This is a genomic window from Streptococcus nasisuis (assembly GCF_040836615.1).
GTDB classification, from domain to species: domain Bacteria; phylum Bacillota; class Bacilli; order Lactobacillales; family Streptococcaceae; genus Streptococcus; species Streptococcus suis_V.
This window is the reverse complement of record NZ_CP162268.1, coordinates 1,672,475-1,730,145: the sequence shown is the minus strand read 5'-3', so window position 1 is coordinate 1,730,145 and position 57,671 is coordinate 1,672,475. Positions and strand designations below refer to the sequence as shown.

Here is a 57,671-nt window from a genome sequence, read left to right as displayed (position 1 = left end):
GTGTTCCAACAGGCGGTTGAGGATTTGCACATCAACAGCACCCGTCACAAGCCCCCTCACGGCTCCCTCGGACAAGCCTAATTCAGAAATATCGTAGCTTTTACGAACGCTCACGGTAGACAAGCCCAGTATGTAGTCTGTCGATACCTTAAATTCCTTTGCCACACCTATGAGAATATCACTGCTGACCGTTCTTGTTTCGCCGCTGACAATGCGGCTCAACTGGGAAGCGGAAACGCCTATCTTCTCCGCAAGTTCCTTTTGTGTGATGTGGTTCCCGTTGCATAAATCGGAAATCCGCTGTCCGGGCGTTCCGGGTAAAGCCATAGATACGCACCTCCTCCGCATACTTCCATTATACAGAATGATTGCAAAAATGCAATTTCCAAAGTGTAAACTTCATCAAAATGCAATTCTCGCAATATTCCGGGAATTGCATTTTTTTCGTGTAGACTTAGGGTAGTTCATCGATGGACGGCACCTTGAAAACAGAATGACCGTCCGAAAAGGAATACCCCGGCTGGGGAAGCACCGCAAGGAGTCGGACTTCGGGACAAAATGTCCCGAAGTTGCGAGGAGCGTGCCAACGCCGGAACACGCCGCAGGAATGGGGCAGGAAACCTTTTCGGGGAGAACGGCAACGGAAAGCGGCACAAGGTATTTTATCAGCTTTAAGGACGGGCAGGGCAAATCCCACGAGTTGGAAGTGTCGGAACAGTTCTTTATGGAGTTTCGGCAGATGGAGCGCAGGAACAGGAATCTTTTCTAATGGGACGAGCGGCACAGGGAGTTTAACGAGGTATGGGACGAAACCCTTTACAGACGGGCGTTGCGTGTGCCTAAGAGCCTTGATGAACGCATGGTTGAGGAAGAACGGAATGAAACGCTCTATAAGGCGGTTGGGAGCCTTCCAGAGATACAAAGGCGGCGTTTCCTGCTCTACTACGAGCATGAGTTCAATTTTTACCAAATCGCCGCTATGGAGCATTGCACCGCTTCGGCAATACAGAAATCTGTTGCGATTGCAAAGGAGAAAGTAAAGGCGGAAATGAAAAAGTATCTCCAACCGTGACCGACACCGCCCGAAAAAGAAATCTGTTTTTTATTTGTGTGGGATTGGCGGCATTACATACTCTCACTTTTTTCCGTGGGAGTAAATCTATTTTTAAGGAGGTCAACGCCTATGTGCAACGAAAACAAAGACACCGCCCGAAAGGAGGAAAGCCATGCAGAAGTTACAGACAGTCAACGCCGAAACGCTCCTTTATGAACCGCTTGAGAAACCATCCTTTGTGGTGGACAGCCTTATCCCGACAGGCTTATCGCTGTTCTGCGGCTCACAGAAGATAGGCAAAAGCTGGCTCATGCTGAAGCTATGCTTATGCGTGTCGCAGGGAATCCCTTTATGGGATATGCCGACAATGGAGGGCGATGTGCTTTACCTCTGCCTTGAGGACACGTTCTGCCGCATACAGGACAGGTTATTTCGTTTGACGGACGAAGCAAGCGGGCGGCTCCACTTTGCCGTGGCAAGCTGCAAGCTGTCAGACGGTCTTATCGTGCAGCTTGAAGATTATCTGAAAGATTACCCAGACAGCAGGCTCATTGTCATTGATACCTTGCAGAAAGTCCGTACAGCTTCAAAAGACAATGCCTATGCAAGCGACTATGGGGACATCTCCCTCATCAAAGACTTTGCCGACAGGCACTCTCTGGCGGTCATTGTCGTACACCACATCCGAAAGCAGAATGACAGCGACGTGTTCAACAAGGTGTCTGGGACGACAGGATTAACGGGGAGTGCGGACGCTACCTTTGTTCTGGAAAAGGAGAAACGGGCATCCGACACCGCCAAGCTGTATGTGACGGGCAGGGACACGCCTTATCAGGAATACACGCTGCGTTTCCGTGATTGCAGTTGGGAACTTGTGGAGAGAAAAACACAGGAGCAGCTTGCGAAAGAAACGATACCAGACGTCCTTTTTCAGTTGGTGGATTTTATGAGGGATAAGGAAGAATGGGCAGGCACGGCAACGGAACTGTTAGCCGCTATGGGGGAAACGGAAACCATACCCACAGTGATTACGAAATGGCTGAATGAATACCGCACCACATTTTTAAGCGAGAACCGTATCTGCTACCAGTACAGCCGCAGGAAAGACGGCAGGCAGATTGCCCTTGCAAGGAGGGCGGGTGACAGCGATATTAGGATACCCCCCTGTTACTGTCATTGACGCTTAAAGCCATGTAAAGCTGGCGGCTCTGCCCTGCGGGTGACAGCAGTGACGGTGGTGACAGTGATTTTAGGATACCCTGCCGCTGTCATCCCTACGGGAGAACACCCCGTAAACGCAAAATGCAGGCGTGAGATTTACTCGCCCTTTTCGGTCGTGTAAAACCACCCCTGCGGTCAGAAAAATCATTCCGATTTTTCCGACTGCGTTTACAGGGTGTAACACACTACACTTTGCCCTGCAAAGTCGTGTGCCAGACGTTCCCTCTGGACTCCCTTAAGGCAGGGCTGTGCCCTGCTATCCTACGCCTTACGGCTTCGGATAAAAGAATGGCGGCATGACGGTGACGGCTCTTGCGAGGGGGGTATCCCAAAAACACCGTCATCATCGACATGACCGTCATGCAGGGGGTGAGGGTGACAGTTGCGGCAGTCGGCAGGGGGTATCCCAAAACTGCTGTCACCACCGTCACCGCTGTCACCCCAAAGGACGGTCACCCGCCGAAAGAAAGGAGGAATCCGCCTATGCCTTATGCAATCCTGCGTTTCCAGAAACGAAAAGCGGGCGGCGTTGCGGCTTGTGAACGCCACAACGAGCGGAAGAAAGAAGCCTACAAAAGCAACCCAGATATAGATATGGAACGCTCTAAAAACAATTACCATCTCATAGCACCACCAAAGTACACCTACAAGAAAGAGATTAACCGCATGGTAGCCGAAGCGGGGTGCAGGACAAGGAAAGACAGCGTGATGATGGTGGAAACGCTCATCACGGCTTCACCAGAATTTATGAACCAGTTACCGCCCGAAGAACAAAAAGCGTATTTCCAGACGGCTCTGGATTTCATTTCGGAGCGTGTCGGGGAGCAGAATATCCTCTCCGCTGTCGTCCATATGGACGAGAGAACGCCCCATATGCACCTCTGCTTTGTGCCGATTACGCCAGACAATAAGCTGTCAGCGAAAGCTATCTTAGGCAACCAGAAATCATTATCCGAGTGGCAGACCGCCTACCATGAGCGGATGTCCTCACGGTGGAATCAGCTTGAACGGGGGCAGTCCTCAATGGAAACCAAGCGGAAACACGTCCCCACATGGCTCTATAAATTAGGCGGCAGGCTTGATAAACAGTATGAAGAAATCGTGTCTGCCCTATCCGACATCAACGCCTTTAACGCAGGGAAGAAAAGGGATAAAGCGTTAGATTTACTCTCTGCATGGCTGCCAGACGTGGAGAAATTCTCTAAGGAAATCGGGAAACAGCAGGCGTATATCGACAGTTTGAAAGAGAGAATTGGGCAGGAATCAGACTATGCGGGGCGTATGCGTGATGAAAAGTACGAGCAGGAACTAAAGGTGCAGAAAGCGAATCAGAAGATATTTGAATTGCAGAGAACCAACGAGCAGATGGGGCGGCTGCTGTCAAAAATACCGCCCGAAGTGTTGGAAGAATTGCAGAAAAATCATAGAAGCAGAGCGAAAGAAAGGTAGATATGTGAATGAAGAAACAGGATTTTAAGGTGTTAAAGACCAAAGACTTGTACCCGTTCCCCGACAATCCGTTTCATGTGGCAGAAGATGAAACACTGTCAGAGTTAGCGGAAAGCATCAAGGAATTTGGCATTGTCACGCCGATAATCACACGCCCGAAAGAGGACGGGGACGGTTATGAAGTGATTGCAGGACAGCGGCGTGTCCGTGCTTCTGAACTTGCAGGGATAAATACCGTGCCTGCGTTTGTCCTGCCCTTAGACCGTGACCGAGCCATCATCACCCTTGTAGACAGCAATTTGCAGCGTGAGAATATCCTGCCATCGGAGCGGGCGTTTGCTTACAAGATGAAATCCGAAGCCATGAAGCGGCAGGGTTTCCGCACAGACTTAACCTCGTCACAAGTTGTGACGAAGTTGCGGACGGACGACAAGGTGGCACAGGGCTTCGGCGTGGGCAGGATGACCGTGCAGCGTTTTATCCGCCTGACGGAACTGATACCGCCGATTTTGCAGATGGTGGACGAGGGGAAAATCGCCCTCACGCCTGCGGTGGAACTGTCCTTCTTGAAGAAAGACGAGCAGGAAAACCTCTTTGCCACGATGGAGAGCGAAGAAGCAACGCCCTCACTCTCACAGGCACAGCGGATGAAACAGTTAAGCCAGAGCGGGCGGCTTGACATGGATACGATATTTGCGATTATGACGGAGGAAAAGGGCAACCAGAAAGAAACCTTGAAAATCAACACAAGCAAGCTGAAAAAATACTTTCCGAAGAACACAACGCCGAAGCAGATGGAGGAAACCATCATCAAACTTTTGGAGCGTGAGTTGCAGAGGAAACGCAACCGTGACAGCCGCTAATCTTCTTTTTTCGGGAAGTAAATACAGAGAGTTGAGGTATGGAGAATGAGAGAAATCCAGTATGAAATCGTAAAGGAAATCGCAGTATTGTCTACGGGCGACAGTGGCTACACAAAGGAAATCAATCTCATTTCATGGAATGGGAAAGAGCCGAAGTATGACATCCGCAGCTTTTCCCCGAACCGTGAAAAGTGCGGCAAGGGAATCACGCTGAACGCTGATGAAGCGGCGGCACTCCTTAAAGCATTACAGAAAGAATTAAACAGCGAGGATTAATGGTATCTGATTGGCAGGGCGGGGACATTTCCAAACTCTTCCCTGCCCTGTCTGGAAAGGAAGATTTAAGTATGGGCGAGGATAAGAAAGCAGATAAAAAGAGAAAGCGTATCGTGCCAAAAGCACCAGTGCAGATGATAATCAGCCGTGAATATGTCGGCACACAGACCGTTACAGAAGCGTTTGTCCCGATTATCTCCGAGGATATTCGGAAGAAGATTGCCGAGGGCGACACCTTCGACAATGAGGGGCTGTCCGCTTAGAATGTACGCAATGGGACATGAAAACAGATAGGACAGATACGGAGGTTTTACAGTATGGCAGGAATCAAAGAAGAAAAGAAAATCTATTTAGTCGGCATTTATTGCCGCTTATCTAAAGACGATGGTACGGATAACGAGAGTGCGAGCATTGCGACACAGAAATCCATCCTCACGGATTATGTGAAAAAGCAGGGATGGCACATAGCAAAAACGTATAAAAGCCCTCTTTAAAGGGCTTTTATGTTTATTTTGAGAAAGATATAAAATCAATATATCCCTTTTCTCCGATTTTTACAACGGCATTGTAGGACTTTCTATCTTTCGTTTTGATTCCTTTTACCAGGGTTTCTTTTCCCTCTAGTAATTCTTTTACATTTGTTTTGGTGAGTTTTTTCTTTCTAAAATGTTCAGCTAAAGTGAAGGTACATTCAGGATAATTTGAACAACCATAAAACGATTTTTTTAATACAATATTGTTGCCACACTTAGGACATTTTCCTACAAGGGGTCCCGAGCGCTTAGTGGGAATTTGTACCCCTTATCGATACAAATTCCCCGTAGGCGCTAGGGACCTCTTTAGCTCCTTGGAAGCTGTCAGTAGTATACCTAATAATTTATCTACATTCCCTTTAGTAACGTGTAACTTTCCAAATTTACAAAAGCGACTCATAGAATTATTTCCTCCCGTTAAATAATAGATAACTATTAAAAATAGACAATACTTGCTCATAAGTAACGGTACTTAAATTGTTTACTTTGGCGTGTTTCATTGCTTGATGAAACTGATTTTTAGTAAACAGTTGACGATATTCTCGATTGACCCATTTTGAAACAAAGTACGTATATAGCTTCCAATATTTATCTGGAACATCTGTGGTATGGCGGGTAAGTTTTATTAAGACACTGTTTACTTTTGGTTTAGGATGAAAGCATTCCGCTGGCAGCTTAAGCAATTGCTGAATCGAGACTTGAGTGTGCAAGAGCAACCCTAGTGTTCGGTGAATATCCAAGGTACGCTTGTAGAATCCTTCTTCAACAATCAGATAGATGTCAGACGCATGGCTTTCAAAAACCACTTTTTTAATAATTTGTGTGCTTAAATGGTAAGGAATATTCCCAACAATTTTATACCTCTGTTTGTTAGGGAATTGAAACTGTAGAATATCTTGGTGAATTAAAGTGACACGAGTATTCAGTTTTAATTTTTCTGACGATAAGTTGAATAGATGACTGTCTAATTCAATAGACGTTACCTGTTTACTTATTTTAGCCAGTTTCGTCGTTAAATGCCCTTTACCTGTTCCAATTTCGTAAACGGTATCGGTTTCTTTTAAATTCAATTGTTTTATTATTTGGTTGAGTACTTTTTCACTCGTTAAAAAGTTTTGAGAATATTTTATATTTTTGTTCATGTTATCACTCCTGAAGTGATTACATCTGTAAATAAATACAGAAGTTAAATGATTTGTTTGTAATTTTAGTTATCTGTTTAAAAAGTCATAAGATTAGTCACTGGTAGGAATTAATCTAACGTATTTATTTATCTGCGTAATCACTGTTTTTAGTCTGTTTCAAAACAGTAGATGTTTTATCTACATTACGCATTTTGAATACCAACATGACGAATCCCTCCTTCTTAATTACAAATTTTTAGCATCTAATTTAACTTCAATTCCTATTATACAAAATTTTAAAATGAAGTCAAGAAATCACATAAGGAGCACAGACCATGACCAAAACAGTAGAAGAAATACGTTATCAACTTGAACAATGGTTGGCACAAGGTTTTACAAGCCCAGAGGATAGAGCCAACTACCAAGCTTTAAAGGAACAGTATGAAGATGAAACTCTTGATTATAGCTTTTCAAAGCGTGAAATCACTGGACAGCTGGAACTCATCATCACAAGTCGTGAGAATGATTTTCCAAACTTAGATGAGGTGACGAAGGCAGAATACCTTGATTTGGTTGCCCAACTTGATGATTTAGACAAGAGACAGGCTGACTATTATCGCAAGCAATTAGCCTAGAAAGAGGTGTAAGATGTTGGAGCAAATTCTACAAAGCCTTTTGATTATCGCAGCAATAGGACTGATGTTGTTTGTCCTTTATCGGATTGTGAAAGTTTCAGGTGCTTTATTTCTTATCGGACTCATCAGTGGATTAGTCTTTATTGAAATATATGGAATTTACCTATTCTTCACAGAAAGACACCTTTATACAGAAGATTTAGCCACCAATGGTATTTGGAGTTTTACAGGATTTTTTATTGCTTTGAATCTATTTTTAGTTTTTAGTATTATTATGAAGTGGTGGAGAAATAGAATAGTTTAACACGGAGGATTACCAATAGGTAGTCCTTTTTCTTGTGATAAAATCTCCAAGTTAATCTTGTTATGATGTGGCTATCATTAATAAAGGAGTAAGCCATGTTAAATAAAGTGAAAGCTCGATTTCTGATTGGAGTAGGAGGTTTAATCGCAGTCAGTTTTATGGTCATGATAGGCTATACGATTGGCTCACAATCCGTTTCAAAACAAACAGAGAACCAAATACGAGCAGAAGCCAATAAACTTGTTTCAAAGAAAAATCAGGAGGAAAGAGCGACAGTCCTATCAGATGAGCTTGTCAAAGAATTTCTCACTCAATATTTCACCAAGGTCCAGCTTGGTGAAAATAACGCTCGTATCAAGCCCTACATGACGGATTCGGCATTTTCAGAAGAGGAAGCAAATCAGAATAAAGCAATTAATCAAGTTTATAAAGATTATATGCTTGACTACCGATTTGAATCAGCCAGTATCTATGTCAATACAGAAAGCAATGTTGCACTTGCGGAAGTTACCTATCAAGTGACCTATGTTTCTGATTTGAGTGAGCAACAACAGCGAACTACTCAGACAGAAACTAAGACGGTTATGTTGTCCTACTCCAAAGTTTCCGACAAGCTCCTAGTTAATCAGTTGACCATTTGGAATGGGAAACTGGAGGACATGAAAGAAGCAACAGATGGAGACAATTCCAACATACCAACGATCCAAGGAACTACAACAAGCGAGAACAACTAGCAGGAGACAGTCTTCTGCTTTTTTTGATAGGGAGACATGATGACACGAATTAAAATAGTAAAACAAAAGGCCATTTTAGATGTGGCTGAAAGTTTGGGTTATTCCTTCAGACGTTTATCAGGACACATTTATGAACACCCAGACCATGATTCCTTTCGGATTTTTGCCGATACCAATACTTTCAAATGGTTTTCAAGAGATATACAAGGGGATGTGATTGACTTTGTTCAATTAGTGGCAGGTGTTACTTTCAAAGAGGCTGTATCCTATCTTGAAACTGGAGATTTTGAACAGGCTACGGTAATAGAAGAAACTTATCAACCGTTTCAATATTATTTGCATGAAGAGCCGTTTCAGCAAGCACGTATTTACTTAAAAGACATCCGTGGCCTAAGTGATCAGACTATCAATACCTTTGGTAGACAAGGATTGCTTGCTCACGCTACTTATCAATCGGAGCCCGTATTAGTGTTAAAAAGCTATGACCACAACGGGACCTTACAGGCCGCAAGCCTTCAAGGTCTCGTCAAAAATGAAGAAAAACACGATCGAGGTTATCTCAAAAAAATCATGAAAGGATCTCATGGCTATGTCGGTATTAGTTTCGATATTGGGAATCCTAAGCGACTCATTTTTTGTGAATCAGTTATCGATATGATGAGTTATTATCAGCTTTACAAAAAGCAATTATTCGATGTTCGCCTGATTTCAATGGAAGGTTTAAAACTTTCTGTGATTGCTTATCAGACCTTGCGTCTAGCAGCAGAGGAACAGGGGAAATTGGCATTTCTAGATACAGTAAAACCAAGCAGGCTTAGCCATTATCTTCAGGCAATACAAGAGACGACAACCTTCTTCCAAACTCATTCAAATGCATTAACATTGGCTGTTGATAACGATGAGGCAGGAAGAGAATTTTGTCAGAAACTGTCAGATAAAGGACTTCCGCTTTCTCAAGATTTACCACCATTGCAAGGACTTGAAACAAAGTTAGATTGGAATGATATTGTGAAACGACAGAAGGAATTATCTTTAAGAGATCTTATCCAGTCTGCCCACACAAAAGTTATTAGAGACTATCCTCCACCTAAACGAGAGCACACTTTTGGATTGTGATAACAAAATCAAGTCCGCTATCATAATCTAGAAAGTGACAAGGAGGACACCCTATGAGTGTGATTGAACGTCTGGCTGAAAAAGTAGCTAGACAAGAAGAAAAGGTCTCACGTGAGACGGAGAAATTGGAACACTATCGAGACCAACTACAAACAGCTATGTACAGTACCTTTATCAAACGGCAACAATCTAGTCGGTTGTCATTTCATGAAGCACTTGAGCAAGCCTTTGGTAAAGAAACCACACTACACCCAGATTACAGAAATGAGGATACAGAATGAGTAAAACATGGAATTTTGATCAGCCACTAGATGATGTGAAACCAACATCGTCCCATGAAGAACGAGCTAAAATCGCAGCACTCTTCCATAAACAAGATGAAAAACCAATTGAAGAAGTAGATTATGTGACTGCTTTTGAACAGCAACAAAAGGAGTCAGAATCTAAAGATGTACAAACGCTCGCATCAGCCGTTAAACAAAGTCAGCCGAAGAAGGTAAATATTACAAGTGACTATAAACAACACTTGGCTGATACCATTGCACAAAACAACAAGGATATTTCCGCCTGTCAGAAGCAAATTGAAGAACTTCATCAATTGATTGATGAAAAGAAAATCCAAAATAAAAAGTTACAGGCTATTTCAGTAGCCATTGATGATTTATAAGTCAGGTAGTCCTATGCGGGCTACCTTTTTACAATTGAAGGAGAAGATAATGAAATTTTTTCAAAAGAAAAAACAGAACCAGGATCAATTTAAACGACTGATTCATCGACTATCAGAGATGTCAGATACTGAACTAACCAAAGTAGAACAACTCCTAGATGTGGTTTTTGATATAAATTATAAGCCTAGTATGAGTGAAGAATTACCTAAAACCGTTAAAAACATTGAAGAACCAAGTCTTGATGAGTCGATTCAGGAAGCGAAAAATAAACTTAACACGGAACAATTGGAGAAGCGAATAGAGCAGTTTAAGCAATCGAAGAAACCTAAAAACGGATAACGCACCAAATATGGTGCGTTATCCGTTTTTTATGGTATAATGAAAGCAAATATGAGGAGGTCTTTATCTATGATCGGAGACAATATCAAATCACTACGCCATACACACGATTTGACACAGCCAGAATTTGCGAAAATGTTGGGGATTTCACGCAATAGCCTGAGTCGCTATGAAAATGGCACCAGCACCGTATCAACAGAGCTCATCGACCGCATTTGTCAGAAATTTAACGTTTCTTATGTCGATATTGTAGGAGAGGATAAGATGCTAACACCTGTTGAAGATTACCAACTGACTTTAAAAATAGAAGTGATAAAAGAACGTGGAGCAGCCATTTTATCACAGCTTTTTAGATATCAGGATAGTCAAGAAATTGCTTTTGATGATGAAACAAATCCTTGGATTCTCATGAGTGATGATTTGGCTGAATTGATCCATACGAAAATTTACCTTGTCGATACTTTCGATGAAATAGAGCGTTACAATGGCTATTTAGATGGTATTGAGCGGATGTTAGACATGGTGCATCATCGGGTGGTGGCTTAATGAGATTGGAAGAATTTAGTGAGGCTGACTTTCAGAAGGCCTTGCAGCGAACCATTCGAGCCCTAACTCGTGGAAAGACAATCCCAGATCAACCAAAAGCTATCTTGCTTGGAGGACAAAGCGGGGCAGGTAAGACGACTATTCATCGTATCAAGCAAAAAGAATTTCAAGGTAATATCATTATCATCGATGGTGATAGCTACCGTTCTCAGCATCCCAATTACTTAGCCCTGCAAGAAAAGTATGGCAAGGATAGCGTGGACTATACCAAGGGATTTGCAGGAAAAATGGTAGAACAGTTGGTTGATGAACTCAGTACGCAAGGCTACCATTTGCTGATTGAGGGAACCTTGCGAACTACTCAAGTTCCTCGTCAGACTGCTCAATTATTATCTTCTAAAGGTTACCAAGTTTCCTTAGCAGTGATTGGTACCAAACCAGAGCTTTCTTATCTCAGCACCTTGATTCGTTACGAAGAGCTTTATGCCATCGATCCGACTCAGGCTAGAGCAACACCAAAAGAACACCATGATGGGATTGTAGAGAACTTGGTGGATAACCTAAGGGAGTTAGAAAGCGATAAGATCTTTGACCGCATTCAGATTTATCAAAGAGACAGGACTTGCATTTATGATTCTACAATTGATGAAGGCTCCGCAGCAGAAGTGCTACAAGAATGCCTATTTGGAAAATGGAGCAAGGTAGAGGAGGAGATGGTGAAGGAGAGTGAACTCCTACTTAAGGAATTACTTGAGAAAAATAAATAATTGATTTTAAAGATAATATTTTTTTGGGGGTTAGAATTGCGAGGATTTAATAATAAGATAAAATCTGTTTATCGAGAATTAACAAATACCAAAGAGAAATTCGGTAGTTTTCATAAGACCTTGATTCATTTACATACACCTGTTTCTTATGATTATAAGCTATTTTCGAGCTGGACTTCAACGAAATATAGAAAAAGTACAGAAGATGAATTATTTGATATATTTTTCAAAAATAAGAAAATCAAAGTTGATAAAACAAAATTTTTTGGTAGCTTTGATAAAGTTATCTTTTCTAGCCCAAAAGAGTACATTAGTTTTCTTTTGTTAGCAGAAGCTATCTTAAAAAATGAAATAGAAATAGTTGTAGTAACTGATCATAATACTACCAAAGGTATTAAAAAACTTCAAACAGCAGTTTCAATTATAACGAGAACCTATCCGACTTATAATATACATCCTCATATTTTACATGGAGTAGAAATTAGTGCAGCAGATAAGTTACATATTGTTTGTATATACGATCATGAAAAAGAATCTTGGGTTAATCAATGGTTATGTGAAAATATTATAAGTGAAAAAGATGGAAGTTATCAGCATTCGTTGACTATCATGAAAGATTTTAATAATCAAAACATAATTAACTACATTGCTCATTTCAATAGTTATAATATTTTGAAAAAAGGTTCTCACTTGTCGGGTGCATATAAGAGACAAGTTTTTACAAAAGAAAATACACGATTTATTGGTGTAAAAAATATAAATTCTGTTGAAGGATCGAAAAATCGTTTATTGACAGATTTTAATTGTGAACCAAATTTTTTATTAGATAATGATTCACATGATATTGATTCAGTCGGAAAGAATAATATGTGGATAAAAGGTGGAAAGATTTCTTTTAAAATGTTCCAAGAAGCTTTGCTTGATTACACTGTATCAGTAAGTTTATTTGAACCAAATTTTGAACAAAAGTCTTACATAAAAGGTTTATACATTCAAAGTCGTGGAGGCGATAGAAGTTTTCTTACAGGTGATAAGTTAGAAAAAGATAGAGACTTCTTTTTAACATTCTCACCATCTATGAACTGTTTAATTGGAGGGAGAGGTACAGGGAAAAGTACACTAATAGATATGTTACAATTTGTACTTTCTCAGGATTGCGACAAGCAGAGTAAATTAGAATTCCTATGTAACCATGCAAATGCTTTTGTACTCTATGTTTTAGAGGATGCTGAATATATCATTGAGGTTAGTTTGCCAGATGTCTTGCAGGAAAATAAGGACAATATCTTACAATATTATGGGCAAAATCGTGAGAATAGGTATGGATATCCTTATAAATACAATTCTGACTCTATCAAAGAGTGGACACGCTCTCAATATACTAAAGTATACAAAGTTGAGGGAAAATTTTTCAAATTAGTTGATAAAACTAGAATATTAGAAAAAATGTTTGATAGGAGATATTCTGTTAATGAGTTGGTTAGAACAGCGGATGGAGAAAAAATTACAGAATTTATTTCCGACTTAATGCTAAAAAATAAAAATTTACCGAGACCAAACTATGGTTTAAGAACTCAGACTCTAGAATCATTCGAAGCTAAACTACAGGAACTTGATAAATATAGGAGAGTTCGTAAGGATTCAATACTCAAAATAATTGATGATTTCAATCAAACTCAAGTTGGTAAGTTAAGAATCTGTTATGAGCAAATTGATAGATGGGAAGTGCCAGATTTTGAAAGCACTCTTTTTAAAAGTAATTCAACTCTCAATTTCTCATTTGAAAATTATAGAATTAGTAAGCGGGATGTTGCAGATATTCTATACCTTGTTTATCAGGAGTTAGGAATAAAAGGATTTGTTAACGTTATTTTAAAACAAAATATTCCTAATAGGTATTTTATATTATTAAAAAATATTTCTGAGGAGAATTTTGCAAAACATGAGAATAAGTGGAGAAATAATTCCGAGATTAATGATTCTAACATACCCTATTTAAAAACTAGTATTTATTCTTTAATCGCAAATAGTAGTTTACTAGATGAGTTAAAGAGAGTGCTAAAAGAACACGTAGCCAATGAAAGACTTTTTTGGAGTTTAACATTAACTCAAAAGAAACATCACAACATCTTGACATTCTTTATAAAGAGGTTAGTGTATTAAGTTTGGGTCAAAAAGTTGTAGCGATGTTAGATTTTTTACTAGCATATAGTGATTATTCAAAGGATTTCAGACCATTAATTATTGATCAACCTGAAGATAATTTGGATAACCGCTATATATACAGACATTTAGTTCAACAGTTTAGAGACGTGAAAGCTCAACGACAAATTATTTTAGCAACCCATAATGCGACAATTGTAACAAATTCCATGACCGATCAAGTGGTAATTATGGAATCAGATGGGGCTCATGCTTGGATTGAATCACAGGGATATGTTAGTGAAAAATTTATAAAAAACCATATTATCAATCAATTGGAAGGTGGAAGAGACTCATTTAAACATAAGATGTCCATATATGAGACAGCTCTTTCTGAATAATATAAGGAAATGAAAAGTAGGTTAGAAATATCCTACTTTTTGTTTTGTGATACCTTTTCCAAATCACCTCTATTATCCTAATATCATTCCTAAAAAAATCAATCCATGATTTTTCACTGGGGGTTTGGGGGCGAAGCCACCAAGTTATCTTATCATCGGCTATCAAAACTCAAAGGTTTTGGTCGGCTGGCGATAAGATTTTTGGGATATTGTGGACACAATATCTGAGCTCGCAAAAGCCGAAAAGTGAAACTTTGAGGCTTTTATAGGGCGTACTGACAGTGTGAGGCAGCCTGACATTGTCAGACAAGCAGAATGGAAAGGAAATGTTAAGATGAGCCAAGACTTAAAGCTAATTCGCAAGCAGTTTCGAGTGACTAAGCAGGAAGATAGATTGTTAAAAGAGATGATGAAGGAACAAGGTTCGGAGACTTTTTCAGATTTTCTCCGTCAAAACTTGTTACAGAAAGACCACCAAAATGAAATTTTGATAATCTGGTTTTCTCTATGGCAGTCCCAAAAATTGAAAGAGATTAGCCGAGATATTCATCGGCTGACCGTTCTTGCGGAAGAACATCAACAAGTAACCTCCGAACATCTACGTATTATTTTGACCTGTGTTCAGGAACTAATGGCGGAGTTAGACCGGCAAATACATCTCAGTTCAGACTTTCGTGATAAGTATATGGGAGATCACTAATGGATTATCGCTACCGCACCAATCTTAAAAAAGTTTTTCTGACAGATAGGGAACTTGCTCAACTTAATGACTGCATCTCGCAGATCCGATGTAAAACTTTTTCAGAGTATGCCAGAAAAGTCTTGCTTGATCCGAACAGAAACTTTATCACAATTGACACGACCACTTATCAGGATTTGGTTTTTGAGTTGCGACGTATAGGCAATAACATCAATCAGATTGCACGTGTCGTTAACCAGACTCACCTGATTTCTAAGGAACAGCTTCAGGGGTTACGTCAAGGCATGGCAGAGCTGGTATCAGAAGTGGAGAAAGATTTTCAAGTTAAGGCTGAACAGCTGAGGAATTTCTATGGTCATCACTAAGCACTATGCCATACATGGTCGAAAGTACCGAAAGAACCTGATTCGCTACATTCTCAATCCTGAGAAAACAAAGAATCTTAAATTGGTTTCAGATTTTGGCATGAGTAACTATCTGGATTTTCCAAACCATGAGGAAATGGTCGAGATGTATCAGGCCAATTTTTTGAATAATGATAGCTTGTACGATTCTAGAAATGATCGACAGGAAAAACGCCAACAGAAAATCCATGCCCATCATCTGATTCAATCCTTTTCGCCAGATGATAAGTTAACACCTGAAGAGATTAATCGGATTGGTTATGAAACTGTCAAAGAACTTACTGGCGGTAACTTTCGTTTCATCGTGGTAACTCATATTGACCAGTCGCACATTCATAATCACATCTTAATCAATTCTGTTGACCTTCAGTCAGATAAAAAACTTAAGTGGGACTATGCCTTGGAACGAAATCTTCGGATGATTTCAGACCGTATTTCCAAAGAGGCTGGGGCGAAAATTATCACGAACCGCTATTCACATCAGCAGTATGAGGTTTATCGCAAGACCAATCATAAGTTTGAACTCAAGCAGCGCCTGTATTTCTTGATGGAACAGTCTAAGGATTTTGAAGATTTTTTGAAAAAAGCAGAGCAGCTGCATTTGAGTATTGACTTCTCAGGCAAGCACACTACTTTTTTGATGACTGACAGAGACCAGTTCAAACCTATTCGTGGGCGACAGCTTAATCGCAGAGAACCTTGTGATGAGGCCAATTTTAGAAAAGTCTTTGCCAAGATCGCCATTGAGCAGCGATTACATTTTTTATTGCCTAGAGTTAAAACGCTACAAGACTTACTAGAACAAGCGAAAGAATTGGGACTCACCATTCAACTCAAACAGAAAAATGTGACCTTTACCCTTACGGAAAATAACCAGACGATTTCTCTAGAACATCAACAAGTGAGCAAGAAAACTCTTTATGATGTCTCTTTCTTCCAGGATTACTTTTCTGAATGGGTAGAAGCTGACATTGAGCTGAGTGATAATGTCAAGGAAGACTTTGAGGTATTTCTCACAGAGCAGGCGGAAAAGTTATCGACAGTAGAGAGTATTGCATCAGATTATCAAATATTTTCCGAAAATCGTAAGGCTGTTCATGAGTTTGAGGTGGAGCTTACCCCTCATCAGGTTGATAGAGCAGTTGAAGATGGCATTTTTATCAAGATATCGTTTGGTGTGAAAACAGAGGGTTTGATTTTTATTCCGAATTACCAGCTGGATGAGATTGAGCATGAGGAGGAAAAGAAGTTTAAGGTTTATATTCGAGAAACCTCGTCTTACTTTATCTACCATAAGGAGAGTTCTGATAAAAACCGCTACATGAAGGGGCGTTACTTGATTCGACAACTGACACAGGACAGCAAAAACTTGCCTTACCGTAGACGAGTAAATCTAAAAGAGTTACAGGAGAAGATTGCGGAAGTTAATCTCCTGCTTGAACTCAATGTTACAAATCGAACTTACACGGATATTAAAGATGAGCTCGTAGCGGATATTGTGGCGTATGATGTTAGTGTTTTAGAACTCAACGACAAAACCGCCACCTTAAATAAGATTGCGGAAGTGCTTATCAATCTTAAAAGTCATGAATCAGAACGCAGGCGATTGGCACGCTATGAATTTTCAAAACTCAATCTGATAGAGGGTATAACTTTGGAGCAAATTGAACGAGAGATTTTAGAAAATCAAGACCAACTCAGTCGGTTATTTGATAATTATGAAGAAGCTGTCAGAAAATTGGAAAGTTTTGTGGAGGTCTTGAATAGAACAGGTATCAGACCAAGGGAGACTCATGATAAAGAATTAGACTAAAAAACACTCGGCTTTTCTGCTGAGTATTAATCATTTATCAGGTTTGGTATGAGAGTATTTAGATTGTCAGGACTATGAACCTCAAAACTTGAGAGTTTTTCTCTATCAGTTGGAGCTTGTCGGTGGCGATAGTTAAACAAAACAAGAAGAGTGTCTCGAACTTTATCATTTGTTGGGAATTATTCTTCTTTCAAATATAAAATAAGCTTGCTTAAATCAGTAATTATTTATAAATTTAATTTTTCTGAAAAAATCTGAATAATCTTTGTTACTATTTCATTAGTCAAACAGTCTGGACTATTAAAAATTGACTTAGAAAGGAAAATAAATGAATTATACAAAGCCAGTTATAGAAAAAATTTCTACTTTTAAAAATGGTACTGCAGGATTAGTTGCAGGTAGCTTCAGAGATATATTTGGAGGCAGGGCTTTATTTTTAATTAAAATATAATTCTATTACCCAGATATATTGTCAAGTGGTATATTAATTATTGTGGAAATCAAGTGATCCACGGAGTGGAAGTGAAAAATATCCGAATATGTTCAATTTTAATCTATTTTCTGATATTTTTCCGAAATTTATATTATAGAATTTAATTAAATCAAGAGATATCTCTTGAAAAATATTTTTCATTTATATTAATGGGTTCTGGCATTAGTATAAATGATAGAAGGAGTTTAAAATGAAATATTGCAAGCCAACATTTGAATCAATTGCAACTTTCAAAAAAGACACTAAAGGTCTATGGACTGGTAAGTTTCGTGATGTCTTTGGTGGACGTGCAATTGTAAAAGTTACAATTGAGTTCTAAGCTTAGAACTATGTATTACAACGGTAAATAATTTTGAATAAAGTATTTCGATATTCATTCCAGAACTACGAATATCGAGATACTTTGTTTTTTATTTTTGAGGTTGTTAATATATATGGTAAATAAGTATTTTTTGAAAAATATTCTGATAAAAAAATAATATTCCTTACTAAAAATTTATATAGAACTGTTTCTGTAAATAAAACAAAAATCTATTGTTTGGAAGGCTATGTCGAAGAAGTATGCTCAATTATAGAACAGAATGCTATCAGTAGTTTTGAAGAAACAATATCAGTACTTCAGGATCATGTTATAAATGGTCTAATTATTGTTGAAATGGCTGAAAGAATATACATTATTTCTCCTTATTTAGATTCAAGACTATCTTGGTTTGAGAATAATAAGAATATAATTTTTAGTGATTCCGCTGTAGAAATTGCAAAATATTTGAATCTAAAACTCTCTACGAAGCGTTTAGCGAGTCAATTTATTTTTGGACTTCCATATTATCCATTTCAAACAATTAGCCTCTGGGAAGAGTTAGTAAATATAACACCTTTAAACTATTTAGAAATATCGGAAAAGGGGTGTTTAGAAAAAGAGTTCCAAGTTATGAAGTACACACAAAAGATTTTAATAAACTATTAATAAAAATAAAAGAAGAGTTTTTAAATGGCATTAATCACGATTTGAATATGGGAAATGAAGTGTCAAGTGATATATCAGGAGGTGTTGATTCTGCAACTATTGCTTTTACCTTGAATAAAATGATACCTGACTTCTCTATTTTGCACGCCGAATCAAGTACCACAGCTAATAGTGATACTAAATGGGCGACATTTATTGCAAAAAATCTTGGTAGAGAGTTGAAAAAGTTTGACTCAATAGAAATAACAGAGAAAAGATTTGCGATAGATGAAAAGTATATTAATAATATCATTCCAAGTTCTCCGTTATTGTGGGCAGATTCAGAAGGATATTTGAAATCAGTGATTGGTTACCAGAAAGGTAGAAAATATCCGACTCACTTTCTAGGTATTGGCGGTGATGAATTATTTACACCGATGCCTTCTAATCCCTGGAATATTGTTCGTCAGGAAAATTTAGGTGGACTACTTTATGCTTTGAAATATAGTTTGATAATGAGAAGACCATTTTTTAGTTGCCTATTAGATTTGTTAGATAAGAGAGGATATTTGGAAACCATGACCCAAAATTTAGAAATTGTCTTCAACGAATCTTCTGAACCAATCAAAAGAGAACTGGGGTGGATGGATGGACTACAGGTACCAAGTTGGCTCAGTGAAAAATCCAAAAAAGAATCGCAAAGTTTTTTAAACTCGTTATTATTTTCCAATTCTGAGCCAATAATCACTGATAGAACAACATTCCAAATGATTCAATCTTTAATATTTCAAAAATCAGTGTTGCGACAAATTCAATTAACTACTAATTCCATTTATTGGGCAACACCATTTTTACATAAAAAATTAGTAGAAATTTGTCTTCAAATTCCAGCAAAATATAAAGTTAGTTCAAAGCTAACAAAACCGGTATTGCAAAAAGCATTGAAGGGGATCGTACCAATTGAAGTTTTCAACAGGGGTTTTAAAGGCGATTATTCAGATGCCTTATATAGTGGATATAGAGAAGCAGTTCGTAAAAACTTCCACAAGTTAGAACAATTTGAAGTGGTAAAAATGGGAATTGTTGATGTTGAAAAGTTAAAATTAGAGCTGTCATTACCTGCGGGAAATCCGAATAAAATTGATTATTTTGAAAAGTTATGTTCGGTAGAACGTTGGATTAGGCAGATTAAATTGTATATGAAGAATGAGTGAGGTTTGTAACTATGTTTAATAAAGGATCTAAAACAAGATTAAAAATAATAAAGCAAGACAATGGTGCAATTGTATTTGACAAAGATCAAGGGATATACTTTCAAACAAATGATGTAGGGGTTAAAATTTTAGAATTACTATCTAAAAATAAAAATGAAGAAGAAATAGTTAGTGCTATATCTGCTGCGTATTCCATTGAAACCGATGTTGCAAAACAAGATGTTAAAGATTTTATACAGTCTCTAAAAAAGGAGGGATATAGATTATGGATATGCAGCTCAATCAAGAGTCATACTCCTATGTTCAGCTAAAGTACAGATTACTAGCGCAAATAGCTTTACTAATCTCTTATCCGCTTACAAAGCTCTCGCCTACAAGAATTGAATTTTTGATTAATAAATTAAGTGACTCAAAATTATCCGCCACAGTAAATGAAGCTGTATTAGCTCGTGATGCAATATGTACTGTAAGCCGTAAGTGTAGGAATCAAGATGGATGCGTAAAAAGATCATTAGGAGTAATAATGTTCTTACTTCTTTTAAAGAAACGTGCAAGTTGGTGTACTGGATTTGCTATGAACCCCTTTAGATCTCATGCATGGGTGGAAGTCAATGGAAATCCGATTAAAGAGCTAGAAGAAGTATCATCGTATGAAAGAGTTGTGAAAACTCTAGATGATAAAAATGAAGAGCGTAAACATATGATAACTGAAGATATAGAAAAAGTAAATGATACTATGACTAATGTAAAATTCCGTGATTTACTTGCCTTGATAGAAAATAAAGGAAAATATTTTTTAATCGTTTTATGTTTGGGAATACTTACGTCCATTTTAACGTTATTACAGCCAGAACTTTTGTCTAAAGTAATCTCTCAAAAGGGAGTAAATTTATTCAATAATTCCACTATGTATACGCTTATTGCTATTACCGTGGGTACAACTATTATTTCCAGTTTGCAATATTATTTCTTACAATTAATGGGAGAAAGTGCAGTATTTCAATCAAGAAAAATTTAATTATTCAATTTCTTAAACTTCCCATTTATAAATATAATGATCTGTCAGCAGGAGACCTAATTAGTAGATTTAGCAGTGATACAAGTAAGCTAAGAGCGGGAATCATTCAATCAACCGTTGCTCTGACGAGTGGATTGTTCTTGAGTTTAGGTGCGATATTCACATTATTTCTAAAGGATACATATCTCGCAATAATTACAATTATTTCCATATCTTTATCATTCCTATTTATTTTATTGATGAGTAGTTTGATTCAAACAGCAAGTTATAAAGCTCATCAGGGTTTGGGGAAAATGACAGCATATTTAAATAGGCTAATCGTAGGAATTAGAACAATTCGATCGACAAATGAAACGAATTCAGAATTATCTAAAATGTTATCTGAGGCACAAGAAGTAAAAAACTTGGGAATTGGAGTTGCAAGAGTGCAATCAATAATGACACCGATATCAAATTTTAGCTTGCAGTTGTGTGGGATAATTATTTTGGGAGTCGGAGGATACCGTGTTTCTACTGGTCAAATGTCTATTGCAAGTCTAACTTCTTTTATGCTATTAATGTATATCGCTATTTCACCAGTAGGACAAATATTTTCATCGGTCACAACTATTTCAGAAGCTTTAGGAGCTTTAGGTAGAATTACTGAAATTATTGATCTTCCAAAAGAAGAAGATAATGATATCATTTTAAATCTAGAAACTAAGTCGGATAGAAGCAAAGCAATTGAATTTGCGAATGTAACTTTTTCATATGATTCTTACAAATTTCAGGATATTCAATCGGATGATAATTATATATTAAAGGACATTACTTTCGAAATAAATAGTGGAGATTACGTCAGTATTGTCGGTCCGTCTGGTGCGGGGAAAAGCACACTTCTTTATCTCATCGAAAGATTCTATGATATTACTAGTGGTAGTATAAAGGTATTTGGACAAGATTTCCGAACAATGAGTCGCGAGACTTTACGTTCTAATATTTCTTATGTTGAGCAAAACTCACCATTAGTAGCTGGTACAATTTTAGAAAATCTAAAAATGGGTAATACTAATGTAACATATGATGAATGTTGTGACGCTTTAAAAAAGTTGGTTTGGAGCATTTGATTCAAAGAGGTGCATCTGGGGTTGAGAGTCAAATTGGTGAAGGAGGTTTCAATTTATCAGGAGGAGAAAGACAGAGATTGGCAATGGCAAGAGCAATACTTTCTGATGCAAAGATACTCTTGCTGGATGAGTTAACTTCGAATCTAGATAGTCTTAGTGAGAAGAAAATGAAGGAAGCAATCAAAAATATGAGAGGTGAGAGAACCATAATAATGGTTGCACATAGATTATCTACAATTTTAGATTCAGATGAAATCTTTGTTTTGGAACACGGAAGACTTGTAGGAAGTGGGACTCATGTGGAGCTATTGGAATCTGTTCCATTATATAAAGAGTTGGCCAAAGAACAATTTTTAGTATAGGAGTACAGGAGTATTGTATAATGACAAATAAGATTGAAATAAGAGATGTAACAAAAACTTATAAAGATGGAGATATATTAAAGAATGTATCCTTTACAGCTGAAGAGGGGGAAGTCACTGCCTTTTTGGGACCGAATGGTGCTGGAAAAAGTTCGACATTACGAATACTTTTGGGTCTGGATAGGCCATCTTCAGGCACTGCTTTAATAGGAGGTAAGAAATATTGTGATTTTGAACGTCCTCTTTTAACTGTAGGAGCCTCTTTCGATGGTGTGGGGCTCCCAATGATCGAACAGTTTTTCAACATTTGAAAATAGCTGCTGCTAGTAATGGAATAGATTTATCCAGAATATCAGAGGTATTATCCATTACTGATATTGAACATAAAAGATATTCAAAAATAGGAAACCTTTCATTAGGAGAGGGGCAGAGGTTAGGTATTGCAACAGCGCTGTTGGGAAATCCTCAGTACCTGATTTTAGATGAACCTACAAATGGTCTAGATCCTAGTGGAATTAGATGGTTTAGAAATTTTATTAGGGAACAAGCAAGTGCTGGTAAGACAGTATTGTTATCATCACATATACTTTCAGAAGTAGAGGCGGTAACTGATAAGGTTGTTTTTATTAATAAAGGAAGCATCATAACTTCGGGTACACTTAATAATATAATGAACGGATTTGATAATCTAGAAGATGTTTTCTTTCATTTAACAGGAGGTGACTATGATGAGTAGTATAAAAAGCTATAATACTTTATCAGAGCTATATAAAATTTTTATAGCAGATCAACCCAAATAGTTTTACCAATTGTTTTTATTCTTCAGCCGTTATTGTCTTATATCAGTTCCAAACAAATTTTAACAGTTGGATTGAATGCAACACCCGAAACAAATAGTAGTTTAGCAGAACCAATACCTCCAATTGACTATATTGGTTTTGATGCAATACTATTGGGCTTGTTTGCTATGATAATTTTAGGAGCAATTCTTGGAAGTATGGAATATAAAAATAGTTCTTTACGTACCAGCTTGCTATTATGTTCAAATAAGGTTGTATTCTTTGTAATAAAATTTATTGTTACATGTGTATTTATTTTTGTTGTATCATTTGTCTCAATCTATTTATCTATTGTAAGTGCACAGTTTGGTTTAGGAAGAGAGGGGTTGAACCCTTTAATACTGAGTAAGAATGTGTGGTATTTTATATTATTGGGATCACTGTCGTGGTCGCTACTAACGGTATTATCCTATTCAATTGCTTTTTATTTTAAATCTTCACTTGGATCATTATTATTTTTACTACCACAAGTCTATAATTTAGGTAGTTTTCTTGCTGACAGAATTCAGCTTGCGAAGTATTTACCAGTATCTTTAGGGCAAGATTTAATTGCAACGTCTCCTTTGAAAATCACAACACCAGGACGCAGTGTTTTATTTCTGAGTATTTGGGTGCTAGTAGTTAGTAGCTTTGCATATTACAAATTTTTGAAGGAAGATGTAGGTAATGTTAGATGAATTCTTTTAGAAGTGAGTATTTAAAGTTCATTTATAATAAATGGCTATTATTGACTGTACTAGCAACTATAATTTTAGTACCTTTATTTGTTATTTTTTTACATGAAGCTCCAAGTTATATAACCGAGAATTATGCTTTAACACAAATCTTAGAAAGCTTCTATCTTGGACAAGCTGGGATTATTATTATTACAATACTATTTATAGGGCAAGAATTTAACGATTCAACTTTAAGAAGCAGTTTATTAGCTAACCCAATACGATGGAAATTCTTTTTACAAAATTAATAATTATATTATCAATAACTGTATTGGTTTGGAGTCTAGTTACCTTCTGTACTATTTTTGTGGTATATATTTATTATGGTATATTAATTCCTATACTTATTTATGCCTATGCAATAAAGATAATGTTGGTACTGATTGGGTTGGTGCTAATATGTTTTGGTTTAGTTCTTATAACCAGGAGTATAGTTGTTCCGATGGGGATGTCCTTGTCTTTCTTGTTGGGGTTAGGTCAAATGCTTCTGCAATTCAGTGATGCCTTTCTCTACTTCCCGATAATCTCCACCATGAATTCATTTTTTATGACTGAAAATCAACCTTATATACCTTCTACAGTAGGTATTACAATTCAATTTTTATGGGGTATCTTGCTGTTATCTTTCTCTATTTTGCTGTTTAGGAAGAGAGTGGTCCGATAAAAATCTTGTATTTTGTGATATTATTTAATTATGAAAGAAAAAAAAGTATATCGAATATTAGCAATTGATGATGATGAAAGTATTCTTCGTTTGATAAAGAATTCATTAGAACGATCAGAGTTTGAAGTTACGACCAGAAGTGAAGTAAGTAACATAGATATTTGTTCATTTGTAGGTTTTGATTTAATTTTACTAGATATTATGATGTCTATTGATGGTTTAGAAATTTGTAAATCTATTCGCGAACAAATCGATGTCCCGATAATTTTTGTAACAGCTAAGCAATTGGATAGTGATTTGGCTAGTGGGGTAAAGGCAGGTGCGGACGATTATATAAAAAACCATTTAGCATTACGGAATTAGTTGCTCGTGTTAGAATGCATATCCAAAGGGAAGAGAGAAATCGTAAAAATAATAAAGAAATACGCACAAAGAATATGATAATTAATGTCAGCAAGCAAGAAATTTTGATTGAAGAAGAGATTATATCATTGACGAAGCGAGAATTTACAATTTTGTATACACTAGCAAGTAACCCGAAAAGAGTATATTCTGTAGAGGAACTCTATGAGAGAATATATCCATCGGAATCAGATGCACAATTTCGTTCTATTGCTGAGTATATTTATCAAATTCGGTCAAAATTAAAACCCTTTTCAATTAATCCGATTAAGACACAGTGGGGAGGCGGATATAGTTGGAACGAAAATTAGATTTTAAGGCTTTAGTAAAAAAGACGCAGTGGACGATTGTTAAACAATTTTGTTTGAGTGTAATTGTAGCATATATTTTTCCTTTATCGACTATTTCTATTGACATTCATTCAGAAACTCACTCAATCGCTAGTGGTTTGTTAGAAATATTCTTTAATGTTTTTTCATGGGTTTATATTTGTATATCTTTGATTGTTATAGTTTCTATTAATATTAAAGCCTTATTGAAAAAAGTAAAGCAAGAAATGGAGATTGTTTATCATGGTAGTATGTGGCTGACCTCTGTAAACACATCGTCTAAATTAACAATTCTTGAATTCATAGAAACTAACAAACACATTGAACTAATGCAACAAAGAATAAAAAATATGATTCAGATAGAAAAAGATCAAAAGGAGGATATTCTATTTAAAGTTTCAGCAATGGCGCATGACTTAAAGACACCTTTGACTGTTATCAAAGGAAACTCGGAATTGTTGCAATTTGCCCCTTTATCAGGTATTGATTTTCAATGTCTTAGGGACATTGAAAGAGCAAGTAACCAATTAGATAACTATTTTAATCAGTTGATTAACTATTCTAAAACTTTTTACTCTGATCAGATTTCTTTTCATCAGCATAGTATCAGTAATTTATCAAAAATACTGGAACAAGAGTGTGCATACCTTATTGGAGATAATATCGACTATAAATATGATACTAAAATAGAACGAGACTGTAATATTGATTTAGATTTAGATTTAATTATCCGTTCAATAGCAAATATTGTTAATAATGCTATAGCTTATGCAAATGATGCTAAAAAGAAAATAAGAGTTACCTTTGAGTTTGCAGATAGTAATATTACCGTAAGTATTTGGAATAATGGTTCCAAATTTTCGGATGATGTTTTAGAAAATTTTGGAAAATTATTTTATCGAGAAGATACTAGCAGAAATTCACAGTTTGAACATTTTGGAATAGGCTTGGCATTTGTAAAACAAGTAATGAGCATTCATTCAGGTGATATACAACTGCATAATAAGGAAAATGGGGCTATGGTTAAATTAATTATTCCGATAAAAAGTAGTGATTATGCTTAGGCTTGAATATCGTAATCTTGAATACCATGAAGTTCAGAAAGTAAATATATTGATAAAAATATTTTAAAATCTCAACAATTAGCACTCATACCTGATTTATTCACATTTGAATATATTAGAGAGGGTGCTATTAAAATATAATTATTTTTGACGAGTGTATGAATAATTGTTCAAAATGATTTTTCTCTGATTATGATTTGGATTATGGAGATATAGCTTAATTAGTAAATATGAAATAGTAATATCTATATCAAAAACTTATGCCAATTTGGAATAAAAACTAAGATTCGTTCAGAACTTAACTATAATTTTCTTAGGAGTGAACGAATGTATAGGCGCATTAGGGATCTGAGAGAGGATTGTGATTATTCGCAAGAGTATCTTGCACGGTATTTATCATGTAGTCAGTCAGCTTATTCTAAGATTGAGTCTGGCAAACGTCAGATTCCTGTTGATTTCTTGATAAAAATCTCAGAATTATATCAAGTGAGTACGGATTATTTACTTGGACTTACAGACACTCCCTATCGCTTAAAAAATAAGAAATAGTCTCTCCTGATTTGTTCATTGACAATTGAATAATTCTAGGTGGGACTATATTTATTTGTTGAGCAATAGAATGTAATGCGCCAGGAAATGAGCGGAAATCATTTATTCAAAAATAGGATGGTGACCTATCTGCCATGACACAAATAATGATAATGATACTTCTGACCGTTCAGGCTGCCAACGTAAAAGGACAGCGGGTGAAATTCCCATGATTGATATAACCAGTCATACCCACAGAGAATAACTAAGAGTAACATGTTATCAGGAGGGTAAGTTTTGGAACAATCAGTAGTAAAATATAGTATGCAACTTTCAATGCTTAATTTTTTATATTCCAGAAATATGTTGACTAAAAAGGAATATGAAAAAATTAAAAATAGACTGCGCATTAAGTACACAAATTAGCTGACCTTTTGATTTGAACGCGGTAATATAGAATCAAAAGGAGGAATTTCAGTATGAAAAAAAATAATGTTGAAATAATAAAAGCTGATTCTTTAGTTCGTCGTAGAGGCGACAATTTCGAAAGAGAGTCAAAAAGGGTTGCTGCTTATTGCCGAGTTAGTTCTGATAGCGAAGATCAGAAGAACAGCTATGAATCTCAGGTGAGACATTATAAAGATTATATCTCTCAGCGGTCGGATTGGGAACTGGCAGGTATCTATGCAGATGAGGGGATTTCAGGAACACAAGTAGGAAAGAGACAAGATTTTCAACGATTAATAAATGATTGTGTAAATGGAGAAATAGATTACATTGTCACAAAGGCAATTGCTAGATTTGCCAGGAATACCCTAGATACTTTGAAATATGTCAGAATGTTAAAAGATATGCAAATTGGAGTATATTTTGAGGAAGAAAATATAGATACCCTAACAATGGATGGAGAATTGCTTTTGACTATTCTAAGCTCCGTTGCACAGCAAGAAGTAGAAAATACATCTGCTCATGTGAAAAAAGGATTAAAAATGAAGATGCAACGTGGTGAATTGATAGGGTTTCAAGGATGCTTGGGGTATGACTATGATGTAGAAACCAAGCAACTTTCAATCAATAAAAAAGAAGCCAAAATAGTTCGCTATATCTTTGAAAGGTACTTAGAAGGTATTGGAGGAAAAGTAATTGCAAGGGAACTTGATGAACTAGGTTACAAATCGCCGAGAGGATTAGATCATTGGAATGATACAACAGTCTTAGGAATCATAAAGAATGAAAAATATAAAGGCGATATTCTAATGGGCAAAACTTTTACAGTGGATCCAATAAGCAAGAGACGTTTAAGTAATTTTGGTGAAGAAGATAAGTACTACATCAAAGATAATCATGAACCTATAATATCTAAAGAAGACTTTGAGAAAGCTCAGGAGATAAGACTTCGTCGAGCAGGAAATAAGAAGACTGCTGCAAATGTAAATGGCAAGCGTGAACGCTATTCAAAAATGTATGCTTTTAGTAGCATGTTAGAATGTGGTTTTTGTGGTTCAATATTATCTAGAAGAAGTTGGCACTGCCGTTCAGATTATCGCAAGGTTGTGTGGCACTGTGTTACATCGATAAAGAAAGGAAAGAAATTTTGTAAGCATAGTAAAGGATTAGAAGAGCTCGCTATTGAGGGGCTTTCATGGAAGCTTACAGAAAACTTTATCATTCAAATGAAAACTTAATGACAGACTTACTTGAAACGATTGAATCTGAATTGAATGACAATAGCCTTAATAAGGAACTAAAAAGGATTACAAACAAACTTCGAACATTACTAAAAAAGAGGAAAATCTTGTAAATCTAAGGCTCGAAGGGAAAATTAGCGATACCATATACAATGAAAAGTACAATGAAATTTCCTCAGAAAAAGAGTTTCTAGCAGAAGAGAAGGTAAATATTGAAACAACCTTAAAATCAGAAATCGATGTAAAGAAAAGACTAACTGAGTTTAAGCACTTGCTATCTTCACAGAAAATGCTTACGGAGTTTGATCGTGCAGTTTTTGAAAGTATTGTTGAGAAAATTATTGTAGGTGGAGTTAATAGCGACGGAGAAATTGATCCTGCAATGTTAACCATAATATTCAAAACAGGTGAAACTCAAAACAAGGATGGTAAACAATTTAAAAGTAAACGTAAAAATGCTAAACTAGAAACAGATAAATTGTGTCCTCAAAACAGTGACGAGGATAAAAAATTGTATTCTCAAGGAACAGACTACACACGTCGAGTGTGTAGCTCTGCTCGTAAAGGAGTAGAAACCTTTGAATGAAAGGGGTAATGAAAGCCTTGATTGCAAGGCTTTTTGTTATGTTGTGGGGAAGTGTTAGAGTAAGTAATTTTTTGGAGTGAGTAGAAGTGATAGCAAGAAATTATCAAAATCTATTTCCATTTACCCTGTGGGTACGTGTTTATTTCCATTGACAAGGAGTTTGTGGAAATAGAAATGTACCCACCTTGTTTGAATCAAGTGAAGTGTAGTTGAAGGAAATCTGTTGAAAGCAATACTTCATTTTACCGAATAAGTAATAATTTAGGCAACTTCAAATCGATTAAAAAAAAACTATTTTAAAGGTTAAGAGTAGACAAAAATTGTCCACTCTTTTTGTAAACTCAATTTATCAATAAATGAAATGAGGGAATGTAAAATGAAATATTTTGAGGTTGAGTTAGAAAATCCTGATGAATTTTTTAAACTACAAACAGAAGATTTTGTGAAAGCTAATCGCTTGCTACTAAGGAAGATAATCCAGAGCGTTACAGTCTATGAAGAACACTTCGTCATAGCCTTTAAATCTGGCATCGAAATGGAAATATGAAAAAGTTGTGATAATATGAAGATAAACTCACGATAAATTCAAGTCAAAAGTCAGAATTGATATAGAGTTGTAATCTTTAGAAAAAAACAGAAAAATCACAAAAGCAGAAAAATTATATTGGATTTTTGAAGATAATATGATATAATAAAAAGACTTGGAGGTGGAAGAATGTATAACTTTTCTTGCTAATTATATGATGCATAATAAGATATTTAAAGAAACGGCTATAGAACCGTTTGTTTTGTTATGCAAATTGCAAGAAAGTTAAGTATTCTACACTCAATAATACATTACAGTAACCTTATGTTATGTATAACAAAAGGTAATAATAGTATTTGTTTTTGAGCCGTAAGAATTTACTTTCTTGCGGCTTTTAATATTTGTAAAAGAAAGGAAGATAAACGTGATAGACAATGATACTATGTCATTCATGACAAAATCCATGCAGAGTTGGATAACATTGTAGAGTAATCAATGCCGAAAACCGACTTTGCTTATAAAATTATTATAATATAAAGGAGGAAGAATATATGTCTATAATAAATGTTTCAAATCTAACTTTTTCACACGAGGGAAGTTACGACAATATTTTTGAAAATGTAAGTTTTCAGATAGATACAGATTGGAAACTCGGTTTTATTGGAAGAAACGGACGCGGAAAAACTACTTTCTTAAATTTATTGCTTGGCAAATATGCGTATTCCGGCAATATAAGTTCTACAGTTAAGTTTGAGTATTTTCCTTATGATGTGGAAGATAAGAGTCTATATACAATTGAAGTAATGAAGAGTATTTGTACGGAATGTATGGATTGGGAGATTTTTCGTGAAATATCATTGCTTGATGTTCAAGAAGATGCTTTATATCGTCCGTTTAATACATTGTCAAATGGTGAGCAAACGAAGGTCCTTCTTGCAGCTTTATTCCTTACAGAGAGTTGTTTCCTGCTTATTGATGAACCTACAAACCATCTTGACATCGATGCACGTAATGTAGTGCAAAACTATTTGAAACGCAAGAAGGGGTTTATTTTGGTATCTCATGATAGAAGCTTACTTGATCAATGTGTTGACCATATACTATCTATCAATAAAACGAATATCGAAATCCAAAAGGGAAATTTTACTTCTTGGTGGGAGAACAAAACGTTACAAGATAATTTTGAACTGGCAGAAAACAAGAAACTCCTTAAAGAAATAGGAAGGTTGTCTTATGCAGCAAAACGTAGTTCAAACTGGTCAAATAAAGTAGAAAAAAGTAAAAATGGAACAACAAATTCTGGTTCAAAACTGGATAAGGGTTATGTTGGACATAAGGCGGCAAAGGCGATGAAACGTGCTAAAAATATTGAGTCAAGGCAGCAGGAAGCTATTTTACAAAAATCCGAACTGCTCCACAACATTGAACAATATGACGATTTAAAAATTTCGCCACTTGATTTTCACAAAGAGTGCCTAATAGAAGCGAATGATTTATCATTGTTTTATGGGGATAAAGAAGTATGCAGTAATCTTAATTTCAGAGTCAATATTGGTGATAGAGTTGCCATTATCGGAAAAAATGGGAGTGGTAAGTCTAGTATCCTAAAATTGATTAATGGAGATGATATTAAATTTACCGGAAATTTTATGCTAGCAAGTGGACTAAAAATTTCTTATATTTCGCAAGATACTTCATATTTAAAAGGTAATCTATCTGAATTTGCCTATAATAATAAGATCGATGAAACTCTATTTAAAACGATTCTTCGTAAACTGGATTTTAATAGAGAGCAGTTTGATAAGAACATGGTGGATTTTAGTGCTGGTCAGAAAAAGAAAGTACTAATTGCTAAAAGCCTTTGTGAAAGTGCACATTTGTATATATGGGATGAGCCATTGAACTATATTGATATTTTTTCACGTATCCAAATTGAAAAAATGATTTTGGAATATTGTCCTACACTATTGTTTGTGGAGCATGATGATGCTTTTTGCAATAACATTTGTACGAAAAATATTAATTTAGGTTTGTAGAGATTTTGAGTTGCCACAATAACTAAAAGATATTTACATGAAAGGGTGAAGAAATGTTAAAACAAAAAGAATTAATTGCAAACGTTAAGAATCTTACTGAGTCAGATGAACGAATTACAGCTTGTATGATGTATGGATCGTTTACCAAAGGAGAAGGTGACCAATACTCTGATATAGAGTTCTATATATTTTTGAAAGATAGTATAACCTCGAACTTTGATTCATCCAACTGGTTGTTTGACGTAGCTCCGTACTTGATGCTTTATAAAAATGAGTACGGAACAGAGGTAGTTATTTTTGATAATCTTATACGTGGGGAATTTCATTTCCTTTCTGAAAAAGATATGAACATAATCCCCTCGTTTAAAGATTCAGGTTATATTCCTGATACGAAGGCTATGCTTATTTACGATGAAACAGGGCAATTAGAAAATTATTTATCAGAGATAAGTGGTGCAAGACCAAATAGACTTACTGAAGAAAATGCTAATTTTTTGTTGTGTAATTTCTCTAATCTATGGTTGATGGGAATCAACGTTCTAAAAAGAGGAGAATATGCTCGTTCATTAGAACTCTTATCACAACTTCAAAAAATACACTACAACTTATACGTATGGCAGAAAAAAATGCTGATAATTGGCTAAACATGAGTAAAAACCTTGAAAAAGAAATTAGCCTTGAAAATTATAAAAAATTTGCAAAGACCACTGCTCGATTAGATAAGGTAGAATTATTTGAAGCCTATAAAAATTCTTTGCTATTAGTTATGGATTTGCAAAGTCACCTTATTGAACAATACAACTTAAAAGTTACACATGACATTTTAGAAAGATTGTTGAATTACATTAGTGAATAGGAGAGTAACGTTATTCACAGTATTGGGTACTGAAAATTAACAGCATACCTCAGTTTTTCAAAAAACAGCGAAGCCTATGGATATGTTCCCGTCTACCGATAGTGCAAAAAGTGTCGTGGATATGTTTCCGAGAACGGACATACACAAATGACATTCATTCTGTCCTCTCAATCCATGTGGAAGCAGTATGTCTGTTAACAAGAAAATAATTATTGTTCGTCCTGACGAGTTGTTAGACTCGAAAAGGATAAACATCATTTTTAGAACCGGTAGCCGATTTTTGGCTAGCGGTTTTTTGGGCTCTTTGGCAAATAGTGGTGATTGAATCTCGCGCTATCCTATGGAAAACCGCCTTGTGTGAGGGGCTGCGAGACCGCTTCGATCCTAGAATTGCTGAAGCACGAATCTAGCGTCACTCACATTTCATCTTTTGACGTAGCTGAGACAAGGTGTTTTTCTTCGATCCGCTAGTGGTTAATCTCTTTTTGGTGCAAATATGGTTTAGAATTTCTTTGCATGGCTTAAGGGAGTGGAGAATCGGATATTAGTAGGATTTACATCCACAGATAAAAATAGGCTTGATTTTAACAGCGAAACTAAAATACCCTACTTAAATGAAGTGATAGATTAGATGTTGGGTTGTTAGGAGATGCTTAAAAATCCTATGCAATCAATAGTTTTTAGTGTTTGTTGACTTGATCCCTAAATCGCCTGAGTACTAAACGTTGAGTGTGTCTGCTTACTGTCACTAGCCAGTAAGTGAGACTGTAGTTAATCTCTCATTTTCCCCAGTATTATGTTGAAAATAGCCATGAAGCGATTATTTCTAAAGAGTTATTTTTGCAGGCTCAAGAAGAAATTTATCGGAGAAGTAATATCTACACAGGAGAAGGCAAGAACAAAAGAATTTATAGTAGCAAGTACGCTTTAAGTGCCATCACCTTCTGTGGATATTGTGGCGATATTTATAGGAGAACCTATTGGAATATTCATGGCAGAAAAGAATTTGTCTGGCGATGCGTGACTAGAATCGAGCAGGGTCCCGAGGTATGTAAGAACCGAACCGTAAAAGAAGATGAACTCTATGGTGCGGTAATGACCGCAATTAATAAGCTACTTGCTGGTGGCAACAATATGATAAAGACACTGGAAGAAAATATTCATGCTGTGATTGGAGAAACCACAGAATACCAAATTTCAGAGATTAATACCCTACTAGATGAAAAACAAAAAGAACTAATCAAGCTGGCCAATAAAGGTCAAGATTATGAATACCTGGTAGATGAGATCGATGAGATGCGAGATAAGCGTCAGACTCTTTTAGTAGAAGATGCCTCCCTCAGTGGCGAGAACGAGCGCATCAATGAGTTGATTGAATTTATCCGCAAGAACAAATTCCGCACCTTAGAATATGATGATAAGCTTGTAAGGAAGATAATCCAGAACGTTAAGGTCTATGAAGACCACTTCGTCATAGCCTTCAAACCAGGTATCGAAATGGAAATATGAAAACCAGAAGTAAATAGCCCATGACTCTGAAGTAGAGTTGTGGGTTTTCTTTTAATTGCTGATTATAATAATATTTTAATGACTATTGCATTTATCAACCAAATGGTTTATGTTATTCTTAGCATAAACTTGGAGGTGCTGTATGACTACGGCAGAAATGATTAAAGAACTGTGTGAGCAAATGAATATAAGTGTTTCCGAACTTGCTAGACGTATTGGCCAGACTCCACAGAATTTCAATAAAAAATTACAACGAGAAACAGTAACCTTGGATGAGTTGAAGGCTATTGCTGATGTGCTAGGTGTCAAGTTTGTGCAGGCATTTATTTTACCAGATGGAGATGAAATAAAAATATCTAACGAATAAAGGAGGATGTTTATATGGTAGGTAATGTTATTCAAATAGTAACAGAGAAATTATCATCTTTGCCTTTTATAGAAGGCATTGTATTAGGGGGCTCACGTGCAAGAAGCACCCATACAGAAAATTCTGATATAGATATCGGAATCTATTACAATTCAGACTCATTTGACCTGACAGCGATTAATCAAATTGCTACAGAGTTGGATGATGAGAATAGAAACAACCTTGTTGTACCTCCCGGAGCGTGGGGTGATTGGGTTAATGGCGGTGGATGGTTAGTTATAAACGGGTGTCATGTTGACTTGATATTACGTGATATAAAACGGGTGGAACAAATAATCAAAGATACGGAGCAAGGAATTGTTACTGCCAATTATCAGACTGGGCATCCCCATGGTTATAGATGGGTACTATTTATTAAAGATTGCCCAATATCCGAGTTGAGAAAAATGCCAACTGTTATGAAGCGGATTGAAAATGTAAGAGATTTTCGACTATCGAGTAAAGCAAAAGAAATACAAAAGTTTGCCGAGACCCCAACCTTGTTTGCACAACAAACACAGCCTATTGGAGAAGATTACATCGCTGTTCCAATTGTATCTTCAGAAAATAGACGTTATATACCTCTAGGTTATGTAAGGGGGGATGTTATCACTAATAACCAAATTCAAATCATACCAAATGCATCATATTTCCACTTCGGAATTTTGATTTCTAATGTTCATATGGCTTGGATGCGAGCTGTTGCTGGCCGCCTGAAATCAGATTACCGATATTCGAAAGATATTGTCTACAACAATTTCCCTTGGCCAGAGGTGACGGAGGAGCAGAAGGAGAAGATTGCTCAAACAGCGCAGGCGATTTTGGATGCCCGTGCCCTTTATCCAGATTCGAGCCTAGCTGACCTTTATGACGAGCTGACCATGCCGGTCGAACTTAGAAAAGCTCACCAGGCCAATGATAGAGCTGTTATGACAGCCTATGGCATGACCAAGAACGTTGACGGCACCAACACTTGGCTGACTGAAAGCGAGACCGTTGAAAGACTGTTTGACATGTATGAGGAGTTGGTGAAATGATTGATAATAATCAGTTAACTGAGGTGGCAAAAATAGCTGGTTCAATGATGTCTGAACATTCTTTTCGACTTGCTAAACTACACTCTGAATACATAAGTACAGTTTTTAGTGCAATGAAACCTGCCTTTAAGCAATTAGAAAAAAACATTCGGATAATAAATTCTACTCTTTCTAATATAATTCGAAATATTGATTTTAAAGGCTTACTCAAACAACTCGAAGAAAATGAAAAGAGAAAATTAGCTTACTGTTTAGAGTATGATGTTTACATACCACCATTACTTTTGAATGATGTATATGTTCGAACAAGATTTGAAAATCAAGCTGAAGCTGATATGGTTTTACTTGAGCATTTGAATTATTGGAAAAGTAGCTATAATAAAAATGTTTATGACTTTATTCCCCTATCAATAGATACGTATTACGAAATAAATCAATTACTACAGTTGGAGAAACTTAAATATTATAAATTAATGGTAATATTTTGTCTGGAAAGAATTGAGTTTATAATAACTGAAATGCAGTTACAAGATGCCAGGAAGCTCTCAAAGATTAAAACGTCTCAGGCCGGTGTTAGAACTGTGGTTGACAGTTTGCAAGGGAAAAGTGATTTTTTGAATAAACTCGTAAATGAGTTCTCTTACACAAGTGAATCACAAAAAAATAATAATCGAGGTATAAATCTATATAAGCGATTTGATGAAGTCGAAGATATGTACTATAGAAATGAAATTCCATTAAATAGAAATTTATTCTTACATGGTCGCATCAAGGATAATCAGGTTGATTATTTAATGGTACAGAAAGCAATTTTAGCTTATGCCTTCTTTAGACAAATATATGTATTAAAGAATCAATCAACTTTAAAGAAAACTATTAGATTGAAACAATTTCAGCGAATCGGAAATTCGCGAAAACGTTCGCCAATTTTTAATAAAATTCGATATAGATCTCATTTACCTAGATATTCTTTGTTATAGCTATAGAACAGGAGCCCATCATCCGATGAGCTCCTATTTTATGCCAAACTTGTAGTCGTTTTCTGATAGATGAATTTCCTGATAAGTTTATTGTCATCAAGAGTTTCAATCTGGAATATAAAGTAGTGGTCACGGTTATCTAGGGATTTTTCCTTATTGAGAACAAAGTAGTTTTTATGTGATGCTGCCATTGCTTTCAGAATATCGTCTATCAGAAAGGTCAATGGAATATTCATGTCGGAGTAGCGGTAGAAATCTCTCTCAAAGTCCTGATAACTCTCGCTAGAATAGTCCATTTGAAGTTCATTACGCTGGAAATCAAGCAGATTCATAAAGTGCCTCCTCAACTAGAGATATACTGATAATGTCATTCATTTTCAGCTTGACATGGCCAGCCTTAGTTTTGATTAGGATATTGTCTTTGGTTAAATTTGGAATGGTACCAATATAGGAAACACGTTGTTTCTTCTCTGTTACGTCAATGCGCGCGGTAAGTTGTCCTGCATAGACTTGACTGAGTAGGAGTAATTTCTTCTCAATGCTTAGTTCGGATAAATAAGTCACATTGCTCGCATCATCTGAGAGTGCAGAGGTATGCTCAGACAGGAAAAAGCCCATCCATTTTTGCATCTTGACATCCTGGTACTCTCGAGCTGATTGAAATGGTAAGTATGAACGGTCAATCATTTTAATCCCTCCAATCCACCAGCGGAATGCCCGCCGATTAGTTTACTACGTTCAATATTGCGGGAACCTTCGGTCAGAACGGTTCCTTTTTGAATAGCTAAAAAGCCAAATTTTTCTCTAACAGCATCAATTGCGGTCTGTATTTTTTCTTCTTTCTCTATTGTCTCTAAGTCATCAAAAAGCGATAGGAGCGTCAAATTTTCATCCACAAAACCACTATATGTGACCCCTATTTGCCTCACAATTCCATATGAATATTTACTTCGGAACAATTCAAGAACATGGTTGACCATTGTTCTGGGTAGGTTTGCTGGGTCTATCTTCTTTTGAGCATTGATGGATTTTCGTTTCTCCGTCCATGAAAAGCCAATATGAATAGAAACAACAGTAGCCTTCTTGTGGGCTTGTCGCAGTCGATTAGCAACTTGGTCCGCCATTTCAGCTAGGGCAACTTCTATCTCCCTTTGAGTACGATAGTCTCTTGGTAACATTTGAGAGTTTCCAAGCCCTCTTGATTTGGGTTTGTAGTGTTCGTGAACGTCACTCTCATCAACTCCATTTGCATGGAACCATAGCTGAACACCTTCTTTGCCTAATTCTTTCTTGAGAACATCTGGATTAAAATTGGCAAGCTCCTTGATAGAATTAACTCCAAGTTTACGGAGCCTTTTTTCTCGTTTGTCACCGATTCCCCAAAAATCTGTCAGGTTGGGTATTGCCCAGACTTTTGTTTCCACATCTTCATAGGACCAATTGGCACGCATTGTTGGGGTTTTCTTGGCTTCGTTATCCAATGCTAACTTGGCTAGTAGGGGATTAGCATTGCTCATCCCAACTGTTGAGATAACCCCTGTTTTACGGAAAATATCCCTTTGGATCAGTGCAGAAACATTGTCTAATTTATCTTTTCTTGACAGTTTGTCGCCTGGGATGAAGTAACGTAGAGAGCTTGTCAGGTCAATGAATCCCTCGTCAATTGAGTAGGGATGGATGTCATCAGGAGCAGCATAGTCCTGGAAGATGTGCTGAATTTCCAAATTCTTCTCAATGTACCGTTCCATTCGTGGGGCAACGATCAGTGTTCGTTTGGCCCAATGCTCTATAAAGGATTTGTACTTCGGAGTAACTTCAATCCCTTGTTTCCAAGCATTTTGGTAGCTAAACTTGCGAGTGTTTATATCGAAAGGCAGGTCGTAAGAACGTCCTACATTACCTTTTCCAAACACTTGTTTGAACATGGGAGAAGCGGCAAGAATAAGGCCAGAAGCATGATCAGCACGGCTCATGACACATAGTGAAGTGTAAAGCGGGTGCAATCCCCTATCCACACACTCGATAGAAGCGTAGAAGGATTTCATATCAACAAAAGCAATATCGCTACGGGGTTCTTTAGAATAGTCAATATAGCCTATAGTGATCACCTAGCTTTCAAATTTGCTAATTCATCAACCAATTCAGTTAAATGGTCAGTTACATCATATTCTTTTTGGTCGAGTAAAAAAATAATTCTATTTGCTTTAATAAATATAATGTCGTCAAACTGTCTTGACATTACTAACCTCCAATCACCGGCATGAAGTGCCCTACAACCTTGCCAACAATTCTGATTTCATCTTCAAAGGGGATAAATTTCTCGACGACATCTGGATTGATAGAAACCATTCTAAAGCCGTCTTCTTCACGATAGAGTTTCTTGATGTAGAGAGCTCCATTCCAGTTTAATGCATAGACAGCCCCATCATAATCAAATCCAGTAGCTCGAATCAACGCAACCTCTCCGTCTTTGTAAACAGGTTCCATTGAGTTACCTGAAATCCAAGTTGCTATATCAAACCCTGAATATTCATCTTCTGAATAAACAGTTTCTGTTTCATACTCATCAAAGAAACTTTCACCTGGTCCGGCAGATAATTGAACTTCGGAAAGCACCTGATAGGAGAACAGTGACACAACATTCTCAGCAATGGATTGAGATGCTAAAAGTTGTTCAACATAATCCTCGGCAGCTAATTTATTTTCATCTGTGAGTAGAAGATAGTTTTGAACGATAGTATATTCAGATTCAAAAAAAGATTCCTCTACGTCGAAAATATCAGCAAGTATGGAAAGATTCTTCTGATTTGGTTTGGTTTTTCCGCTTTCCCAGGCACTAAAAGACATGCGACTAATCTTCAGTTTTCGTGCTATTTCAGCTTGTGAAAATCCTAATTCTATTCTTTTTTCTTTTAATTTTTTTGGAGAGAACATGATTACTCCTTTCTGTGTCAGTTTATAAACTTACACAAAGTATAAAATATTTTTTGTAATTTGACAAGTATTAGTTTAAAAATAATTCGACAATTCTATATAATGAGCGGACAAAATATGAGAAATGCAGTAAACTAGAAGTGCAAAAGGAGTGATACTGTTATGATTTTGTTAAGTTTATATGGGCTAATTATTGTTGCAGCAATTTGTCTTTTCTTTTTCTTTGCAAAGACTTCTGTTAAGCTTACTTGTTTTGCAATTGATTTCGTTGCAGTATTTATCTATACAATTTATCTTTTACACGGACCAGTATCCAGTAAAATTTCAAGCGGAAATATGATTTATTTTTGGGATGTTTTGTTTGGATTGACTTCAATCGTGGTCTATAGTTTTCTAATGTTGTTGTTGACCATTTACTTGCCAAAGGTAAGTAAGATTATCAATTTCGTCATAGTATATTTTGGTGTAGGGATAGGTATTTGTTTGGCAATTGATTTCATAACTTCCCTGTTATCAATCTTGAATTCAAACATTGAAGCAACCTATCGGTTACAGTTTTTGAATAATGACCTTGCTAATGATGTATTTTACTATATACTATTCTTCTTTGTTTCTATACCTGTATGGAAGAAGCGGATGGATTATCTAGCTGGTGGATAATCTTAAATATTGCGATTTTGTTCAGTTTCAAAGTAATAGTCAATATTTTTCTTGTGCTGATATAGTTTGTTGAATTGAAATTTTATTTGAGAATACTCTGTCATAAGGGTATTCTTTTTTTCTTGCAATTGTTCTAACTGGGATAATATGTCTTTTGGATTGGCTGATTTATTATTGAGTGAAAGGTCTTGTTTGGCCTTTTTGTAGGCAGTAATATCTTTCTGATATTCTTTTAAGAACTGGCGATTATTTGGTTGCTTCTGATAATGATGATAAATGAGTCTATTCTTCTGTATGACGTAAAGATTTTTCATTATCTTACCAAGTTCCGTCATTTCTTTATCAATTTGCTTAACTTCATCTTGAATCGAGATTTGTTTATCAGCAATAGATTCGATGGCAAGTTCTAAATCATTTTTTGTTTGAATACCTAGGTTTCTCAGTTCAACTAGACCTTGTGCCATGGATTTTAAGTTGTGTTTTCTCGCCCAAAATTCCAATCCTTTTTTATCATTAATCTTACTTGTATCAATAAGTTGTTGAGGCGGATTATTCTCAATTCTTTTTTTCAATCTTTCCTCAGTATAGTCGGATCCTATTGTTTTAGAGCGTGTGAATCTAGAAGCATTTTTATATTTGAAGGCAATGTGTTTTCCAAATTTGATTTCGCATTTTGATTTCCTCATACGGTCAAGAAAGTCGTCCCATGAGTTCGAACGTGAAATATTTAGGTCGATAAGAAATTGTAAATATGACTTCCAACCTTTACCATTTTGGCTTTGTTCCCACTCATAATGGGATTTTCCTCTGGTTTTGTATTTCGTTCGATAGGTTTGATAATGTTCATCAATAATTGACAATTTGTATTTTTTGCATATGCGATCACTAGTATACCGTATTTGGTGATAGGTCCGTTTATTGCTTTGATAGCATTTCCCAGTTTTAAAATTGACATTATTAAAAATAATATGATTATGAATATGGCCTTTGTCAATATGAGTAGTAAGTACAAATTCATACTCATCTTTCAAGATATTTTTACAGAGTTCTAGTCCAATTTTATGGGCAGTTTCTTGGTCAACTTCACCTGGTAAGAAGGACTGAATCAGGTGTCTAGCTAGTACCGTTCCATTTACTTTATTCTCTTTTCGAGTTTGTAAGAATTGTAAATGAGCAGTGGTAGGAAAACACATGTGTGTCGAAATGAGCGTTTGATCATCTGTTTTTTTCTTCTCAAAGATGTAGTCTATTGCAAAATGCAGAGTAGATTTAATGGGGTGAATTTTAGTAACAGCCATATTAAATATCCCCCTGATCTGTTCTGTTGTAGAGTATGTTTTGTAATTTATTGAGTTCCTTGCTCAAACGATATATTTCGTTTTGGATTGTCGTAATGTCCTCTTTATAAACAAGGGAGTAAGTATTGACCTTCTTGGCAATTTGGTTGACATTAGTGGAGGTCTTGGAAAGGAGATGTTGTAACTCTCTAAATGGCTGCATATCGACTTCATAAATCGATGTTTCAAGGATACACTTGAGGACGAAATGCCGCATTGATTTTGACCTAGATTGTCCATATTTTTGTCGCACTTGAGCAAGTTCTTTATCCGAAAGTCGAATTTTTAATTGATTGGGTCTAGTACGTTTTTCCATTATCTATTCCTTTCTATTGGGGTCTTAGGGTTCTCCCTAACAAGTAAAATGTAACGAAAAAAGCAGAGCCAAGGGCGTCTGCTTCGTTAATTTTATCGTAAGTGGGTACCCACTTACTGTGCTTGCTACAACAGTTCAAAGTTGTAGAGCGATAAGCTAAATTGTTTTGTTAAGAAGTACTATTAATCATAAGCTATCCACTCTACATTGAGTTGGTCAGCGGCATTCAGCAATGTTTTATCAGGATAGTTATCAGAAATAATGGTTTTATACTGTTCTAAGTTATTGATTTTGAAGAAACCTGTATGATTAAATTTTGAGCTATCAATGAGTAAGATCGTATCTCTTGCTTGATCGATGATACTCTTTTTAGCCAATGCTTGACTAAAGGAAACTTCATAGACAAATTCATCATCAATACCACGGGCTGAACAGAAAGCTAAATCAATACGGAAATGACTTAATAGGTTATTTTCACTATTATGGTTGATAACAGAAGCGGAGTGGTGTTTGACTTCACCACCAGTGATGAAGATTTTCATTGTTGGATTTGCTAGGTCTGCCAACATTTGAGCAGTATTTAAACCATTTGTAAAAATAATTAAGTTATCAATGTTAGCTAGATAGGGACAAAGTTCATAAACAGTTGTACTAGAGTCCAAGTAAATGCACATACCAGGACCGATAAAGTCCTTGGCAAGTTCTGCAATTTTCTTTTTAGCATCTCTATTTTCGGTTTCCCTAATTGAATGGGCTAGTTCAACGGTATTAAAAGAATTAAGAACGACTTCACCACGTTTTCTGGTTAGGAATCCCTGTTCTTCTAAATAAATTAAATCCCTCCGAAGGGTTGATATACTTGAAAACGTTAATTTTTCTAGCTGTTTGACATCAATTCTCTTTTTGGTATGAAGAATTTCTGTAATATCTTTTAAGCGTTTGTCTCTGCTCATATCAAGCCTCCTAATGTATATAATAACATAAAATGAACTAAAGTGAAATATAAACCTAGTGAATTTTGAACAAAATTCATTTTTTCGTTCATCTATTGAAAATCAAGATTTAATATCTTAAAATAAAAATATGAAAGCGGTAACAAGTTGGAGGTGAAGAAAATGCAATCGGTACTTGCCATTGACCTGGGGGCTACATCAGGAAGAGCAGTGGCTTATTCACTTGTTGAAGATAAGATTATTGCAAATGAGTTAGTACGATTTACGAATTCCCCGATAAAGCATCGCGGCGAACTATGTTGGAATGTAGAACATCTTTTTCAAAATATAGAATTAGCTATTCAGACAGCTAAAAAATCATATGAGATCCAAGCCGTTGGGATTGATACTTGGGGAGTTGATTTTGCTCAGGTTGATAGTCAAGGGAAGTTAGTAACTCCACCGGTTTGTTATAGAGATAGTCGAACAAAAGGAATCCTAAACAATATAGCCAAGTATTCATCACTTGATGACCTATATTATAAGACAGGAAATCAGTTAATGGAAATAAACACATTGTTCCAACTGATTGCGACTAAAGAGAAATCACCAGAATCTTATTTTAGAACATACAAGATACTTATGGTTTCTGATTATCTCAACTATCGATTGTCAGGAGAACTTGCTATTGAGCGAACCATCGCTTCGACGACACAGATGCTTAATCCTTTGACAAAGGAATGGAACCACGAAGTGCTTGCCATGTTTGAAGTGTCAGACTTGCTCTTACCTGACTTGGTGGACGAAGGTAATGTCCTTGGGAAAACACCAGACGGTATCAAGGTCATCAATGTCTGCCAGCACGATACGGCGAGTGCAGTTGCCGCCATACCGATCCTGGAGGAGAAAACACTCTATATTTCTTGTGGGACTTGGTCCTTGATTGGAACAGAATTGGAGAATCCAATCCTGACAGAAAAAGCCTTGACCTACAATTTTACCAATGAGCTTGGGCACAGTCGTAGCATACGATTTTTAAAAAATTGCACCGGTCTTTGGATTGTCGAGGAACTGAGACGAGACTACAAGGAACAGGGACAGGAACTTGATTTTGATACTATTCGTCAGCTGGTAGAAGCAGTAGATGAAGACGTTTCGATTATTGATACAGATGACAGTCGCTTTGCTGAGCCAGGTCACATGATAGAAAAAATTCAGACCTACTTAGTAGAAAAAGGCCATTCCAAACCAGAGGAAGCCGGTCAACTTTTCAAGATTGCCTATCATAGTTTGGCTCATAAGTACAGAGAAGTTATTGGCCAGTTGGAAGAAGTTGTTGAATACAATTTTAGCTACCTTCATCTGATTGGCGGCGGGTCGAAGTCAACGTACTTTTCTCAGTTAGTTGCCGATGTGACAGGAAAGACAGTTGTGACAGGCTTGTATGAGGCAACATCTCTAGGCAATGCCCTTATCCAATTCAAAGCACTTGGTTATATAAAGGATATGGCTGAAGCCAAGGAAATTGTGACAAATTCAGTAAACTTTCACTACTTTTATCCCGAAAAGGAGGAGGTCTAGGATGACAAACTATCCTAAAATTGGCATTCGTCCGACTATCGATGGACGACAAGGTGGGGTTCGTGAATCCCTGGAAGAAAAGACAATGGCCATGGCAGTGACTGCCAAGGAATTAATTGAAAGCAATCTTCGCTATGCTGATGGAACGCCTGTCCAGTGTGTGGTCGCTAGTCGTACCATCGGTGGTCAGGGTGATGCTGGTATTGTCTATGATGAGTTTTCAAGTCAAAATATTGTAGCGACTCTCTCAGTTACACCAAGTTGGTGCTACGGTACTGAAACCATGGACATGGATCCCCATACCATCAAGGCTATCTGGGGCTTTAATGGCACAGAGCGGCCTGGTGCAGTTTATCTTGCGGCGGCTATGAGTGGCTATGCTCAAAAAGGGTATCCAGCCTTTAAGATTTACGGGCATGATGTTCAGGATTTGAATGATAATTCAATCCCAGATGATGTGGCTGAAAAAATCCTTCTCTTTGCGAGAGGAGCAATCGCAGCTGGTCAGATGAAGGGAAAATCCTATGTCAACATCGGAGCATCTTCAATGGGAATTGCCGGCTCACAAGTTACAAGCTCCTTCTTTGAAGACTATCTGGGAATGTTGGTAGAGTTTGTCGACATGACCGAAATCCTTCGCCGTATCCAGCTGGAAATCTATGACAAAGACGAGTATGAAAAGGCCCTGGCTTGGATAAAGGAAAATTGTAAAGAAGGCATTGACATTAATGCTGGAAAAGATTTCCCAGAAGTTATTACGAAGTCAAAAGTAATCCCTGCAGATAAGGATTGGGAATTTATTGCCAAGCAAACCTTGATTATTCGAGATATTCTCTTTGGAAACCCAAAACTCGCAGAAATCGGCTGGGAAGAAGAGTCTCGTGGTAGAAATGCTATCTCAGGTGGTTTCCAGGGTCAGCGACAATGGACTGACTGGCTACCAAATGGAGATTTCGCTGAAGCGATTTTGGCCTCAACCTTCGACTGGAATGGTCCGAGACCCGTGACCGCTTTTGCGACTGAAAACGATACATTGAATGCAACCGCCATGTTATTTGGAACCCTCCTAACCAATAAGGCTCCAATATTCTCTGATGTCAGAACCTATTGGAGCCCAGAGGCGGTGCAACGTGTAACAGGTAAGGAATTGACCGGTCGTGCCAAGGATGGAATTCTCCATCTCATCAATTCTGGAGCTTCAGCTCTTGACGGCAGTGCAGCTGCGCGAGATGAAAATGGACAACCGACCATGAAAGAATTTTGGAATATGACCGAGGAGGATGTCAAAGCCTGCCTCGAAGCCACAGACTGGTGCCGTGCCAACTACGAATACTTCCGCGGAGGTGGTTTCTCTTCACACTTTAAGACAGAGGGAGAATTGCCAGTAACTTTGATTCGTGTCAATCTCGTTAAGGGTGTGGGTCCAAGCCTGCAGATTGCAGAAGGCTATACCTGCCCGCTAGATGATGAGGTGCATCGTATCCTGGATGAGCGGACGGACCGCACTTGGCCAACTACCTGGTTTGCTCCAAATCTTGGTCAGCCAGGATTTGAAACGGTGTATGATGTCATGAATCACTGGGGCTCCAACCACGGTGCCTTCGTTCATGGACATATCGGTGCGGAAGTAATTACACTAGCAAGTATGCTCCGTATTCCTGTGGCATTACATAATGTTCCAAGGGAACGGATTTTCCGACCAGCAATCTTTGATGGTGTGGGAACAAAAGATTTAGAAGCGGCTGACTTCAAGATGTGTGAGGTTCTAGGTCCGCTATATAGCAAATAAAGGAGAACAGCCTATGTTCATGGAAAAAGAAAGAAAGGAACTCATCGCTTACGGTAAAAAGTTAGTCACAGAAGGATTTACAAAGGGAACAGGTGGCAATCTTAGTGTCTTTGATAGAAAGCAGGGGTTGATGGCCATCACACCTTCAGGAATCGATTTCTTTGAAATCCAGGAAGAAGACATTGTCATTATGGACCTGGAGGGGAATGTTGTAGAAGGGCATCGCCTCCCCTCAAGCGAATGGTATATGCACCTGATTCAGTACCAAGAACGGGATGATATTGACGCTGTTATCCATGCCCATACGACCTATGGAACGGTCTTAGCGGTCCTAAGAGAACCTCTTCCAGCCAGTCACTATATGATTGCGGTAGCTGGTAAGGATGTCCAGGTTGCGGATTATGCCACCTATGGAACCAAGGAATTGGCTGAAAATGCAGCCAAGGCTATGAAAGACAGACGTGCAGTCTTTCTTGCCAACCACGGTATCCTAGCTGGAGCCCAAGACCTGCTAAATGCCTATAACATTATTGAAGAAGTTGAATACTGTGCAAAAATTTACTGTGTTGCCAAAAGCATGGGAGAACCAGTCATCCTCCCAGACGAAGAAATGGAATTGATGGCTGAAAAATTTAAAACATACGGACAAAGACAAACATCAAAATAGACAATAGGAGGAATTTGTCATGACTAAAAAATTATTGAAATGTGGTTCACTTTGCCTTTTGGCATCTGTATTCTTAGCAGCATGTAGTGCGTCAGGTAGCAACAGTGGTTCGTCTGAAGAGAAAGCAGCTTCAGGTGGTGACGAAGCTGTTCTGGAATTCTATCATGGCTACCACCACAGTGAAGATGAGTGGCCAGCTGCAAAAGTTATGCGTGACTTGTATGACGAATTTGCCAAACAACATGCTGATGGGGACGTTGAATTTAAGGCAACACCAGTCAATGGTAGCTTGACAGATATTATGAACAACAAGGTTGCCAGTGGTGAGTTCCCAGATATGATTGACCTGGCTGGTAATGATGTATCACTTGCAGCTATCGAACAAAGTTTGGTATTGGACTTGAAACCATACATTGACGAAAATGGTCTTGAGAAGAATGTTGGCCTGAACTATACCCAAAACGATGTTGATGGAAAAATCTTTACTGTTCATGACCAATTATTGACACTTGGTTTGTGGTACAATGCAGATATTTTTGAAAAAGCTGGTGCTAAAACCCCAGATCAGTGGGCTAAATGGAGCGACTTTACAGAAGCAATGGCAAAAGTTCGTAGCCAAGAAGGTATCTATGCCTTTGGTGCTGGGGAACCTGCAATTCGTCTCTTCAACACTGTTTTAGGTTCTTCTGAAGCCGGTCGTAAATTGTTGGAAGGTCCACTTACTTCTGAAGGCATTGACTCAAAAGAATTTGCAGAAGCACTGAAACTGGTTATGACAGAAGTACAGGCAAACGGTTCTGCCAATGCTGGCGGCGATGCCAACGTTTACTCAACTGATTTCACAGATGGTAAGTCAGGCGTGTTCTTCAACGGTGTTTGGGCAGCAGGTGGCTTGTCTGAAAATCCAGCGTATCGTCCTGGTCTCTACGCTGGTAATATCGCAATTTCCTCAGCAGGTGGTGGTTTGACTATCTCAAGTGGCTTGTCTGAGCCTGAAGAAAAATTGGCATTAGAGTTTGTTAAATACATGACTAGCGACGATGTTCAAAAAACTATCTTTGAAAAAGTAGGTGCCAACCCAACAAGCCAAGCAATTGATACAGCAGAAATTGCTAAAGGATCAGACGACGCAACTGTTAAATTGCTCGGTGAAGCAACTTCAATGGCAAACAATGCAGACGTCATTGTGCCAACCGTTGTTTCAGCTTGGGGTGGTGATGTTCGTACAGCTATCATTAACGCATTGACAGAAAGTGCAGCTGACGGTGTGGACATTGACCAAAAAGTAAAAGAAACTCAAGATATTTTGAAAGCCCTTATCGGCTAAAATTACAGGGCTAGGGAAGTGTATCCTTAGCCCTTTTGTTTAGAAAGTGAGTAATAGTATGGCAAAGAAAACCATGACCTTGAAAAACAGGAAACAGCAGAAACAGAGGTTCATTTTCCTATTCCTTTTGCCGACTTTGATTTGTTTCTTCTTGTTTTATTTCTATTCTGTGGTGACGATTTTCGCTACTTCCTTTACCAAGTGGGATTATACTAACCTGACTAAACCAGAATTTTTAGGTTTCGGCAATCTATTTGCCAACTACAAGTATATTTTTAAGGAATATCCTTTCTTCTTGGAAGCACTGAAAAACTCCCTGACCTGGGCAGCGATCGGTGTCTTGGTTCAAGTTCCTCTAGCATTATCAGTGGCAATAGCTCTGTCAAAAAAATTGCCAGGCTGGAAGATTTCACGGAACCTCTATATCATTCCAAGTATCATCTCAAGTGCGGCTATGGGCTTGATTTTCTTACAAATCTACAACCCTAACTACGGTGTGGTCAACCAGGTCATCCGTTTCTTCAATCCAGATTTCACAGGAGCCATCCTCTTGACGCCTGGTCTGAATATTATCGCTATGACCTGTGCTTATATCTTCTTTGCTGGAACATCCACCATCATGATTCTAGGACAAATCTTCGCCATTCCACAAGAGATTCATGAAGCAGCGATTTTGGATAATATTACGGGTTGGAGACGAGAGTGGTACATCACTATTCCCATGATCAAAGAAACCTTGAAAACAGTCTCCATTATGGCAGCTACTTCTGGTTTTCTATTGTATAACGAGGTGTTCTTCTTGACCAATGGTGCTGCAGGAACCAAGAGTATCAGTTTCATCATTCGGGAGTTAGCAGTATCAAGTTCTCGGACCCAGTATGCTAGGGCAAATACCATTGGTGTGATTCAAATATTGGGTGGTATGTTGATTATTCTCTGCATTAACTTGATTTTCAGAGAAGGCAAAGCTAGAAAGTGAGAAATGAGTATGGATGCTAAATTAAGTGGACTATCAAGAACAGGCAAGCTCATTATTTATGGCTACATGGCCATTACCTGTTTGATTTCAGTGTTTCCAATATTATGGATTTTCCTTTCTTCCCTTAAGGCTGATCCAATGAAAAATCCTGGTATCAGCTTACCGACTGACTTGAGTTTTGAAGGCTATATCAAGGTATTTACAGAACTCCATGTCTTGGATTATTTTTGGAACAGCTTTAAGGTGGTTTCAATATCTGTATTGATTAGTATAATTATGATTTCTATGTCTTCCTACGTTATTGCACGTATGGAATTTAGGGGCAAGAAATTAATTACAGCAATGCTTTATTCAACCCTATTCATTCCTGCAACGGCCATGACTTTCCCTGTTTATCGTTTGGTAAATGTTCTGGGCATTTATAATACACCGGCAGCCTTGATTTTTGTCTACTCTTGTAGTGGTATTGCCATGAGTTTCTTTATCATCAAGAACTACTTTGCCATTATTCCAAAAGAGCTAGAAGAGGCAGCAGAAATTGATGGGGCTACCTACGCTCAGACCTTCTGGAAGGTCATGTTGCCTATTGCTAGACCGGGTATTTTGACAGCAGCTATCTTAGCCTTTATCAATAATTGGAACGAATACTATTGGGCTTCTATGTTGATTATCAACAAGGATGAATTGACAGTTCCAGCCTTGCTGGGTCAATTTACAACCAGCTTTAATACCAACTATAATGGTCTCTTTTCAGCCATTGTCGTGATTATCTTACCACCGATTTTACTATTTGCTTTTGCAAGTAAATACTTCATCGAAGCACTGGGAGGAGGAGCAGTAAAAGGATGACAAAAAACAGTTTACAAGACATCTATAAACGTACGGAATGGTTTAGACAGGACCGCTTTGGTATGTTTATCCACTGGGGGCTTTATTCCATTCCTGGCAAGGGAGAGTGGATTCGTAGCCACCAGCAATTATCTATAGAGGACTACCAACCATACTTTGAAGCCTTTAATCCAACTAAGTATAATCCGAGGGAATGGGCTAGGGCAGCCAAAGCAGCAGGCATGAAGTATATGGTCTTGACAGCCAAGCACCATGATGGTTTTTGCTTGTTTGATTCAGCCTACACCGACTACAAGGCTACCAACACACCGATTGGCAAGGATTTGGTGGCGGAGTTTGTCCAAGCTGTCCGAGAAGAGGGCTTGAAAGTCGGTCTTTACTTTAGCCTGATTGACTGGTATCACAAGGATTATCCAAAGTATGGAGACATGATTCATCCCATGCGGGAAAATGAAGCCTTCAAGGATGAAGTGATTGATTTTGATAATTACTTGATCTTCCTACACAACGAAGTCGAAGAAATTGTGACCAAGTATGGCAAATTGGACATTCTATGGTTTGACTATTCTTATGGCAATATGTTCGGTGAAAAATGGCGGGCAACTGATTTGATAAACTTGGTTCGAAAGCACCAACCAGATGTGGTTGTCGATAATCGTCTGGAAACCTCTGGAGAGGGATTCGGCTCTATTGTGACGGATGACATCAACATTTTCTCTGGTGATTTTGTTAGCCCTGAGCAAATTGTTCCGCACGAAGGCATTCGCAATGCACATGGAGAACCGATTCCTTGGGAACTGTGCTTAACCATGAATAACAACTGGGCTTATAATCCAACGGATCATCTCTACAAATCATCCAAAACGTTGATTCGCAAGTTAGTTGAATGTGTCAGCAAAAATGGGAATATGATTTTGAATGTCGGACCAGATGCTCTGGGTTTAATTAACCTAGAAAGCAAATCTATTTTAGAAGATTTTGGCAACTGGTTGGGTAAGAACGGAGAATCTATTTATGGCTGTGGTGTCAGCTCACTGCCTAAGCCTGAATGGGGCTACTATACGCAAAAAGGCAATACTATCTATGCCCATGTCTTTGAACAACCAATCGGACCTCTTGCACTGATTGGTATTGATGAGAAGAAAGTGAAGCGAATGAGCTTCTTGCACGATGGTAGCGAAGTCAAGATTTCTAAGAGCTGGACGACCAATGCTTATGAAGGTATTTGTTTTGCCCAGTATGGGGACATTCCCCATTTTACCTATCCCCTACCAGATGAGGTAGATAGTGTGATAAAAATTGAATTAGAAAGTGAATGAGTATGAAGATTGAAAACAATCATCTGGCTCGATACTTCAAGTTAGTGGATGGGAAGTTTTATACTTCCCATATTCTGAATAAGGACTTAGAAGTGGTCGTGCCGAACCAGTCAACGCAAGAATTTCGTATGGTTCTCATGAATGGCAGAGAATTGACATCAGAGCATTTTGAAGCCCATGTTGTGGAGCAAACCAAGGAAACTCTTCTTCTAAGTTTTAACGGAGAGCATATCCAGCTCCTGTTAGAGTATAAATCTAGGGCGGATGTCATCAGTAAAAAAATGACCGTCCTGAACTCTCAAGAGGCCATCAATTATATCGATGTGGAATGGTATGAATTTGCTAATAACGAGGGTATTTTTTATCCTCAAAAGCAGGATGACATCAAGGAGATGGCTGGTTTTTCAGGTTATTATGTGGAACTGGGGCAGCCAGTCTATTCCAAGTCACTATTCTTTGGCATGGAATTTCCGATGGGAGAAAATAGGGTAGATGGCGAAGTTTATTTTTCACGCTATTACCTAGGGAAAGCAGTTTCGTCTGCTAAGGAAATCTGGCCAGTTGTCATAGGTGCGGCACCTTCGACAGATAAACAAGGAATCCAGACAGCCTTTTATAATTATATTGAAGGCATTGCCCAGCCAAGTTTTTTCAGAAAGCAGTACAATTCTTGGTATGACCACATGACCAATATTGACGAGGACATTATTATTAAGAGTTTTGAGGAAATTTCTCATGGCTTTGAGGACCATGGTATCCAGCTGGATGCCTATGTTGTCGATGATGGCTGGTGCGACTATGAAAGTGTTTGGGAGTTTAATCATAAGTTCCCGAATGGCTTGACTAAGGTCAAGGCTTTGGTCAATAATCTGGGGGCTAGTCTCGGTCTTTGGATAGGCCCCCGAGGTGGCTATAACGGGACAGAAGTAACCATGAGTGATTGGCTAGAAGCGCATCCCGAGTTCGGTAGTAAGAACAAACTATCAAACGATGTCAATATCGGTGATTTTACCTACCTCAATCGGATGAAAGCCAAGATGTTGGATTACCAAAAGCAGTACGACATTAGTTATTGGAAAATTGATGGTTGGTTGTTGAAACCTGATGTACAGGATTCATCTGGGGATTATGCTATGCACACCATGACCCCTGTTTATGAATTTTTGATTGAACTTTTGAAAGATCTGAGAGCTGAACGAGGGGAGCAAGATTGCTGGCTCAACCTGACCTCCTACGTCAATCCAAGTCCTTGGTTCCTCCAATGGGTCAATAGTTTGTGGATCCAGATTTCTCAAGATGTTGGTTTTACGGAGAATGCAGGTAGTGATATTCAGCGGATGATAACGTATCGTGATTGTCAATATGAGGAATTTTTAGATAAAAGGGATATTCAACTGCCTCTTTGGAGCCTTTATAATCATGAACCAATCTATGCCAGCACAGCTCATACATGGTATATGGACCATCAGATGTATGCGACAGTAGAGGAATTTGAAGATTATCTTATGTTCATTGCGACACGGGGGAATGCCTTCTGGGAGTTCCATTATTCCTACACCATGTTTGATGAAGAGCGTTGGAAAGCCAATGCGCGTGCTGTCAAATGGATTGAGGCTAACTATCCGACATTGAAACAAAGTCAGAAAATTGGGGGCAGTCCATCAGCCTTTGACATTTATGGCTACCACTGTGTTAATGGAGATAAAGAAATCCTTTCACTCCGTAACCCATCTGGTGAAGCAAAAGTTTTCACAAGTGAGAATTGGAACCTATATGATTACCAGACAGTAAAAGGTCATTTTGAACAAGTTTCTGAGACTGAGATCCAATTAGCACCGTATGAGATTGTAATTTTATCAAAATAGGAGACAACCATGAAAAAACAATACGCAGTAGGCGTAGATATTGGGGGAACAAAGGTTGCCGTTGGGCTGGTTGATAGCAATGGAACTGTAGACATGAGTTTACGTGTACCTAGTCAGGTAGATAGTGCAGAAAGCCTATTCCGATGTGTTTGTTCGGCAATTGATGACTTGCTTTCAAGCCAAGGGTTAACAATTCAGAAAATCAAAGGTATAGGTATTGGCTTACCGGGTAAGGTTGATGTAGAAAATGGAGTTGCTGTTTTTCAGAATAACATTCCTTGGAAAAACTTCCCAGTCGTCGCCAGATTTAAGGAAGTCTATGGCGACCTTCCAATTAAAATCGACAATGATGTTAAGGTAGCAGCCTATGCAGAATATCGATTGCTAGACTTAGATTCAAGTGATATGTTTGGCTACATCACCATTTCAACTGGTATAGCAGCGACCAATATTATTAATAATTCAATCCTTCGTGGTTCTGGATTTGCAGGAGAAATTGGTTTTATGCCTGTTCAAAGTTTTGGGCGAACCAGTGGGCTTGAGTTAGCTTGTTCAGGACCAGCGATTGAGCTTCAAGGTAAACAGATGTATGGCGTTGAAACCATATCTACCAAAGATGTATTTGAAAATTGGAGAGCAGGGGACAGGACAGCCAAGGCTATCATTGAGAATGCATGCACGGGTATTGCACAGGCCATTCAGAATATGGTTTGTTTCCTAGATCCCAAAGTGATTGTTCTTGGAGGTAGTGTTGCCTTACATAATCTTGATTTTGTTGAAGAATTTAAAGAGGAACTGAAACTACATTTGCATAAAGAACACGAACATATTCTGAATAATATACTTGTTTCAAAAATTGAAGGTAATAACGGAATCATTGGTTCAGCCTTCCTAGTCCAATAACATTGAAGGAGAAGGATATGAAGATAGATAGTTCCTAAAGTAGAATTAAGCAGTATACGTAGGCCGTATTATTGATTGACTAGGAAAATGAGCAAGAATTATTTTTCAATTGAGGTTTACAAATGAGATTAAAAAAAGTGCAAATTAAATTGTTTTCAATAGTTGCATTGATGTCTATTGGAATTATTCAGTCTCAAGTGAATGCGGATGAAATTTCACTCACTGAGATTGAATGGAACACTGCAACTCATGGCGATGCAACATCATCTAAAACTGTTCAGATAAACCAACCCTTTACGGCTGGAAATGACGGAAGAGATAATAAAATATCTTTAAAAATGGATGAAGGGAATATCAGAGAATTTGAAAATGGGATAGGTACAGTAGCAGCCAATCCATCGACAATCAGCTATGATATTTCTAGCTACAATGCTACATCTTTCAGCACCTACGTAGGGATTGATCGGACTGCAAGACCAACCGATCATAGGTATGCCAAAGTAGATAAAGTCGAAATTTTAGTTGACAATGAAGTTAAGTTTACAACTCTAACTGATTATCCAGATGGGATAAATTATGATACTCCAGCCATACCTTTACAGGTTGATATTCCCGCAGGAGCACAAAGATTAGAGTTAAAAAGTTATTCAGGCCAATATACTTGGGGTGATGAAGTTGTATTTGCGGTTCCCAAACTAACCATACCAGAGCATTCGGTTACTAACCCTTCAGAAACTAATGAAGATCCAAATTCATTACCTATTCGAGAAGGTTCGGTATACTTGTCTGATTTAGAATGGAGAATTGCAACACATGGAGATGCAACATCTTCTAAAATTGTTCAAAAAAACAAGCCATTCTCACTTGGAAACAACGGTAATAATCAAAAAATATCCCTAAAAATGTCAGATGATTCTATAAAAGAATTTGATAAAGGTTTAGGAACGATTGCTGGTTCGCCTTCAACAATTGAGTATAACATTGAAGGAGCAGAAGTCAGTCATTTTGCAACTTTTGTTGGACTTGATAGAAGTGCTGGTCACTCTGACAATAGATATGCCAATATTGAGAAAGTTGAGATTGAGGTTGACGGAGAGGTAATCTATTCCACTTTAGATGAATATCCAAATGGTATAAACTATAATACAAAGGCAGTTAAAATCGATATTGAAATCCCAGAAGATTCTCGTACTTTTAGATTGAAAAGTTATGCTGGGGCTCAAACTTGGGGAGATGAAGTTGTATTTGCAGGTGCGTATTTTGTTGCAAAAGGAGCATTCAAAAATCCAAATGACTTTGACCCAGCTCCTAAACGTCGTGAAATTTCAAATACAAGTCCCCTTCTAATGATGCCACTTTACGCTAATGGAAATGAATACAGCCGTGGAAATTATGCTTTCTGGGGTGGAGATACTTTAGCCGGTAAGTGGGAAAATATCGATCCCGAATTAAAACCATATACAGTTATTCAAATCCATCCTGACGACTTACCAAAGAGAGCAGGAGTTGCTCAACAATTTTATGAGCATATACTTAATGAAGCACAAAACTACATCAATCCACAAACGGGTCAAAATGAGCCAATTCCAGTAATACTAACGGTTTATACAGCAGGTAATCAACCTCACTATACTGCAGCTCATTGGATCGGTATTGACTGGATCGATAGAATGTATGAACGATACTCTAGTTTACAAGGAGTATTCTCAACTGAAAACTATTGGGTGTGGGCAGGAGATGTAGAAAGCAAAGCAGCTGAGTATTTAAAATTATCTGCAAAACATGGTGGTTACTTTATCTGGTCTGAACAAAATAACGGTGCTTCAATCGAAAAAGCTATGGGAGCACATGGAAAAACAGCCTTTAAAGAAGCGGTAGAGAAGTATTGGGAAAACTTTATTTTCATGTACAAAAATACACCAGCCCATGAAGGAAATGATGCACCAACTGCAAGTTATATGACAGGATTGTGGTTGGCGGATTATGCTTATCAATGGGGTGGTCTGATGGATACCTGGAAATGGTACGAAACTGGAAAATGGAAGTTATTTGAACAGAGCAGTATTGGTAAGAGTCAAGGGAATAGGCAGTGGTTAACTCAACCTGAGGCTATGCTCGGTGCTGAAGCTATGAACATTTATTTAAATGGTGGATCAGTTTACAATTTTGAACACCCTGCGTATACCTATGGTGTTAGAAATGAAGAATCTCCTCTATTCTCAAATGTTATAGAAACATTCTTTAAGTACATCATCAAAAATCCAGCACCATCAAAAGAGGAAGTATTAGCTAATACTAAAGTAGTCTTGAGTGGCAATTATTCATCAAAACGTGACGGACACTTCTTTGTTAATGTGAATACTGCAACGCACCAAAGTCCTTTATATACTACTGGTCGATACGGTACGTTGCCAGCGGTTCCTGCTAGTATTTCTGTTGATGTATTGCGATCAAAATTACCTGAAACAATCCAAGTATTAAGCCTTTCATCAGGTGAGATGAGTTCAGCTGCCAATAGAAGAAACTTTTTGAACGCTCTTTACCCAGAAGAATATACTGGAAATATTTTTGGTGATGAAATTGATAACAGAGTCTTTATCTATAACTATGAATATAATAGAGACAACGATCAAACAGGTTCATTCGAACTAAATGGGAAAGAGTTTGATGTCACATTGAAGTCACACTCATTCACTATTGTCGAGGAAACAGATTCTGGTTTGCATATTCTCCTCAATAACTATCGGATAAACAAAGATAGTCTATGGGAAGGTGCAACAGATGCAACTTCTGCTAGGGCGTTACCACAGTTGTCAAAACCAGATGCAATTGATTGGGTTTACAACAATTATATTCACAACACTGCTAACTCTGAACAACGCCAAACAGTTTATGTGTTGAAAAATGTTAAAGTAAAACCCACCATTGAGATTCTAAAGTCAACGGATTCAGATATTCAAACACCACAAATAGAATTTGATGAAGAGACTAAGACAGCAAGAATCACAGTTGTAAATAATGGTTTTGCTGAATTCTTAATACGATATTAAACAATTCATATTGAGTAATAGTTCGATAATTTTTGAAAATTCATAGGTAAAGTATGTGGAGGCGGTATTTAGCTACCGCCTTTACTCGTTATCGAAAAAATTTAAAGGTACACAATTTCCGTATGTGAAATGGAGTAGAAATTAATTTTTAATTCCAAGTAGTCACGTAGATGTAATACTCCTTAATGAACATATACCAGTTTGGTATATTATTGAAAAGTCCTGAATATTCACCGATATACTTGTTATAGGAGTGAACAGACGTGAGGTACAGACGCATAAAAGATTTAAGAGAAGATGCAGATTTTACTCAAGAATTTGTAGCAAATTATTTATTTTGTAGTCAGGCCTCATATTCGAGAATCGAATCTGGAAAACGTGGTCTGTCAATCGAAGATTTAATTCGTCTCTCTAATCTATATTGTGTCAGTACAGATTATCTCTTAGGATTATCAGATTATCCTAAGAGGATAAAGAAAAATATCAAATAGTCCCTCCTGGTCCTTTGAAAATTGAATAGACCGAGGTGGGACTTTATTTATTTGTCGAGCAGTTGAAATAGATACGCGATGATATGAGCGAAAAAATATCTGTTTCTAAAATTGGGTTGGAATCCAATTTGCCATGACACAAATAATGTTAATGATACTTCTGAACGTTCAGGCTCTAGTCGAAAAATGGAGCAGGTGAGATTCCTATGTTGATGTCCAAATCAACCCACCAATGTCGTGAAACTTGTCTCAATTTTTTTGCTACTTATCTTTTGAGG

58 protein-coding genes and 9 pseudogenes (1 of these 67 cut by a window edge) are annotated in these 57,671 nt (G+C 37.4%); 55 read left to right on the top strand and 12 right to left on the bottom strand.

Features of this window, described 5'->3' with window-relative positions; translation table 11 throughout:
• Positions 1-327: the 5' end (the start) of a helix-turn-helix domain-containing protein gene (locus AB1F57_RS08770; protein ID WP_002334816.1), read on the bottom strand. It extends 477 nt beyond the left edge of the window; 327 of the gene's 804 nt are visible here — the first part of the coding sequence; it begins with the start codon at positions 325-327; the stop codon falls past the left edge of the window.
• A 280-nt stretch (positions 328-607) separates the two neighbouring features.
• Here AB1F57_RS08770 and AB1F57_RS08765 point away from each other — a divergent pair.
• From AB1F57_RS08765 to AB1F57_RS08735, 7 genes and pseudogenes are all read left to right on the top strand, one after another.
• Positions 608-1,072, top strand: a pseudogene (locus tag AB1F57_RS08765) (RNA polymerase sigma factor).
• A 154-nt stretch (positions 1,073-1,226) separates the two neighbouring features.
• Positions 1,227-2,234 (top strand): AAA family ATPase, encoded by a 1,008-nt coding sequence (locus AB1F57_RS08760; RefSeq protein WP_367985631.1) that lies wholly within the window; start codon positions 1,227-1,229, stop codon positions 2,232-2,234.
• Between the two features lie 524 nt (positions 2,235-2,758).
• On the top strand, positions 2,759-3,724 hold the full coding sequence (mobV, locus tag AB1F57_RS08755) for a MobV family relaxase (RefSeq protein WP_367986345.1): 966 nt from the start codon (positions 2,759-2,761) through the stop codon (positions 3,722-3,724).
• An 8-nt stretch (positions 3,725-3,732) separates the two neighbouring features.
• Positions 3,733-4,587, top strand: a complete 855-nt coding sequence (locus AB1F57_RS08750; protein ID WP_000743700.1) for a ParB/RepB/Spo0J family partition protein — start codon at positions 3,733-3,735, stop codon at positions 4,585-4,587.
• Between the two features lie 45 nt (positions 4,588-4,632).
• Positions 4,633-4,863 carry a YdbC family protein gene (locus AB1F57_RS08745; RefSeq protein WP_001206986.1) on the top strand — a complete coding sequence of 77 codons (231 nt, stop codon included), beginning with the start codon at positions 4,633-4,635 and terminating at the stop codon, positions 4,861-4,863.
• A 71-nt stretch (positions 4,864-4,934) separates the two neighbouring features.
• Positions 4,935-5,126: a hypothetical protein gene (locus tag AB1F57_RS08740; RefSeq protein ID WP_001820669.1), complete on the top strand. Its 192-nt coding sequence runs from the start codon at positions 4,935-4,937 to the stop codon at positions 5,124-5,126.
• Between the two features lie 54 nt (positions 5,127-5,180).
• Positions 5,181-5,342, top strand: a pseudogene (locus AB1F57_RS08735) (recombinase); the annotation flags it as partial.
• Between the two features lie 28 nt (positions 5,343-5,370).
• Here AB1F57_RS08735 and AB1F57_RS08730 read toward each other — a convergent pair.
• The 3 genes and pseudogenes from AB1F57_RS08730 to AB1F57_RS08720 all read right to left on the bottom strand — a co-directional run.
• Positions 5,371-5,631 (bottom strand): annotated as a pseudogene (locus tag AB1F57_RS08730) (topoisomerase DNA-binding C4 zinc finger domain-containing protein); the annotation flags it as partial.
• Between the two features lie 169 nt (positions 5,632-5,800).
• On the bottom strand, positions 5,801-6,538 hold the full coding sequence (gene erm(B) / locus AB1F57_RS08725) for a 23S rRNA (adenine(2058)-N(6))-methyltransferase Erm(B) (RefSeq protein ID WP_002321849.1): 738 nt from the start codon (positions 6,536-6,538) through the stop codon (positions 5,801-5,803).
• Between the two features lie 124 nt (positions 6,539-6,662).
• Complete coding sequence (locus AB1F57_RS08720; protein WP_013641314.1) at positions 6,663-6,746, bottom strand: 23S rRNA methyltransferase attenuation leader peptide; 84 nt, start codon at positions 6,744-6,746, stop codon at positions 6,663-6,665.
• A gap of 109 nt (positions 6,747-6,855) precedes the next feature.
• On the opposite strand from AB1F57_RS08720, the gene AB1F57_RS08715 reads away from it, so the two are divergent.
• The 36 genes and pseudogenes from AB1F57_RS08715 (at position 6,856) to AB1F57_RS08540 (ending at position 36,394) form a co-directional block, all read left to right on the top strand.
• On the top strand, positions 6,856-7,155 hold the full coding sequence (locus tag AB1F57_RS08715; protein WP_000169469.1) for a DUF5962 family protein: 300 nt from the start codon (positions 6,856-6,858) through the stop codon (positions 7,153-7,155).
• Positions 7,156-7,168: 13 nt separating this feature from the next.
• Positions 7,169-7,459: a DUF5966 family protein gene (locus AB1F57_RS08710; protein WP_172049324.1), complete on the top strand. Its 291-nt coding sequence runs from the start codon at positions 7,169-7,171 to the stop codon at positions 7,457-7,459.
• A gap of 95 nt (positions 7,460-7,554) precedes the next feature.
• A complete protein-coding gene (locus tag AB1F57_RS08705; RefSeq protein WP_367985630.1) occupies positions 7,555-8,193 on the top strand; it encodes a peptidylprolyl isomerase in 639 nt (212 codons plus the stop codon).
• A gap of 39 nt (positions 8,194-8,232) precedes the next feature.
• The gene (locus AB1F57_RS08700; RefSeq protein WP_367985629.1) at positions 8,233-9,309 is read left to right on the top strand and encodes a DNA primase; all 1,077 of its coding nucleotides are present in this window, start codon (positions 8,233-8,235) and stop codon (positions 9,307-9,309) included.
• A gap of 53 nt (positions 9,310-9,362) precedes the next feature.
• A complete protein-coding gene (locus tag AB1F57_RS08695; RefSeq protein ID WP_024378758.1) occupies positions 9,363-9,590 on the top strand; it encodes a DUF5965 family protein in 228 nt (75 codons plus the stop codon).
• A complete protein-coding gene (locus AB1F57_RS08690; protein WP_105100341.1) occupies positions 9,587-9,976 on the top strand; it encodes a DUF5945 family protein in 390 nt (129 codons plus the stop codon). The genes AB1F57_RS08695 and AB1F57_RS08690 overlap by 4 nt, the downstream gene beginning before the upstream one ends.
• A 49-nt stretch (positions 9,977-10,025) precedes the next feature.
• A complete protein-coding gene (locus tag AB1F57_RS08685) occupies positions 10,026-10,316 on the top strand; it encodes a hypothetical protein (RefSeq protein WP_367985628.1) in 291 nt (96 codons plus the stop codon).
• Positions 10,317-10,385: 69 nt separating this feature from the next.
• Positions 10,386-10,862, top strand: a complete 477-nt coding sequence (gene pezA, locus AB1F57_RS08680; RefSeq protein WP_367985627.1) for a type II toxin-antitoxin system antitoxin PezA — start codon at positions 10,386-10,388, stop codon at positions 10,860-10,862.
• Positions 10,862-11,629 carry a type II toxin-antitoxin system toxin PezT gene (gene pezT / locus AB1F57_RS08675; RefSeq protein WP_367985626.1) on the top strand — a complete coding sequence of 256 codons (768 nt, stop codon included), beginning with the start codon at positions 10,862-10,864 and terminating at the stop codon, positions 11,627-11,629. The genes pezA and pezT overlap by 1 nt, the downstream gene beginning before the upstream one ends.
• On the top strand, positions 11,630-13,792 hold the full coding sequence (locus tag AB1F57_RS08670) for a Spaf_1101 family AAA-like ATPase (protein ID WP_289882923.1): 2,163 nt from the start codon (positions 11,630-11,632) through the stop codon (positions 13,790-13,792). It begins immediately after the preceding gene.
• A gap of 2 nt (positions 13,793-13,794) precedes the next feature.
• Entirely contained in the window at positions 13,795-14,172 is a 378-nt protein-coding gene (locus AB1F57_RS08665; RefSeq protein ID WP_248059528.1) for an ATP-binding protein, read from the top strand.
• A gap of 334 nt (positions 14,173-14,506) precedes the next feature.
• Positions 14,507-14,872, top strand: coding sequence for an SAG1252 family conjugative relaxosome accessory protein (locus tag AB1F57_RS08660; RefSeq protein ID WP_367985625.1), 366 nt, complete (start codon positions 14,507-14,509; stop codon positions 14,870-14,872).
• Positions 14,872-15,237 (top strand): MobC family plasmid mobilization relaxosome protein, encoded by a 366-nt coding sequence (locus AB1F57_RS08655; RefSeq protein ID WP_044981115.1) that lies wholly within the window; start codon positions 14,872-14,874, stop codon positions 15,235-15,237. The genes AB1F57_RS08660 and AB1F57_RS08655 overlap by 1 nt, the downstream gene beginning before the upstream one ends.
• Positions 15,224-17,089: an SAG1250 family conjugative relaxase gene (locus AB1F57_RS08650; RefSeq protein WP_367985624.1), complete on the top strand. Its 1,866-nt coding sequence runs from the start codon at positions 15,224-15,226 to the stop codon at positions 17,087-17,089. Before AB1F57_RS08655 ends, AB1F57_RS08650 begins: the two co-directional genes overlap by 14 nt.
• A gap of 328 nt (positions 17,090-17,417) precedes the next feature.
• Positions 17,418-17,540, top strand: coding sequence for a putative RiPP precursor (locus AB1F57_RS08645; protein ID WP_103557055.1), 123 nt, complete (start codon positions 17,418-17,420; stop codon positions 17,538-17,540).
• A gap of 232 nt (positions 17,541-17,772) precedes the next feature.
• A complete protein-coding gene (locus AB1F57_RS08640; protein WP_174853041.1) occupies positions 17,773-17,901 on the top strand; it encodes a putative RiPP precursor in 129 nt (42 codons plus the stop codon).
• A gap of 219 nt (positions 17,902-18,120) precedes the next feature.
• Positions 18,121-18,549, top strand: a complete 429-nt coding sequence (locus tag AB1F57_RS08635) for a hypothetical protein (RefSeq protein ID WP_367985623.1) — start codon at positions 18,121-18,123, stop codon at positions 18,547-18,549.
• A complete protein-coding gene (locus tag AB1F57_RS08630) occupies positions 18,489-19,742 on the top strand; it encodes an asparagine synthase-related protein (protein ID WP_367985622.1) in 1,254 nt (417 codons plus the stop codon). The genes AB1F57_RS08635 and AB1F57_RS08630 overlap by 61 nt, the downstream gene beginning before the upstream one ends.
• An 11-nt stretch (positions 19,743-19,753) precedes the next feature.
• Positions 19,754-20,053 (top strand): PqqD family protein, encoded by a 300-nt coding sequence (locus AB1F57_RS08625; protein WP_367985621.1) that lies wholly within the window; start codon positions 19,754-19,756, stop codon positions 20,051-20,053.
• Positions 20,008-20,760, top strand: coding sequence for a lasso peptide biosynthesis B2 protein (locus tag AB1F57_RS08620; protein ID WP_367985620.1), 753 nt, complete (start codon positions 20,008-20,010; stop codon positions 20,758-20,760). The genes AB1F57_RS08625 and AB1F57_RS08620 overlap by 46 nt, the downstream gene beginning before the upstream one ends.
• Positions 20,703-21,866: an ABC transporter transmembrane domain-containing protein gene (locus tag AB1F57_RS08615; RefSeq protein WP_367986344.1), complete on the top strand. Its 1,164-nt coding sequence runs from the start codon at positions 20,703-20,705 to the stop codon at positions 21,864-21,866. The genes AB1F57_RS08620 and AB1F57_RS08615 overlap by 58 nt, the downstream gene beginning before the upstream one ends.
• Positions 21,854-22,228, top strand: coding sequence for an ATP-binding cassette domain-containing protein (locus tag AB1F57_RS08610; RefSeq protein ID WP_367985619.1), 375 nt, complete (start codon positions 21,854-21,856; stop codon positions 22,226-22,228). The genes AB1F57_RS08615 and AB1F57_RS08610 overlap by 13 nt, the downstream gene beginning before the upstream one ends.
• A 20-nt stretch (positions 22,229-22,248) precedes the next feature.
• Positions 22,249-22,964 (top strand): annotated as a pseudogene (locus AB1F57_RS08605) (ABC transporter ATP-binding protein).
• Positions 22,954-23,744: pseudogene (locus AB1F57_RS08600) on the top strand (hypothetical protein). The pseudogenes AB1F57_RS08605 and AB1F57_RS08600 overlap by 11 nt, the downstream one beginning before the upstream one ends.
• A gap of 733 nt (positions 23,745-24,477) precedes the next feature.
• Positions 24,478-25,160 (top strand): annotated as a pseudogene (locus AB1F57_RS08595) (response regulator transcription factor).
• A complete protein-coding gene (locus tag AB1F57_RS08590) occupies positions 25,145-26,242 on the top strand; it encodes a sensor histidine kinase KdpD (RefSeq protein ID WP_003093784.1) in 1,098 nt (365 codons plus the stop codon). The pseudogene AB1F57_RS08595 and the gene AB1F57_RS08590 overlap by 16 nt, the downstream one beginning before the upstream one ends.
• A gap of 327 nt (positions 26,243-26,569) precedes the next feature.
• Positions 26,570-26,791, top strand: coding sequence for a helix-turn-helix domain-containing protein (locus AB1F57_RS08585; RefSeq protein ID WP_011922422.1), 222 nt, complete (start codon positions 26,570-26,572; stop codon positions 26,789-26,791).
• Positions 26,792-27,094: 303 nt separating this feature from the next.
• Complete coding sequence (locus tag AB1F57_RS08580; RefSeq protein WP_306341358.1) at positions 27,095-27,196, top strand: hypothetical protein; 102 nt, start codon at positions 27,095-27,097, stop codon at positions 27,194-27,196.
• A 53-nt stretch (positions 27,197-27,249) separates the two neighbouring features.
• Positions 27,250-29,044: pseudogene (locus AB1F57_RS08575) on the top strand (recombinase family protein).
• Between the two features lie 376 nt (positions 29,045-29,420).
• Positions 29,421-29,591: a hypothetical protein gene (locus AB1F57_RS08570; RefSeq protein ID WP_029751907.1), complete on the top strand. Its 171-nt coding sequence runs from the start codon at positions 29,421-29,423 to the stop codon at positions 29,589-29,591.
• 530 nt (positions 29,592-30,121) lie between these two features.
• Complete coding sequence (gene lsa(E) / locus AB1F57_RS08565; protein WP_367985618.1) at positions 30,122-31,606, top strand: ABC-F type ribosomal protection protein Lsa(E); 1,485 nt, start codon at positions 30,122-30,124, stop codon at positions 31,604-31,606.
• 53 nt (positions 31,607-31,659) lie between these two features.
• Positions 31,660-32,462 (top strand): annotated as a pseudogene (lnu(B), locus tag AB1F57_RS08560) (lincosamide nucleotidyltransferase Lnu(B)).
• Between the two features lie 687 nt (positions 32,463-33,149).
• A pseudogene (locus tag AB1F57_RS08555) lies at positions 33,150-33,971 on the top strand (recombinase zinc beta ribbon domain-containing protein); the annotation flags it as partial.
• A gap of 142 nt (positions 33,972-34,113) precedes the next feature.
• The gene (locus AB1F57_RS08550; protein ID WP_002303393.1) at positions 34,114-34,338 is read left to right on the top strand and encodes a helix-turn-helix transcriptional regulator; all 225 of its coding nucleotides are present in this window, start codon (positions 34,114-34,116) and stop codon (positions 34,336-34,338) included.
• Between the two features lie 14 nt (positions 34,339-34,352).
• Positions 34,353-35,414, top strand: a complete 1,062-nt coding sequence (locus AB1F57_RS08545; protein ID WP_167786444.1) for a type IIL restriction-modification enzyme MmeI — start codon at positions 34,353-34,355, stop codon at positions 35,412-35,414.
• Entirely contained in the window at positions 35,411-36,394 is a 984-nt protein-coding gene (locus AB1F57_RS08540) for a hypothetical protein (protein ID WP_222350716.1), read from the top strand. The genes AB1F57_RS08545 and AB1F57_RS08540 overlap by 4 nt, the downstream gene beginning before the upstream one ends.
• A 38-nt stretch (positions 36,395-36,432) precedes the next feature.
• Here AB1F57_RS08540 and AB1F57_RS08535 read toward each other — a convergent pair whose 3' ends face one another.
• Genes AB1F57_RS08535 through AB1F57_RS08515 form a run of 5 tightly spaced genes read right to left on the bottom strand, consistent with a single transcriptional unit; the run spans position 36,433 to position 39,328 of the window.
• The gene (locus AB1F57_RS08535; protein WP_167785439.1) at positions 36,433-36,726 is read right to left on the bottom strand and encodes a DUF5960 family protein; all 294 of its coding nucleotides are present in this window, start codon (positions 36,724-36,726) and stop codon (positions 36,433-36,435) included.
• Complete coding sequence (locus AB1F57_RS08530) at positions 36,713-37,081, bottom strand: hypothetical protein (RefSeq protein ID WP_167785440.1); 369 nt, start codon at positions 37,079-37,081, stop codon at positions 36,713-36,715. The genes AB1F57_RS08535 and AB1F57_RS08530 overlap by 14 nt, the downstream gene beginning before the upstream one ends.
• Positions 37,078-38,493 carry a Y-family DNA polymerase gene (locus tag AB1F57_RS08525; RefSeq protein WP_167785482.1) on the bottom strand — a complete coding sequence of 472 codons (1,416 nt, stop codon included), beginning with the start codon at positions 38,491-38,493 and terminating at the stop codon, positions 37,078-37,080. The genes AB1F57_RS08530 and AB1F57_RS08525 overlap by 4 nt, the downstream gene beginning before the upstream one ends.
• 5 nt (positions 38,494-38,498) lie before the next feature.
• On the bottom strand, positions 38,499-38,633 hold the full coding sequence (locus AB1F57_RS08520; RefSeq protein ID WP_261310772.1) for a hypothetical protein: 135 nt from the start codon (positions 38,631-38,633) through the stop codon (positions 38,499-38,501).
• Between the two features lie 2 nt (positions 38,634-38,635).
• Positions 38,636-39,328 carry an XRE family transcriptional regulator gene (locus AB1F57_RS08515; RefSeq protein WP_105209166.1) on the bottom strand — a complete coding sequence of 231 codons (693 nt, stop codon included), beginning with the start codon at positions 39,326-39,328 and terminating at the stop codon, positions 38,636-38,638.
• Positions 39,329-39,490: 162 nt separating this feature from the next.
• Between AB1F57_RS08515 and AB1F57_RS08510 the strand changes: the two genes are divergently transcribed.
• Positions 39,491-39,988, top strand: a complete 498-nt coding sequence (locus AB1F57_RS08510) for a hypothetical protein (RefSeq protein ID WP_105209165.1) — start codon at positions 39,491-39,493, stop codon at positions 39,986-39,988.
• Positions 39,989-39,990: 2 nt separating this feature from the next.
• Here the strand turns inward: AB1F57_RS08510 and AB1F57_RS08505 are convergent, their stop codons facing one another.
• The 3 genes from AB1F57_RS08505 to AB1F57_RS08495 all read right to left on the bottom strand — a co-directional run bounded on the left by AB1F57_RS08505 (position 39,991) and on the right by AB1F57_RS08495 (position 42,594).
• The gene (locus AB1F57_RS08505; protein WP_105209164.1) at positions 39,991-41,286 is read right to left on the bottom strand and encodes a relaxase/mobilization nuclease domain-containing protein; all 1,296 of its coding nucleotides are present in this window, start codon (positions 41,284-41,286) and stop codon (positions 39,991-39,993) included.
• Between the two features lies 1 nt (position 41,287).
• Positions 41,288-41,641: a plasmid mobilization relaxosome protein MobC gene (gene mobC, locus AB1F57_RS08500; RefSeq protein WP_105209163.1), complete on the bottom strand. Its 354-nt coding sequence runs from the start codon at positions 41,639-41,641 to the stop codon at positions 41,288-41,290.
• Positions 41,642-41,823: 182 nt separating this feature from the next.
• Entirely contained in the window at positions 41,824-42,594 is a 771-nt protein-coding gene (locus AB1F57_RS08495; RefSeq protein WP_167785442.1) for a DeoR/GlpR family DNA-binding transcription regulator, read from the bottom strand.
• 162 nt (positions 42,595-42,756) lie between these two features.
• Here AB1F57_RS08495 and AB1F57_RS08490 point away from each other — a divergent pair, with 162 nt between their 5' ends.
• The 11 genes from AB1F57_RS08490 (at position 42,757) to AB1F57_RS08440 (ending at position 57,393) form a co-directional block, all read left to right on the top strand.
• Positions 42,757-44,154: a rhamnulokinase family protein gene (locus tag AB1F57_RS08490; protein ID WP_167785443.1), complete on the top strand. Its 1,398-nt coding sequence runs from the start codon at positions 42,757-42,759 to the stop codon at positions 44,152-44,154.
• A gap of 1 nt (position 44,155) precedes the next feature.
• Positions 44,156-45,943 carry an L-fucose isomerase gene (locus AB1F57_RS08485; RefSeq protein ID WP_167785444.1) on the top strand — a complete coding sequence of 596 codons (1,788 nt, stop codon included), beginning with the start codon at positions 44,156-44,158 and terminating at the stop codon, positions 45,941-45,943.
• A 19-nt stretch (positions 45,944-45,962) separates the two neighbouring features.
• On the top strand, positions 45,963-46,610 hold the full coding sequence (locus AB1F57_RS08480; protein WP_024394495.1) for an L-fuculose-phosphate aldolase: 648 nt from the start codon (positions 45,963-45,965) through the stop codon (positions 46,608-46,610).
• A 19-nt stretch (positions 46,611-46,629) separates the two neighbouring features.
• Positions 46,630-47,937 carry an ABC transporter substrate-binding protein gene (locus tag AB1F57_RS08475; RefSeq protein WP_160863565.1) on the top strand — a complete coding sequence of 436 codons (1,308 nt, stop codon included), beginning with the start codon at positions 46,630-46,632 and terminating at the stop codon, positions 47,935-47,937.
• 58 nt (positions 47,938-47,995) lie between these two features.
• Positions 47,996-48,916: a carbohydrate ABC transporter permease gene (locus AB1F57_RS08470; protein ID WP_023370305.1), complete on the top strand. Its 921-nt coding sequence runs from the start codon at positions 47,996-47,998 to the stop codon at positions 48,914-48,916.
• A 9-nt stretch (positions 48,917-48,925) separates the two neighbouring features.
• Positions 48,926-49,765 carry a carbohydrate ABC transporter permease gene (locus AB1F57_RS08465; protein ID WP_024394492.1) on the top strand — a complete coding sequence of 280 codons (840 nt, stop codon included), beginning with the start codon at positions 48,926-48,928 and terminating at the stop codon, positions 49,763-49,765.
• On the top strand, positions 49,762-51,084 hold the full coding sequence (locus AB1F57_RS08460) for an alpha-L-fucosidase (protein ID WP_367985617.1): 1,323 nt from the start codon (positions 49,762-49,764) through the stop codon (positions 51,082-51,084). Before AB1F57_RS08465 ends, AB1F57_RS08460 begins: the two co-directional genes overlap by 4 nt.
• A 2-nt stretch (positions 51,085-51,086) precedes the next feature.
• Positions 51,087-52,949, top strand: a complete 1,863-nt coding sequence (locus AB1F57_RS08455; protein WP_160863631.1) for an alpha-N-acetylgalactosaminidase — start codon at positions 51,087-51,089, stop codon at positions 52,947-52,949.
• A gap of 9 nt (positions 52,950-52,958) precedes the next feature.
• Positions 52,959-53,852: an ROK family protein gene (locus AB1F57_RS08450; RefSeq protein WP_367985616.1), complete on the top strand. Its 894-nt coding sequence runs from the start codon at positions 52,959-52,961 to the stop codon at positions 53,850-53,852.
• A 122-nt stretch (positions 53,853-53,974) separates the two neighbouring features.
• A complete protein-coding gene (locus tag AB1F57_RS08445) occupies positions 53,975-56,902 on the top strand; it encodes a glycoside hydrolase family 98 domain-containing protein (protein WP_167785446.1) in 2,928 nt (975 codons plus the stop codon).
• 263 nt (positions 56,903-57,165) lie between these two features.
• Positions 57,166-57,393, top strand: a complete 228-nt coding sequence (locus AB1F57_RS08440) for a helix-turn-helix domain-containing protein (RefSeq protein ID WP_023370317.1) — start codon at positions 57,166-57,168, stop codon at positions 57,391-57,393.
• Positions 57,394-57,671: the final 278 nt, after the last annotated feature.

Bases quoted from the DNA above. Each gene is read 5' to 3' on its own strand.
- AB1F57_RS08470 (WP_023370305.1), top strand. From the start codon at position 47,996: ATGGCAAAGAAAACCATGACCTTGAAAAACAGGAAACAGCAGAAACAG.
- AB1F57_RS08690 (WP_105100341.1), top strand. From the start codon at position 9,587: ATGAGTAAAACATGGAATTTTGATCAGCCACTAGATGATGTGAAACCA.
- AB1F57_RS08530 (WP_167785440.1), bottom strand. From the start codon at position 37,081: ATGATTGACCGTTCATACTTACCATTTCAATCAGCTCGAGAGTACCAG.
- AB1F57_RS08450 (WP_367985616.1), top strand. From the start codon at position 52,959: ATGAAAAAACAATACGCAGTAGGCGTAGATATTGGGGGAACAAAGGTT.
- AB1F57_RS08485 (WP_167785444.1), top strand. From the start codon at position 44,156: ATGACAAACTATCCTAAAATTGGCATTCGTCCGACTATCGATGGACGA.
- AB1F57_RS08515 (WP_105209166.1), bottom strand. From the start codon at position 39,328: ATGTTCTCTCCAAAAAAATTAAAAGAAAAAAGAATAGAATTAGGATTT.
- AB1F57_RS08465 (WP_024394492.1), top strand. From the start codon at position 48,926: ATGGATGCTAAATTAAGTGGACTATCAAGAACAGGCAAGCTCATTATT.
- AB1F57_RS08695 (WP_024378758.1), top strand. From the start codon at position 9,363: ATGAGTGTGATTGAACGTCTGGCTGAAAAAGTAGCTAGACAAGAAGAA.
- AB1F57_RS08480 (WP_024394495.1), top strand. From the start codon at position 45,963: ATGGAAAAAGAAAGAAAGGAACTCATCGCTTACGGTAAAAAGTTAGTC.
- AB1F57_RS08585 (WP_011922422.1), top strand. From the start codon at position 26,570: ATGTATAGGCGCATTAGGGATCTGAGAGAGGATTGTGATTATTCGCAA.
- AB1F57_RS08750 (WP_000743700.1), top strand. From the start codon at position 3,733: ATGAAGAAACAGGATTTTAAGGTGTTAAAGACCAAAGACTTGTACCCG.
- AB1F57_RS08520 (WP_261310772.1), bottom strand. From the start codon at position 38,633: ATGTCAAGACAGTTTGACGACATTATATTTATTAAAGCAAATAGAATT.
- AB1F57_RS08505 (WP_105209164.1), bottom strand. From the start codon at position 41,286: ATGGCTGTTACTAAAATTCACCCCATTAAATCTACTCTGCATTTTGCA.
- AB1F57_RS08490 (WP_167785443.1), top strand. From the start codon at position 42,757: ATGCAATCGGTACTTGCCATTGACCTGGGGGCTACATCAGGAAGAGCA.
- pezT (WP_367985626.1), top strand. From the start codon at position 10,862: ATGAGATTGGAAGAATTTAGTGAGGCTGACTTTCAGAAGGCCTTGCAG.
- AB1F57_RS08720 (WP_013641314.1), bottom strand. From the start codon at position 6,746: ATGTTGGTATTCAAAATGCGTAATGTAGATAAAACATCTACTGTTTTG.
- AB1F57_RS08705 (WP_367985630.1), top strand. From the start codon at position 7,555: ATGTTAAATAAAGTGAAAGCTCGATTTCTGATTGGAGTAGGAGGTTTA.
- AB1F57_RS08460 (WP_367985617.1), top strand. From the start codon at position 49,762: ATGACAAAAAACAGTTTACAAGACATCTATAAACGTACGGAATGGTTT.
- AB1F57_RS08660 (WP_367985625.1), top strand. From the start codon at position 14,507: ATGAGCCAAGACTTAAAGCTAATTCGCAAGCAGTTTCGAGTGACTAAG.
- AB1F57_RS08650 (WP_367985624.1), top strand. From the start codon at position 15,224: ATGGTCATCACTAAGCACTATGCCATACATGGTCGAAAGTACCGAAAG.
- AB1F57_RS08700 (WP_367985629.1), top strand. From the start codon at position 8,233: ATGACACGAATTAAAATAGTAAAACAAAAGGCCATTTTAGATGTGGCT.
- AB1F57_RS08760 (WP_367985631.1), top strand. From the start codon at position 1,227: ATGCAGAAGTTACAGACAGTCAACGCCGAAACGCTCCTTTATGAACCG.
- AB1F57_RS08685 (WP_367985628.1), top strand. From the start codon at position 10,026: ATGAAATTTTTTCAAAAGAAAAAACAGAACCAGGATCAATTTAAACGA.
- mobV (WP_367986345.1), top strand. From the start codon at position 2,759: ATGCCTTATGCAATCCTGCGTTTCCAGAAACGAAAAGCGGGCGGCGTT.
- AB1F57_RS08740 (WP_001820669.1), top strand. From the start codon at position 4,935: ATGGGCGAGGATAAGAAAGCAGATAAAAAGAGAAAGCGTATCGTGCCA.
- AB1F57_RS08510 (WP_105209165.1), top strand. From the start codon at position 39,491: ATGATTTTGTTAAGTTTATATGGGCTAATTATTGTTGCAGCAATTTGT.
- AB1F57_RS08455 (WP_160863631.1), top strand. From the start codon at position 51,087: ATGAAGATTGAAAACAATCATCTGGCTCGATACTTCAAGTTAGTGGAT.
- AB1F57_RS08580 (WP_306341358.1), top strand. From the start codon at position 27,095: ATGCAACTTTCAATGCTTAATTTTTTATATTCCAGAAATATGTTGACT.
- AB1F57_RS08540 (WP_222350716.1), top strand. From the start codon at position 35,411: ATGATTGATAATAATCAGTTAACTGAGGTGGCAAAAATAGCTGGTTCA.
- AB1F57_RS08445 (WP_167785446.1), top strand. From the start codon at position 53,975: ATGAGATTAAAAAAAGTGCAAATTAAATTGTTTTCAATAGTTGCATTG.
- AB1F57_RS08475 (WP_160863565.1), top strand. From the start codon at position 46,630: ATGACTAAAAAATTATTGAAATGTGGTTCACTTTGCCTTTTGGCATCT.
- AB1F57_RS08715 (WP_000169469.1), top strand. From the start codon at position 6,856: ATGACCAAAACAGTAGAAGAAATACGTTATCAACTTGAACAATGGTTG.
- AB1F57_RS08640 (WP_174853041.1), top strand. From the start codon at position 17,773: ATGAAATATTGCAAGCCAACATTTGAATCAATTGCAACTTTCAAAAAA.
- AB1F57_RS08645 (WP_103557055.1), top strand. From the start codon at position 17,418: ATGAATTATACAAAGCCAGTTATAGAAAAAATTTCTACTTTTAAAAAT.
- AB1F57_RS08620 (WP_367985620.1), top strand. From the start codon at position 20,008: ATGGATATGCAGCTCAATCAAGAGTCATACTCCTATGTTCAGCTAAAG.
- mobC (WP_105209163.1), bottom strand. From the start codon at position 41,641: ATGGAAAAACGTACTAGACCCAATCAATTAAAAATTCGACTTTCGGAT.
- AB1F57_RS08710 (WP_172049324.1), top strand. From the start codon at position 7,169: ATGTTGGAGCAAATTCTACAAAGCCTTTTGATTATCGCAGCAATAGGA.
- AB1F57_RS08550 (WP_002303393.1), top strand. From the start codon at position 34,114: ATGACTACGGCAGAAATGATTAAAGAACTGTGTGAGCAAATGAATATA.
- AB1F57_RS08625 (WP_367985621.1), top strand. From the start codon at position 19,754: ATGTTTAATAAAGGATCTAAAACAAGATTAAAAATAATAAAGCAAGAC.
- AB1F57_RS08570 (WP_029751907.1), top strand. From the start codon at position 29,421: ATGAAATATTTTGAGGTTGAGTTAGAAAATCCTGATGAATTTTTTAAA.
- pezA (WP_367985627.1), top strand. From the start codon at position 10,386: ATGATCGGAGACAATATCAAATCACTACGCCATACACACGATTTGACA.
- AB1F57_RS08535 (WP_167785439.1), bottom strand. From the start codon at position 36,726: ATGAATCTGCTTGATTTCCAGCGTAATGAACTTCAAATGGACTATTCT.
- AB1F57_RS08495 (WP_167785442.1), bottom strand. From the start codon at position 42,594: ATGAGCAGAGACAAACGCTTAAAAGATATTACAGAAATTCTTCATACC.
- AB1F57_RS08745 (WP_001206986.1), top strand. From the start codon at position 4,633: ATGAGAGAAATCCAGTATGAAATCGTAAAGGAAATCGCAGTATTGTCT.
- AB1F57_RS08545 (WP_167786444.1), top strand. From the start codon at position 34,353: ATGGTAGGTAATGTTATTCAAATAGTAACAGAGAAATTATCATCTTTG.
- AB1F57_RS08655 (WP_044981115.1), top strand. From the start codon at position 14,872: ATGGATTATCGCTACCGCACCAATCTTAAAAAAGTTTTTCTGACAGAT.